This is a genomic window from Cellvibrio sp. UBA7671 (genome assembly GCA_002483145.1).
Classification (GTDB): Bacteria; Pseudomonadota; Gammaproteobacteria; order Pseudomonadales; family Cellvibrionaceae; genus Cellvibrio; species Cellvibrio fibrivorans.
Map to the genome: position 1 here is coordinate 434476 of DLHJ01000012.1, position 57671 is coordinate 492146.

The 57671-nt window shown below is 46.1% G+C and carries 51 protein-coding genes and 1 pseudogene (2 of these 52 only partly in view); 35 read left to right on the forward strand and 17 right to left on the reverse strand.

The genetic code is table 11. From position 1 onward, the window contains the following. A protein-coding gene (gene prsK / locus B4E62_RS10210) for an XrtA/PEP-CTERM system histidine kinase PrsK (protein ID WP_331351984.1) crosses the window boundary here: on the reverse strand, nt 1-224 show its 5' portion. Its footprint begins 1822 nt before the window's first position; the window shows 224 of its 2046 coding nt (coding positions 1-224); it begins with the start codon at nt 222-224; its stop codon lies off the left edge, out of view. Nucleotides 225-461: 237 nt separating this feature from the next. Here prsK and B4E62_RS10215 point away from each other — a divergent pair, with 237 nt between their 5' ends. Beyond that, the gene (locus B4E62_RS10215; protein WP_310069442.1) at nt 462-863 is read left to right on the forward strand and encodes a cytochrome c5 family protein; all 402 of its coding nucleotides are present in this window, start codon (nt 462-464) and stop codon (nt 861-863) included. A gap of 77 nt (nt 864-940) precedes the next feature. Here B4E62_RS10215 and rep read toward each other — a convergent pair whose 3' ends face one another. Further along, nucleotides 941-2959, reverse strand: coding sequence for a DNA helicase Rep (rep, locus tag B4E62_RS10220; RefSeq protein ID WP_331352042.1), 2019 nt, complete (start codon nt 2957-2959; stop codon nt 941-943). Nucleotides 2960-3191: 232 nt separating this feature from the next. Here rep and B4E62_RS10225 point away from each other — a divergent pair, with 232 nt between their 5' ends. After that, entirely contained in the window at nt 3192-4907 is a 1716-nt protein-coding gene (locus tag B4E62_RS10225) for a putative bifunctional diguanylate cyclase/phosphodiesterase (protein ID WP_331351985.1), read from the forward strand. Nucleotides 4908-4910: 3 nt separating this feature from the next. On the opposite strand, the gene B4E62_RS10230 is transcribed toward B4E62_RS10225, so the two are convergent. Beyond that, nucleotides 4911-5390, reverse strand: a complete 480-nt coding sequence (locus B4E62_RS10230) for an ATP-binding protein (RefSeq protein ID WP_331351986.1) — start codon at nt 5388-5390, stop codon at nt 4911-4913. 442 nt (nt 5391-5832) lie between these two features. Between B4E62_RS10230 and B4E62_RS10235 the strand changes: the two genes are divergently transcribed. The 5 genes from B4E62_RS10235 to B4E62_RS10255 all read left to right on the forward strand — a co-directional run bounded on the left by B4E62_RS10235 (nt 5833) and on the right by B4E62_RS10255 (nt 12067). Further along, nucleotides 5833-6030, forward strand: coding sequence for a DNA-binding protein (locus B4E62_RS10235; protein ID WP_331351987.1), 198 nt, complete (start codon nt 5833-5835; stop codon nt 6028-6030). 203 nt (nt 6031-6233) lie between these two features. Continuing rightward, the gene (locus B4E62_RS10240; RefSeq protein ID WP_331351988.1) at nt 6234-7721 is read left to right on the forward strand and encodes a site-specific integrase; all 1488 of its coding nucleotides are present in this window, start codon (nt 6234-6236) and stop codon (nt 7719-7721) included. Beyond that, complete coding sequence (locus B4E62_RS10245; protein WP_331351989.1) at nt 7718-9643, forward strand: hypothetical protein; 1926 nt, start codon at nt 7718-7720, stop codon at nt 9641-9643. The genes B4E62_RS10240 and B4E62_RS10245 overlap by 4 nt, the downstream gene beginning before the upstream one ends. 23 nt (nt 9644-9666) lie before the next feature. Then, a complete protein-coding gene (locus tag B4E62_RS10250; protein WP_331351990.1) occupies nt 9667-11688 on the forward strand; it encodes a hypothetical protein in 2022 nt (673 codons plus the stop codon). Further along, nucleotides 11681-12067, forward strand: a complete 387-nt coding sequence (locus B4E62_RS10255) for a hypothetical protein (protein WP_331351991.1) — start codon at nt 11681-11683, stop codon at nt 12065-12067. The genes B4E62_RS10250 and B4E62_RS10255 overlap by 8 nt, the downstream gene beginning before the upstream one ends. 9 nt (nt 12068-12076) lie before the next feature. Here B4E62_RS10255 and B4E62_RS10260 read toward each other — a convergent pair whose 3' ends face one another. Continuing rightward, the gene (locus tag B4E62_RS10260; RefSeq protein WP_331351992.1) at nt 12077-12802 is read right to left on the reverse strand and encodes a hypothetical protein; all 726 of its coding nucleotides are present in this window, start codon (nt 12800-12802) and stop codon (nt 12077-12079) included. A gap of 125 nt (nt 12803-12927) precedes the next feature. Between B4E62_RS10260 and B4E62_RS10265 the strand changes: the two genes are divergently transcribed. Then, on the forward strand, nt 12928-13176 hold the full coding sequence (locus tag B4E62_RS10265) for a helix-turn-helix transcriptional regulator (RefSeq protein WP_331351993.1): 249 nt from the start codon (nt 12928-12930) through the stop codon (nt 13174-13176). 243 nt (nt 13177-13419) lie between these two features. Here B4E62_RS10265 and B4E62_RS10270 read toward each other — a convergent pair whose 3' ends face one another. The 5 genes from B4E62_RS10270 to B4E62_RS10290 are packed head-to-tail and all read right to left on the reverse strand — an operon-like array spanning nt 13420 to nt 17556. Next, a complete protein-coding gene (locus B4E62_RS10270; RefSeq protein ID WP_331351994.1) occupies nt 13420-14769 on the reverse strand; it encodes a DnaB-like helicase C-terminal domain-containing protein in 1350 nt (449 codons plus the stop codon). Between the two features lie 54 nt (nt 14770-14823). Beyond that, a complete protein-coding gene (locus B4E62_RS10275; RefSeq protein WP_331351995.1) occupies nt 14824-15387 on the reverse strand; it encodes a hypothetical protein in 564 nt (187 codons plus the stop codon). Next, nucleotides 15384-16535 carry a toll/interleukin-1 receptor domain-containing protein gene (locus B4E62_RS10280; RefSeq protein WP_331351996.1) on the reverse strand — a complete coding sequence of 384 codons (1152 nt, stop codon included), beginning with the start codon at nt 16533-16535 and terminating at the stop codon, nt 15384-15386. The genes B4E62_RS10275 and B4E62_RS10280 overlap by 4 nt, the downstream gene beginning before the upstream one ends. A gap of 12 nt (nt 16536-16547) precedes the next feature. Beyond that, complete coding sequence (locus B4E62_RS10285) at nt 16548-17060, reverse strand: toll/interleukin-1 receptor domain-containing protein (RefSeq protein WP_331351997.1); 513 nt, start codon at nt 17058-17060, stop codon at nt 16548-16550. Between the two features lie 55 nt (nt 17061-17115). After that, nucleotides 17116-17556, reverse strand: coding sequence for a TIR domain-containing protein (locus B4E62_RS10290; protein ID WP_331351998.1), 441 nt, complete (start codon nt 17554-17556; stop codon nt 17116-17118). Between the two features lie 548 nt (nt 17557-18104). Between B4E62_RS10290 and B4E62_RS10295 the strand changes: the two genes are divergently transcribed. Together B4E62_RS10295 and B4E62_RS10300 are read left to right on the forward strand one after the other, a co-directional pair. Beyond that, the gene (locus B4E62_RS10295) at nt 18105-19208 is read left to right on the forward strand and encodes a hypothetical protein (RefSeq protein ID WP_331351999.1); all 1104 of its coding nucleotides are present in this window, start codon (nt 18105-18107) and stop codon (nt 19206-19208) included. A 137-nt stretch (nt 19209-19345) separates the two neighbouring features. Continuing rightward, the gene (locus B4E62_RS10300; RefSeq protein ID WP_331352000.1) at nt 19346-20686 is read left to right on the forward strand and encodes a hypothetical protein; all 1341 of its coding nucleotides are present in this window, start codon (nt 19346-19348) and stop codon (nt 20684-20686) included. Nucleotides 20687-20756: 70 nt separating this feature from the next. Here B4E62_RS10300 and B4E62_RS10305 read toward each other — a convergent pair whose 3' ends face one another. Continuing rightward, on the reverse strand, nt 20757-21185 hold the full coding sequence (locus tag B4E62_RS10305; RefSeq protein WP_331352001.1) for a GNAT family N-acetyltransferase: 429 nt from the start codon (nt 21183-21185) through the stop codon (nt 20757-20759). Nucleotides 21186-21879: 694 nt separating this feature from the next. Between B4E62_RS10305 and B4E62_RS10310 the strand changes: the two genes are divergently transcribed. From B4E62_RS10310 to B4E62_RS10320, 4 genes are all read left to right on the forward strand, one after another. Beyond that, on the forward strand, nt 21880-22155 hold the full coding sequence (locus B4E62_RS10310; protein ID WP_331352002.1) for a hypothetical protein: 276 nt from the start codon (nt 21880-21882) through the stop codon (nt 22153-22155). Between the two features lie 1447 nt (nt 22156-23602). Next, nucleotides 23603-23854, forward strand: a complete 252-nt coding sequence (locus B4E62_RS21405; protein ID WP_414633260.1) for a thermonuclease family protein — start codon at nt 23603-23605, stop codon at nt 23852-23854. A 1359-nt stretch (nt 23855-25213) separates the two neighbouring features. Further along, entirely contained in the window at nt 25214-26386 is a 1173-nt protein-coding gene (locus B4E62_RS10315) for a hypothetical protein (RefSeq protein ID WP_331352003.1), read from the forward strand. A gap of 1 nt (nt 26387) precedes the next feature. Next, nucleotides 26388-28610 carry a hypothetical protein gene (locus B4E62_RS10320; RefSeq protein WP_331352004.1) on the forward strand — a complete coding sequence of 741 codons (2223 nt, stop codon included), beginning with the start codon at nt 26388-26390 and terminating at the stop codon, nt 28608-28610. Nucleotides 28611-28747: 137 nt separating this feature from the next. On the opposite strand, the gene B4E62_RS10325 is transcribed toward B4E62_RS10320, so the two are convergent. From B4E62_RS10325 to B4E62_RS10340, 4 genes are read right to left on the reverse strand one after another with little or no spacing between them, the layout of a single operon-like run. Beyond that, entirely contained in the window at nt 28748-29881 is a 1134-nt protein-coding gene (locus B4E62_RS10325; RefSeq protein ID WP_331352005.1) for a cysteine desulfurase family protein, read from the reverse strand. A gap of 21 nt (nt 29882-29902) precedes the next feature. Next, on the reverse strand, nt 29903-31147 hold the full coding sequence (locus B4E62_RS10330; protein WP_331352006.1) for a hypothetical protein: 1245 nt from the start codon (nt 31145-31147) through the stop codon (nt 29903-29905). Beyond that, nucleotides 31144-31947, reverse strand: coding sequence for an outer membrane lipoprotein-sorting protein (locus tag B4E62_RS10335; protein ID WP_331352007.1), 804 nt, complete (start codon nt 31945-31947; stop codon nt 31144-31146). Before B4E62_RS10335 ends, B4E62_RS10330 begins: the two co-directional genes overlap by 4 nt. Beyond that, nucleotides 31944-34304, reverse strand: a complete 2361-nt coding sequence (locus tag B4E62_RS10340) for an efflux RND transporter permease subunit (protein ID WP_331352008.1) — start codon at nt 34302-34304, stop codon at nt 31944-31946. Before B4E62_RS10340 ends, B4E62_RS10335 begins: the two co-directional genes overlap by 4 nt. 289 nt (nt 34305-34593) lie before the next feature. Here B4E62_RS10340 and B4E62_RS10345 point away from each other — a divergent pair, with 289 nt between their 5' ends. The 8 genes from B4E62_RS10345 to B4E62_RS10380 all read left to right on the forward strand — a co-directional run bounded on the left by B4E62_RS10345 (nt 34594) and on the right by B4E62_RS10380 (nt 42378). Beyond that, entirely contained in the window at nt 34594-35268 is a 675-nt protein-coding gene (locus B4E62_RS10345; RefSeq protein ID WP_261946248.1) for an ArsR/SmtB family transcription factor, read from the forward strand. Nucleotides 35269-35348: 80 nt separating this feature from the next. Further along, the gene (locus B4E62_RS10350) at nt 35349-35702 is read left to right on the forward strand and encodes a DsrE/DsrF/TusD sulfur relay family protein (protein WP_331352009.1); all 354 of its coding nucleotides are present in this window, start codon (nt 35349-35351) and stop codon (nt 35700-35702) included. A gap of 216 nt (nt 35703-35918) precedes the next feature. Further along, nucleotides 35919-36737 carry a phosphonate ABC transporter ATP-binding protein gene (locus B4E62_RS10355; protein ID WP_331352010.1) on the forward strand — a complete coding sequence of 273 codons (819 nt, stop codon included), beginning with the start codon at nt 35919-35921 and terminating at the stop codon, nt 36735-36737. After that, nucleotides 36724-38838: a PhnE/PtxC family ABC transporter permease gene (locus B4E62_RS10360; protein ID WP_331352011.1), complete on the forward strand. Its 2115-nt coding sequence runs from the start codon at nt 36724-36726 to the stop codon at nt 38836-38838. Before B4E62_RS10355 ends, B4E62_RS10360 begins: the two co-directional genes overlap by 14 nt. Before the next feature lie 48 nt (nt 38839-38886). Further along, entirely contained in the window at nt 38887-39774 is an 888-nt protein-coding gene (locus B4E62_RS10365; protein WP_331352012.1) for a putative selenate ABC transporter substrate-binding protein, read from the forward strand. 80 nt (nt 39775-39854) lie between these two features. Continuing rightward, complete coding sequence (locus B4E62_RS10370; protein ID WP_331352013.1) at nt 39855-40775, forward strand: transglutaminase-like domain-containing protein; 921 nt, start codon at nt 39855-39857, stop codon at nt 40773-40775. 33 nt (nt 40776-40808) lie between these two features. Next, entirely contained in the window at nt 40809-41963 is a 1155-nt protein-coding gene (locus B4E62_RS10375; RefSeq protein ID WP_331352014.1) for an FAD/NAD(P)-binding oxidoreductase, read from the forward strand. 49 nt (nt 41964-42012) lie between these two features. Beyond that, the gene (locus B4E62_RS10380) at nt 42013-42378 is read left to right on the forward strand and encodes a rhodanese-like domain-containing protein (RefSeq protein WP_331352015.1); all 366 of its coding nucleotides are present in this window, start codon (nt 42013-42015) and stop codon (nt 42376-42378) included. Nucleotides 42379-43157: 779 nt separating this feature from the next. Here the strand turns inward: B4E62_RS10380 and B4E62_RS10385 are convergent. Continuing rightward, nucleotides 43158-44186: pseudogene (locus B4E62_RS10385) on the reverse strand (YifB family Mg chelatase-like AAA ATPase); the annotation flags it as partial. A gap of 120 nt (nt 44187-44306) precedes the next feature. Then, a complete protein-coding gene (locus tag B4E62_RS10390; protein WP_310068317.1) occupies nt 44307-44531 on the reverse strand; it encodes an accessory factor UbiK family protein in 225 nt (74 codons plus the stop codon). A 437-nt stretch (nt 44532-44968) separates the two neighbouring features. Here B4E62_RS10390 and B4E62_RS10395 point away from each other — a divergent pair, with 437 nt between their 5' ends. From B4E62_RS10395 to B4E62_RS10410, 4 genes are all read left to right on the forward strand, one after another. Then, a complete protein-coding gene (locus B4E62_RS10395) occupies nt 44969-45307 on the forward strand; it encodes a P-II family nitrogen regulator (RefSeq protein ID WP_310068315.1) in 339 nt (112 codons plus the stop codon). 83 nt (nt 45308-45390) lie between these two features. After that, entirely contained in the window at nt 45391-46815 is a 1425-nt protein-coding gene (locus tag B4E62_RS10400) for an ammonium transporter (RefSeq protein ID WP_414633261.1), read from the forward strand. A gap of 71 nt (nt 46816-46886) precedes the next feature. Next, a complete protein-coding gene (locus B4E62_RS10405; RefSeq protein WP_310068309.1) occupies nt 46887-48152 on the forward strand; it encodes an ammonium transporter in 1266 nt (421 codons plus the stop codon). A 198-nt stretch (nt 48153-48350) separates the two neighbouring features. Beyond that, nucleotides 48351-48689: a P-II family nitrogen regulator gene (locus B4E62_RS10410; protein ID WP_007639554.1), complete on the forward strand. Its 339-nt coding sequence runs from the start codon at nt 48351-48353 to the stop codon at nt 48687-48689. A 69-nt stretch (nt 48690-48758) separates the two neighbouring features. Here B4E62_RS10410 and B4E62_RS10415 read toward each other — a convergent pair whose 3' ends face one another. Then, nucleotides 48759-49082 (reverse strand): hypothetical protein, encoded by a 324-nt coding sequence (locus tag B4E62_RS10415; RefSeq protein ID WP_310068298.1) that lies wholly within the window; start codon nt 49080-49082, stop codon nt 48759-48761. Nucleotides 49083-49384: 302 nt separating this feature from the next. Here B4E62_RS10415 and B4E62_RS10420 point away from each other — a divergent pair, with 302 nt between their 5' ends. From B4E62_RS10420 to B4E62_RS10460, 9 genes are all read left to right on the forward strand, one after another. Next, entirely contained in the window at nt 49385-49696 is a 312-nt protein-coding gene (locus tag B4E62_RS10420; RefSeq protein WP_310068295.1) for a hypothetical protein, read from the forward strand. Between the two features lie 283 nt (nt 49697-49979). Beyond that, the gene (gene potA, locus B4E62_RS10425; RefSeq protein WP_331352017.1) at nt 49980-51080 is read left to right on the forward strand and encodes a spermidine/putrescine ABC transporter ATP-binding protein PotA; all 1101 of its coding nucleotides are present in this window, start codon (nt 49980-49982) and stop codon (nt 51078-51080) included. Beyond that, complete coding sequence (gene potB / locus B4E62_RS10430; protein ID WP_331352018.1) at nt 51070-51942, forward strand: spermidine/putrescine ABC transporter permease PotB; 873 nt, start codon at nt 51070-51072, stop codon at nt 51940-51942. Before potA ends, potB begins: the two co-directional genes overlap by 11 nt. Then, the gene (gene potC, locus B4E62_RS10435) at nt 51926-52693 is read left to right on the forward strand and encodes a spermidine/putrescine ABC transporter permease PotC (RefSeq protein WP_331352019.1); all 768 of its coding nucleotides are present in this window, start codon (nt 51926-51928) and stop codon (nt 52691-52693) included. Before potB ends, potC begins: the two co-directional genes overlap by 17 nt. A 1-nt stretch (nt 52694) precedes the next feature. Further along, nucleotides 52695-53798 carry an extracellular solute-binding protein gene (locus B4E62_RS10440; protein ID WP_331352020.1) on the forward strand — a complete coding sequence of 368 codons (1104 nt, stop codon included), beginning with the start codon at nt 52695-52697 and terminating at the stop codon, nt 53796-53798. A 157-nt stretch (nt 53799-53955) separates the two neighbouring features. After that, nucleotides 53956-54897: a hydroxymethylbilane synthase gene (gene hemC / locus B4E62_RS10445; RefSeq protein ID WP_331352021.1), complete on the forward strand. Its 942-nt coding sequence runs from the start codon at nt 53956-53958 to the stop codon at nt 54895-54897. Nucleotides 54898-54903: 6 nt separating this feature from the next. Further along, nucleotides 54904-55752, forward strand: a complete 849-nt coding sequence (locus B4E62_RS10450; protein WP_331352022.1) for a uroporphyrinogen-III synthase — start codon at nt 54904-54906, stop codon at nt 55750-55752. A 4-nt stretch (nt 55753-55756) separates the two neighbouring features. Continuing rightward, nucleotides 55757-56845, forward strand: coding sequence for a uroporphyrinogen-III C-methyltransferase (locus B4E62_RS10455; protein WP_310068274.1), 1089 nt, complete (start codon nt 55757-55759; stop codon nt 56843-56845). After that, on the forward strand, nt 56842-57671 hold the 5' portion of the coding sequence (locus B4E62_RS10460; RefSeq protein WP_331352023.1) for a heme biosynthesis HemY N-terminal domain-containing protein. 379 nt of this gene lie beyond the right edge of the window; 830 of the gene's 1209 nt are visible here — the first part of the coding sequence; the start codon lies at nt 56842-56844; the stop codon falls past the right edge of the window. The genes B4E62_RS10455 and B4E62_RS10460 overlap by 4 nt, the downstream gene beginning before the upstream one ends.

A 57671-nucleotide genomic window follows, 5' to 3' on the forward strand; every position in this document is an offset into this window, starting at 1 on the left:
TTAAAATGCAAATATTCAAAAATAATCAGTAGATAAAGTGGGATAGATTGTTCGGAAAAGGACAGGGCGATAGCGCCGAGATGCAGCGTATGCACAGCGGCAGCCCCGGCGAACAACCAGGTTTTTTGTTTGCGCACCAGTTGGAACAAATAGGTAGCTGTCAGCAGGGCAGAAACGACTGCAGCGCTAAAGTAGGCAACAAAGGTGACGCTGTTATATTCCATACCGGCCAGAATCCTATGCGGAGGTATAAGTCGTGGCAATAAGCATAACAGTTGGTTGTGGCAGATCAAATCGCCATAAGATTCTTGTAACGACTATTAAATACTGCCATCGCCTGTGTGGGTATTTGCCGCTATAATGCGCGCCCAAAGATCGCCATATCTCCCTGAATTTACAACGGGCAAGCTGGAACAGAGTTTCAGCGGCCTTATACCAACGAGGAAAAAGCCGTGAGCCACATGAAAAAATTGTTCGGAATCCTGTTAATGACTGCCATGGTGAGCGGTACTGCCATTGCCAATGACGATGAAGTCCAGGCGCGCATCGCTCCCGTGGGCAGCACCTGCATGCAGGGTGAAGAATGTGCTGCCGCTCCGGCACCTGCCGCTGCAGCGGGTCCAAAATCTGGTAAGGATGTGTACACCGGTTTTTGTACCACCTGCCACGGTGCCGGCGTGATGGGCGCGCCTAAGTTCGGTACTGCCGCCGATTGGGCTCCGCGCGTTGCCAAAGGCAAAGACACGCTTTATACCCATGCAATTGGCGGCTTCAATGCCATGCCACCCAAGGGTATGTGTGCGGCTTGCAGCGATGATGAAATCAAAGGTGCAGTGGATTACATGTTGGATGGCAGCAAGTAATTAGCTTCTTCGATGTGACAAAGGCGACCTTGGGTCGCCTTTGTTGTTTTTGGATGCCAGTGCAGTTGAAGCCAATCTCAATCGAACAAGTTGAGCAAACTGGATAAGGTCTCCTCACCCTTGGCCAGATTTTTCTCCGCACTCTGCTCGCCAAAGCCTTCCCATTCCACATCTTCTTTCGGCAGCTCATCCAAAAAGCGGCTGGGGGTGGTCTCACTCATCTCGCCAAATTGCTTGCGCTTGCCCGCGAGTGTCATCGATAGCGTCCGTTGCGCACGGGTGATGCCCACGTAAGTCAGGCGCCTTTCTTCTTCAATATTATTGTCTTCAATACTGTTGCGATGGGGTAGCAGGTCCTCTTCCATGCCCACCATAAATACGTGGGGGAATTCCAGACCTTTGGAGGCGTGCAGTGTCATCAACTGCACCTGATCACTCAAATCTTCCTCTTCCTGCCGCTCCATTAAATCGCGCAATACCAATTTGGCGATAGCGTCTTCAATACGCGACTCTTCGTCTTCATCGTCATTGGCGGTTTTGTCGAGGCTCTTTTGCAGCGACTCGATCAGGTAAAACACGTTTTCCAGCCGTTTTTCCGCCGCTTTACTGCTGGCGGAGTTCTGATGTAGCCAACCTTCGTAATCTATGTCGCTTAACATCTCGCGGATCGCATCAACCGGTTTTTCGCCGCGAGAATCTTGGGTAACTTGTTTGACCCAGTGCGCAAAACGTTGCAAACGTTCAAGGTTTTTTTCGGGAATGCGACTCTGTAAGCCCAGCTCATCCAGTGCGGCAAATAAACTGATTTCGCGTTCGCTCGCATAGCCGCCCAAAGCTTCCAGCGTGCTGGTGCCAATCTGGCGGCGTGGGGTGTTGATGATGCGCAAAAAAGCGTTGTCGTCGTCTGGGTTGACGATCAAGCGCAAGTAGGCCATTACATCCTTGATTTCGGTTTTAGCAAAAAATGAGGAGCCGCCGCTCATCTTGTAGGGAATCTGGTGATGTTGCAGTTTCATCTCCAGCAGGCGCGCTTGGTGGTTGCCGCGATAGAGCACCGCAAAGTCACGGAATTTGTATTGCTTCTGCAAGCGTTGGGTGATGATCTCGGTAGCTACGCGCTCGGCCTCAGCCTCTTCGTTTTTGCAGCGGATTACCCGGATCGGATCGCCCAAGCCCATCTCGCTCCACAGCGCCTTGTCGAATTCATGCGGGTTGTTGGCGATCAGATGGTTGGCCACGCGCAGGATGCGGCTGGTGGAGCGGTAATTTTGCTCCAGTTTGATTACCCGCAAACTTGGATAATCCTGTTTGAGCAGACTCATATTTTCCGGCCGCGCGCCGCGCCAGGCGTAGATGGATTGGTCGTCATCGCCCACCACGGTGAGTGCACCGCGGTTGCCGACGATAAGCTGCACCAAAAGGTACTGGCTGGAGTTGGTGTCTTGGTATTCATCCACCAACAGGTAGCGGATTTTGCGCTGCCAACGGGCAAGCACCTCGGCATTGGTTTGGAATAACTCGACTGGGATCAGGATCAGGTCGTCGAAGTCCACCGCGTTATAGGCGCGCAGAGCCTGGTTGTAGCGCTGGTAAATAATCGCGATGGTCTGCTCGCCGGGGCTTTGCGCCATACTCAAGGCGCGTGCCGGATTGACCAGGTCATTTTTCCAGTTGGAGATTTGGTTCTGCACCAGATCGATATGGTCGTTATCCAGATCGCCCTCTTTGAGCATCAGTTCCTTGAGTAGCGAACGTGCATCTTCAGAGTCAAAAATGGAGAAGCCGGGTTTGAAACCGAGGCTTTTGTGCTCGCGGCGGATAATGTTCAAGCCGAGGTTGTGGAAGGTAGAAACCGTCAGGCCTTTAGAGGCACTGCCTTTGACCAATTTGCTGGCGCGCTCTTTCATCTCGCGCGCGGCTTTATTGGTAAACGTGAGTGCGGCTATGTGGCGCGCAGGCATATCGCACTGTTCAATCAGATAGGCGATCTTGCGTGTGATTACGCTGGTCTTGCCGCTGCCCGCACCGGCCAACACCAGACATGGTCCATCGATATAGAGCACGGCTTCTTTTTGGCGGGGGTTGAGTTGGGTCACAGTGGCGGCCTTGAGCAGATGGGCGAGCATTCTAACAAGCCCTCCTGCGCTTGCAACGGCGATCTTGGGCGCTATAACTACAAGGTAAGCATGGAAAGTTTGTAGCGGTTATTTGTTATATAGCAAAGCGTTTTGTTTGCCTGAGGCGACTGTTACCATTGTGGTGCTTTGAGTGCGAAATTTAGTGCCAAACAACTCGGATAAAAACGCGAGTTAAAAGGGATCGAGAGCGATGGAGAACAAGATAAAAATTTTATTTATCGACCGTGAACAGGGCGAATACCTGCTCATCGCTGAGGTTTTGTCGCATATTCGCCAAGTGGAGTACGAACTTGTCTGGTGCGACCAACTGGATATCGCACTTAATAAAATTTTATCGCAAGAATTTGATGTGGCGTTGCTCGATTATTACTGGGGCGATACTAGCGCCCGCGATCTGCTCAATGCAGCGCGCGTGCAAGCTTGCCAGACACCCATTGTGGTGATGACGGATGAAATGGAGACCGAAGTTGACCGCGAAGCTATCCGGGCAGGCGCGGCGGATTATTTAATTAAAGGCCAAATCGATCACCTGTTATTAGAGCGCACCCTGCGCTATGCCATCGAGCGTAAACAAACCGAGCAACACCTCACACGCCTTGCGCATTACGATCCACTCACCGATGTACCCAATCGCATTTTATTCCGCGACCGCCTCGAACATGCGATTAATTTGGCCGAGCGCGACAACGCCAGTTTTACCCTGATGTTTATCGATCTCAACGGCTTTAAACAAGTGAACGACAATTTTGGACACGATGCGGGCGATGCGATTATCCGCATCTGTGCCGAGCGTTTGAATGCGTGTTTGCGCCGCAGCGATTCAGTCGCGCGCATGGGTGGCGACGAATTCACGTTGTTGTTGCAAAAAATTGCGGTCAATACCGATGTTGCACACATCGCTGAAAAAGTCATTGCCGCCATCGAGCAGCCCGCCGAAATTAATGGTCATGAAGTGGTGGTGGGTTGCAGTATTGGCATTGCGATTTATCCGCAAGCGGGGCGCGATGCCGACACCCTGCTTAAACATGCCGATATGGCGATGTACAAAGCCAAACAGGAAGACGGCAGCAGCTATCGCTTTTTTACCGAGATGATGAACCAGGATGTACGCCGTCAATTGCGGCTTGAGTCCGATTTGCGCGCGGCGCTGAAAAAACAGCAGTTTGTGCTGCATTACACCCCGCGTGTCGATGTGAGTACCGGCAAGGTGATCGCGCTTGAAGCAGTGCTGCGCTGGGATAAACCCGGTATGGGAATTTTAAATGCGAGTGATTTTATCGCTACCGCTGAAGAGACAGGTATCATCAACGCATTGGGTTATTGGGCCATTCGCCAGGCGTGCAACGATTTAAAATTGTTGCAGGAATTTTGGGATGGGCCCTTGATGATGGCGATCAATTTATCCATGCGCCAATTTAAAGATGACAATCTGGTGCACGAAGTTGCACGCATTTTTGCTGACAACGATATTCAGCCTGGCGATATCGAATTTGAAATTTCCGAAACGGTTTTCGCCGACAATATTGAATTGGTTTCGTTATGCATGCGGCCGCTGTCATTTTTTGGAATTAATTTTTTACTCGACAGTTTTGGTGCGGGCAATTCATCGCTGCTGCATTTACAGCGCTTGCCGATCAGCACGGTAAAAATCGATTTGGGTTTCCTGCAGGAATTAAATCGCAGCCACACCGACAAACGTTTGGTCTCGGCCATGATTACGCTTGCGCACAATCTTGGGAAGTTAGTTGTCGCTGAAGGTGTAGAAACCAAAGAGCAAAAAGAATGGCTCAAGGAAATGGGCTGCGATTTAATGCAGGGCTATTATTTTTCTGCACCCAAATCCTATGCTGAAATTATCAACTGGCTGCAGATGTCGGCATCACATCAACATCTGCTGCTCAATTAATTTTTATTGATTACTGCTTTGGCGATCAAGGGTGCGGTAACTCAGTGCTTCACTGATATCGACGGTGTTCACATTATCGCGCGCAGCCATATCGGCCAGCGTGCGCGCCAGTTTCAGAACTCGGTGATAGGCGCGGGTCGATAACCCCAGTTTATTAATCGCCTGCTCCAACAATGCCTTATCGCCCTCAGTTAAAACGCAGTGGTGCTCCAGTTCCGGTGCACTCAATTGGTGATTGGCTTTACCCTGCCGCGCGATTTGCCGCGCGCGCGCCTGTTCCACCCGCGCCCGGATCACACTGCTGTTATCGCCTTGGGTTTTGTTTTGTAATTCACCTTGTCGAAGGCTGCGGACTGGCACGTGCATGTCGATGCGGTCGAGCAGGGGGCCTGAAATCTTATCTCGATAGCGTCTTACCTGGTCGGGTGTGCAGCGGCAGCGGTTGGCGTCGCTGCCGTGATAGCCGCAGGGACATGGGTTCATGGCTAGGTCCTGATATCTGGATTGACAGGGAATCATATAATAACCGCTCATTGACACCTTGCTGTCATTCCCACACCTATACTACGGGTGATCTTGGTAGCAACACATCAATCAACGTCACATCCGAAATCAATCGCGTTTCGCCGCTATCTTTAAAATAATTTGAAATTTTCTAAAATATTTTTAAGCCATCCGATTTATCCTTACTATCGGAAAAAATAAAAAAAATTTTAGTTCGGTCAAAAAAAAATCAATTAAAAACATTCAGTTGAACGAGTTTTCGGTAATCCATATACATACAAAAAATAAATTTTTGATAGAGAAAGCAAAATTTAGTAGCGATATTTTGGGGGTTGCAAGTATCTGAGAAATAAAATAATTTCCACTTGGCAAGTTAGGATCAAAGATTTTTTGCGGAACTCGCTTTGGAGGCGGATATGTCGTGATTAAAACGGTTGATGAAGTGATAGAAGAATTTCGATTAAAAGGAACTTCGGTTGCTGATTGGGCGAGAAAAAACAATGTGAATGTTGCCCTTGTATATCAAGTATTAAAGGGGAAACAGATACCGGTGCGTGGCGAGAGTCATAAGATCGCTGTATTGCTTGGTCTCAAGAATGGAAGTATTAATTCTCAATAAAGTAACCAAAGTCGTTAACTTAGATATGTAGAGGGCATAAATGTAAAAAGCCGAGCAATTGCTTGCGCGGCTTTCGGTGGAAGCTGAAAATGATCTGCTCCCGGTAGCGGTACCCCGAGTATTTCATTCCTCCTACACCACGTCAAGCCCCATTTATTGCGAATTTAGTTGTCGTTGACTTCGCACGTCTATGAAAAATTAAAATGGGTATCAATGTGGCCTATCAAAACAGTCGTCATCGGAACCGCCTGGTAGTAATTCCGGTCGTGGAAGATGCTTTCGCAAATTTGTTTAAGGATCTTACCCCTTCTCGGTCCACGCCTGTTCAGCTCGAATTGGCCGACCCAAAGATTCATTTGAATCTTGAACGGGAGTTGGGCGCGGAATTTCACCGTAATGTTTACAACATGCCATTTCTTCTCGATGCTGCTGGTGCGCCCTGGAAAGAAGCGAACGGCTTTTTTCTGGATCTAATTGATGGCCAGAATGCTCGGAAGCGCCCCACTGATTTGGCTAGAAGAAAAGCGGCCCACTTGCTGGACTACAAGCTTTTTTGTGAGAAAGAGGGCCTTGATTGGTTAGATTTTAGCGGTAGTAGACGAGCTCATCGACCGACCTTTAAATATTTTCGCCATCTCGGGGACGAATCAAAAATCTCTCAAGCTGTGCTTAATCAAAAGACCGCCACGATATATCAATTTTATAATTATGTAGCCAGCAATTGGCATGACATTGATATGGAACGCGTGGATACATGTCGAGATATTAAGATTCTGGTGAATGGGTCTCGGGGAAATATCTTGTTGGAGACGACCAAGCGCTCCCAGACCGTCCAGCGCCCGCCGACGCCTGAGGTCAGATTAGGGTATGTTCGAGAGCACGGTGAAGAGTTACGTCCCTTAACCAATAAAGAATTGAATGAATTCCTCTCCGTTCTAAAGGGAAGTTCTTGGTCGCAAATGGAGCGATTAATAACAACGATAGCAATTACAACAGGGGCGCGAAAGCAGACCATATTGACGCTCCGTCATCGTCATCTTCAGCAAATGATTGAACGCGGGCCAGAGAAAAACGGAAGTTACAGATTGCATGTGGGCCCAGGAAGTGGTGTTGACACTAAGTTTGGAAAACGGCAGATCTTATATTTTCCTGCCCATTTGATTCACCAGCTTGCGGTGTTCGCGGCCAGCGAATATAGCAGAGTTCGACTGAATAGATTCCGCGCAACATTCCATGAAAGTTTTCCTGATCTGGATATTCCCAGGGAAGACAATACCTATCTCTTTCTCTCTGAAAGGGGAAATTGTTTCTATATGTCTAAAGAAGATCCTCGATATCCATTTGTACGTTCACCGCCAATTGGCCAAATAACGGACAACATCAAGCGGAAGCTGTTGAAGCAAACGTCGCCAAATTTTCCGAGAGATTTTACGTTCCATTGGTTACGTGCAACGTTCGGATACCTTCTGTATCAATGGCTTCTGCCCTTTCTTCAAGACGGGAGTCTAAAAATAGGGGAGGAAATTGAATTAATTCAGCGAAGAATGCATCACGAACATCGGAAGACAACAGAAAATTATTTAAAGCTGTATTCGGGTTTCAACGAAAAAATATTTACCCAAGAAATCTTCGAATCAAAAATTTTTGATTGGGGTGACGAATTATTCTGCATGAGCGAGGCATGGAGATGAGTGAAAATAACTTTGAGGATAAATTAGTTATTCGAAATACTAAATCTGTGCTTCCAAGTGGGTTGGCAGAAGTCGATGATTTTCCTGAAAATGTGGTGGTGAAAGTGAATGACATAGATAGAAGCGCGCCTTTGGATTTTGGTTCATTTGCTTTCACCGAAAGGGACGCGAAGCTTCCAACGACGCGGAATCCATTGAAGGCGATCAGGGTTAATCCGAATTCATTCGTGGCACACAGGAGGCAGGTACTACTTTTTATATTCGACCATATATATTGCACCAGATTGAGCGAGGCCAGTCTAAGGAAGCTCTACTTTGAATGCCGGACTCTGTTTAATGTGCTTGATGGCCATGGTTATCAAGATGCATTCCGAAACAGTGCGTGTGCTAGATTGGCTTTTGAAAAGTATAGTGTACGGTTGGCAATTCAGCTTGCATGCGAAGCGATAACTTCATATACCGCTCTTACACGGCAAAATATTTTCAAATGGCTTTTGCTAGGCTGCTTTCCGCAAGACGGACATTACATTACACATGGGATTGCATCGTTCTCAAGTAAACGTGGGCACCATAAAGTTCCTGAAGAGGCAGAGGTGACGCGGTTCGCACAGGTCACTTATTTAATTGGCTTTACAGTCACTGATTTCATTGTTGAAAATAAAACGTTTCCACTCCATTTGGAGGTGGCAAGCTTCAAGAAGTACATTTTTCCCTTCAATTCGGCATGTCCAGGGCAATATCCAAAAGCTTTCGATGCAGTGAATCGAGAAACAGGCGAATTCGAAAGTTTGGATACGTTGATGCAGAGGTTTCCGAATTCTCCTAAGCGAATCACGAACTATTATCTCAAGCGCGCTCGTGCTCAATTACAAAAATCCAATGAAGACATGCGGTGTACAGCGAGATTACGCTTGGCATCTATTGCTGTGGCTGCATACACACTTTTGCTGCAGCTGATTACTGGGATGTCCCCAGCGGAGCTGCGGGGAATTAAATACAGTGATGTGGTTGAGGCAGGTACTGGTCAAGTTACTGCCGAACTGTCATCAATAAAAAATCGGGCGCGAGGAAAAAAAACGTATTATTCATTAGGAGGAAAGATCGGTCGCAGGATACTTCTAGATTATCTACGTATTCGAAATTGGCTGCTTGATGGTAAAGACTGTGATTATCTTTTTGCTCGCTTAGGGAGAACTGGATCATATACAGGCTCTTTTTTAAAGCTGGATCGAGGATACTCGAAGAGCGCTATCGAAAGAATTCGTAAATTTGTTGACGACGAAAAATTAAAATATATAGGGCCATCTCAAGCGAGAAAATATAAGAGTCTTGTGTTTCATGAATTAAAGATTCCCAACAAGTTGACAGCTTCAATACTGAATCACACAGAGAAAACAAACGCCGTTAACTACGCTGAAACATCGCCAGAGCGTTCGCAAATTGAATTTCATAACTATTGGGAATCCGTTCGGCGCCACGCCGCAACTATTATACATCGCAATACAAATAACGATGATTCTCTAGTAACTCCCAGTGGCGTTGGAGGTTGCAACAGCTTTAGGAATCCAAGTACTTCTTTTGAGCGTGCGCCGTTAGTACCTGATTGCACTACTCAGTTTGGATGTCTTTATTGCGATCACTACATTTTTCACGCTGACTTTGAGGATTTACACAAATTGCTTAGTCTCAAATATGTTATTCAAGAGATAAGAAAATGCGCGAGTTCGATAGAGCATTCCACTAAGCTTTTGCAAGATCTAATGATTAGAATCGACCAAGTTGTCTTGGGTGTATCTGAAATTTCCGAGAATCATAAACTAATTGTCTCTCAATCAAACCATCGGGTTTTTGAGCTGGGTGATCTAACCGCATTCTGGGAGGCGAGGTTGCGAAGGTTGGAACTAAGTGGAGTCGTACTATAATGAGGAGCCATTATGAGAGCAAAATGATAGCGCATAGATCGTTACCGCTGATATCGCAACCCGATTCATTCATCAAATTGCCGCTACAACCTTCTGATGACGTCATATTATGTCGAGATCCGGATGGCAAACCCACTGCTAGATTTGGAGACGACACTTGGTACTTTACCAGTTATCATCTGTCCCTATGCCGACCTGCGGTCATTCGCTTCCAACTTTTAGTCATTTGTTTAAATGGAAATAATGAGTTAGTTGCAGAAGTTAAAAGATTATTGTTTTTTCTGATTTATAACTCAAGCGAAGAAAGTTTAAGTTTCAGTACATTGCTGAATTACTACAAGCTGCTGCGGCAAATGGCAGTATTTTGTAATTCATTTGAGGCGAATTCCCATGTTGGGAAGTTGAGTATCATCACGCTTGTCACGAATAAATCATTCTTAAGGAAATTCTCCGAATTACATGTGCATAGACGTAACTTCAAGCCAAGGTTAAAGGCTTTTATGACGCACGTTAAGAATTTTCCTAAAGGCGTTGTTAACGAACCTTTAGTAAATCTTAAGGAGATAAACTTTGAATTGCATCCGGGAAATCAGGTTTGCGTTATTCCTTCCCGAATTTATGTATTGCTAATGAATAGCATGAGTGCTGAGCTTGCTCGCGTCCATGAAAATATGACGAATCTTGACAGGTTTATAGCCTGCTTTCGTGACGAGGCTTTTGGGGTAGGAATCAAGCATCAACGAGGCAAGCATGGCCTTAAATATGGTGAGTTTCGTGCAACTTTTGAAGAGGCTGTCTCTCTATATAAACTAGATGACCTTTTTACCGGGTATTTTGAGGCGAGTAATAGGAGAGAGTTGATCGGGGCCTTTGTGAAAATGCAGTTTCTCGTGAAAAATATTATTCACTTTTATACTGGGATGAGACATGAAGAAGCACTGAGATTAAAGTTTGGCTGCGTTCGCATTCAGGAAACCTTTCCTGCATTAGTAGATGATCTCGGTGTATCTCGAAGCGCTTCGAAATCTATAGACATAATTTCAACGACTACAAAGTTAACTAAGACGTTGCAATTGGAATCTTGGATCGCAACTGAAGAGGTTGTTAAGGCAGTTGAAGTTGCGGAAAAAATATGCACCGGGCTATCTGCCTTAATCGATGAACCAGTCATTGAAAACTCTTCATATTTGTTTTTAAGTCCAAATATATTTCATGACAAGAGTAAGGGAGCGAAATCGATTCCTTATTTTAGTGCATTTCCTTTTCCCGTCACTACAACCGAGGAATTCAAGATCACGGTTGAGGATATTGAAGAATTATCCGTGAGTGATCCTGGTAGAGATTTTTTGAGTGATCCTAAGTTTTCTGTAGGGGAGTTTTGGAAGCTTACTTCACATCAGTATCGTCGTTCACTTGCATACTATGCGTCTAGTAGTGGCTTCGTTTCGCAGCCAAGTTTGAAGAGGCAGTTCAAGCATTTGTGCCTTCTTATGTCACAATATTACAGCAATAATTTTGAAAATTTTAAAGCTGTTTTCGGCTACTTCGACGAAAAGCGTAATGAGTCTGTGCTATCTGGAAATCATATTGCTTTTGAGTTTCAGATTGGTATGTCAAAAGACGCTGCTGGACAAATCATGGCGTATTTGCTCGGAGATGAAACAGTGATACATGGTGGGGCCGTGAACCTCCTTGAGGATCAGAAAGATCGACACGCGCAACGCGGAACTAATATCATGGAAATGCGTTCGGTTACTGAAAGGGCAGTGAGGAATGGCGAGTTGGCTTATCGAGAGACGTTGCTCGGTGGATGCATGAAGTTAGGTCCTTGCGACAATTTTATGCTCGGGGATGTGACAAGTTGTATAAGCTGTGAGTCAGCGCTTATTCAAAGCGATAAAATTAATAATGTCACTCAAATTTTGGAAAAGGAAATATCCCAATATTCTCTGGAATCAGGTGAGTATCAAATTTGCTCTGAGGAGTTAGAGAAATTAAGAAAGCGTGCGAAGAAACTTATAAAAGTTGAGAATCTTCATGAGTGATGATGGCTTGATTAAGTGTCAGGCGGCTTTCCTTCGACTTAAAACGAATAAAGACCTGGATAGACGTAAAATTACCGCAAGCTTTGTAAGTTCTGAAGCCGGATTTGACAGGGGATATCTCAAAAAGTCCCGTTCTCACCATTTGTTGCTTATAGGGCAAATTGAGGCGTTTAAAAAATCTAATGTAAAAGCAGTAGATAGCGTTAAAGTTAAATATCGCCGAGCTATATCTCGAATTGAATCGCTTGAAAAGGAGCTCGAAGAATGTAAAGAAACGATGTACAAGGTGCTGACGCAGAATCTTCAACTAGTCGAAACTGTGCATCGACTGGAACGTCTCATAAAACCCACAAGCGCCAGCCAAATCGATTTATATTAGTGGTGAGCGTTACCGGGGTAAACGAATTCTACTTATCCTAGGTAGCGCCGGTAGTATTTTCTCTGCGATACGAGAAATCATAGACGCTTTGATTTGGGCTGGACGCTTGTACTCTTCTAAATCGTCTTTGTTGCTTGAATTCGAATATTTTTCGAAAGCATTCTCAATAATTTCTGCGAAGTTAACGCTGGCATTTGGATGGACGCGGTTCTGTTTCATTTTGATTGAACGCCAAAGTAAAGCGTATACGTTTTCCAATTTAAGTTCCATTAACATCAATTTGAGCTTCGCATTATTAGCCTCGTAGTTCGTGATGTTAAGTTTTGACTTTGCTGCATAAAACTGGATATAGGCGATACAATCATGTGCCAAGATCTCAATGCGTAGTGAGAGAATATAAAGTTCATTTCCGCGATCTGCCTTTACGAATTCTAATAGCTTTTTCGACATTTCAAAGTTGAAAATGCGGTGTATCTCATCACCGATAGGGTTTTTGATATACATAGTCTTTTCTTTCTCCGATAGCGGACTACCTGATTCTACCCATTCATGCTCAATAGCTTGGCCCTCAATCAGTCTCCTCAAACATGCACGACTGTAGTCTGCAGTCGGGGTAAGTCTCCGGGCTATTATTTGGTCTTCGGTCAGATACCGTTCCTCCGACTTAAAACATAAGGCAAGCGCTTGCTTAAACACCGTTTGCACCATTTCTTCTCGGCTTGCTTCGTCTGGCATATGAACCTCTTTATCTGAGGCCGGGCGAGGACGCTTGTCGCCCGGCCTGACTGAAAATGAGAACTTTAGACCGTGGAGTTATAGTCCGTCAAACGTGATAGTCCTGTTTTTTGAGCTGGGCTATCATGAAAGATGCAAGAATCGTCGCCTTCGGGCGTACCGTAAGAGAACTCAGAACCGCAAAGGGGATCACTCAGGAAGCATTCGCCCACACGTCCGGACTGGATCGCAGTTATTTTGGGCATATTGAGCGAGGCAGCAAGAACGTAACGCTCCGCATGATTTATCAGATAGCGGATGGTCTTGGGATGACCGTTGTGGAGTTGTTGCAAGCCGTTCAGGATAATCAAGAAAAGCATGACCGAAAAATTTAGCTCTGAAGAAGAGTTGCATGAATACTTACAGTTTTAAGATTTGGAGGGTTTAGGCAGCGAACTCTCCGAGACCAGAGAGGCTTTAGTTGAAGCATTTTCTGCAAAAAGAATGGATCTTAATCGGTGGTGGGTGCGCACCGATGTTGGTTGGATTTGCCTGTTTTGCAAGCGAGGGAAACCTGAGATGGTAAGGTTAAACTAACATGGATACCTGTCAGCTTGGATAAATAGAGTAGGTTTTCACTATTCCGTTACATTTTCGAAGCGAGATAAGTTTGAATAAAATGTTAAAAAAAATGTACCGATATCTGCATTTACAAAGCTGTTTTTCGCCACTATAGCTTCTATCGTTTCTTGGGGCAGATCTGATTGCTCGTAAAACTCCTCGCTGTAGAGAAAGATGACTTTGTCCGCGATTTCATCTAGAAAGCCTATGCAATGTAGGTCATGCAGGGATGGCCTTTTCATTATTCTTTGGTCAATTTTTCGATCCACATTCGTTGTGAGTACAACGCATATATTTAAGGTCTTTGCCATCATGCTAAGTTTTTTAATTACGACTTCGGGATGATTCTCCTTATTCTTTTGTTTTTCGTTAAAGAGAAGTGCATCCAGACCATCTATTACTATCAGCGCAACATTTTTTTCATCTATTAATTTTTTGGTTTTTATTTTTATATCATCGAGATCTAGAGAAATATTATCATCAATATGGAGCTGGAGGTCTTTGATACGTCCTACAGCGCCCGCCAAACTCGGCCAGTGGGTTTCATCTAGTAGCCCCTTCGCCATAACTCGATCTGGGATTTTAGATTCGGAAACGAGCAGCTTTCGTGTTACACGTTCAGCGGAGCAATTAAAACTGAAATATCCGACGCCCTTTTTTTCATTTGCCGCCACGTAATTTGCTATTTGCAGAGCAAAGCTTGACCGTAATGATTCAGAGCGACCTGATATTGCGATCAATTCTGCTGGCATTAAACCGTGCAAATACGAGTCAAATAGTGTGAATCCAGAACGAATTCCTAGAATGGACGGAGTGTCATCCAGAAACGACTTAAACATTCTGTCCACGGTTGATATTTCTGATCTAAGTAAATCGTTTATCTTATGAAATTCGCTATTTTCGGTTTTACGAAATTTTAAATTATTTATTTCTTCTATGGCTGTGCTTATTCCCGACGTCACATCTACCCATGCTTCGTCTTCGTTATTCCAAAGTGTAATTGCCGTTCCACCCTTCGGAAGTGTTTGCAGTTTCGCAAATGGAGTTTCCTTCCAATCTATTGGCCGAAGTATTATCGGAATAACGATTGCTTGCTTTGAATCGTGTAATTGAAGCGCTATTTCCATTTCCTTTTCATAGCAATAGTCTGAGGCTAGAAAATCAGCACTTATCATTAGAAGTATTATGTCGGCTGATTTAAGCTCATGATCGATTTTCTTTTCCCATTCGGAGCCAGCTGTAATCTTCCTGTCGTGCCAGGAAATTAAAGCTCCTTTGCGCACAAGTAGTTTCAACCGGGTTTCGAGAGACTCGCGAAAATTCTCATCTTTATGGGAGTAACTGTAGAATATTTTTAATGGATCCATTTACACGACTCAGTCCGATTCATAAAAAAATGTTTTGTTTGCGGGTGCAGCTATTTACGGTAGTTCGGTATGGAAAAGTGAGGCAAAATCGATGGTATAAGATGCCAAATGCCCTAGTGCGTATAGATTATGAGCCAACTCTCTTGCGGCACCGCCTGTGCCACCGACTGGCAACACTTTGGCTCTAGGATGAAATGATTTGAATAAATCATATTCTGCATGGATACCTTCCATCCCTCCAATAAAAACGGCTGCGGATATTTGTGGTCTGGACAACATTTCTGTCCGCATTTTTAATAAGCTTGCATTGAGGTCATTATTCACTGCATCTACGTAGTTGACGTTCTTAAACCTTTGGTTCTCCTCAGGGAAAAAATCCTTAAAGAATTTACTCTGGTATAACACTACGGATTGTGAATAATCTACACCGAGGCTTTCGCAAATAGCCCAGATCATTGGGGTAATAGCGGGGTGGCCTCCCCAAACAATGCGAGAGGAGCGAATAACGGAAATCACAAGTTCTCGAACTGCATACTGAATTAAGAATGGATCCGCAGTTTCATGATAATTTCCACGTCCGACGATGGGCACGCTCGCAGATAAAAATATTTCATTCATGCTTGGGGCTCCCAGTCAGCAAATATCCATCCGGCTTCGTCAATTGTAACCCAGCGAGCTTCGGATACTTGCTTACCAAGCCAGTTGAGGTGATCTAACCAATCTCGGCTTATGCCCACCGGGTCGTAGACAACTGCAACGGACTTTCCAGCTGCATTAATGGCTGCATCGTGCAATGTTCTTGAAGTGGGTACACCGACCACTGGATAGCCGATGATATCTTTGTCCATAGGTAAACGGATGTAGATTGCTTTATGCCGACCTACGCCAATAACCTCACCCTGGATCCTTTCGATATGGTTGCGCACTCGACTGACCAAGCTTTTATGTCTTACAGCATGACTTTGGCTTCGCACGCCTTCCAACTGAAGACAAATTCGCTGCACGGCCTCCGGTGCGAGGCTACCGGAAACAATATCTATTTCCTCCCCAATTAGCTCAACGCGGCTTACCGTCTCGGTACGTCGCGATGGGGTGGCATCGGGCCAACCAACTCGTAAGACCGATATTCCTTTAGCTAATGCCCGACCGAACTCGGCGTTTGTCCACCTACTCTCGAAATAGTTGGGGGTATCCAGCATGAGCAGAACGTCCGAATCACATAATTTGTGCCACAGCATCGATTGGAAATCATCGGCAGGGGCAATTCCATGGGTATCCAGAAACACTTCAAATAATCGAGCAGACAGCTCGTCAAACAATTGAAGCGCTGCTGCACGAGCTTCATCGCGACGGTAACTTACGAATACGCGCCTCTGCCGAGGCAATAGTCCAGCGCATTCCAATAGTGCTGTGGCTGTCCTAACCGGCCCAGTGATGTCGTAACCTAAGCAGTTAAATGGACGAAGTAAGGGTGGAACTTCTTCGGTGACTCTATTTAAGGCAGAGGCGACGGGAAGAATCGGAATTCCACGGTGTAGAAAATCCTGTAAATGTCCTTCCCGAACGTGGGGTGCGCAAAAAAATATAGCGGCCGAACATCGCCTTTCATCGGGTCGAAAATCAGTCTCATTGAGAGTCCAGGAAATTTCGTGACCAAGGCGCAAGCCAAATGCCTGAATAGCCTTGGCAATTTCCTGTTCAATTTCTGCTCTTGCCTGTTCAGGTGGGTCACCCAGTAGGGCCAAATGGTACAGCGGGCTGTCCATATGTTTTTCTCCTTAAAGATTTTCTACTAGCATACCACCCGTAGAGACTCCCGGTTTCCAAACTGCCAATTTGCTTGCTTTGCTGATATCTAATCTCCTGTACAAGCCCAAATATTCATTACCGTAAACAGTGGAGCCGCTGGAGGTTGGTATCACAATTATCTTATCGATTGGTTTTTTACCATCGGCGTAGCCTATTTCCCATGGACACCATCGAGAAGCTGTAGAGTTAGCTGTGGCTAAAAACATGAAAAAAGCGCTCTCAACAATTTTTTCCTTAATTTTCCTTGCGGTTTCTTCATTCGGGGTTTCTGGCATCGTGGTGTCTGCCCAATCGACATACACTTTCCAGCCTTGGTTGTGGAGAAGACTGATAAGACCTCTTACTAAAACTTCATCTTTATGGCTGTGGCAAAGGAACACAGTTTGAATGCCTTGAAGCTTAGCTTCCGTAATAGTTCTAGCGGATTTGTAAACGGTTGTTTGCTTTGCTGCTTGTCGGAGTTGATCATTAGTTAATGGCATTGCAATATCCAATATCCTTGGTAAAGGTTAATCGATTGAGATAAGGACGAGGCTGCTAGCGGCCCGCTTTTCTTGCGGCCGCCTCAATCCAGCTACCGAGGTTGGCGTAACCATCTCCCTTGAACCACAGATAAAAGGGATAGCCAGCAGGAAGCTCCCCGCAGCAGTCAGAAGTGGTACCTTTAAAATCTTTAATTTTGCTAATGTCAACGCCGAGTAGCCCGTTTCCACGCTTAATGCTTTGTTCGATTTCGTACTTCACCCATCGGCTAGCGCGGGTCTTAGCACCTACAAGTACGACGGTTACACTTGTTCCCTGCAACTGATGGTCAATCCAATTTTTGATGGCTTGATCACCTTGGCGTTTTACCTTCTCGAAGTCTGCGGCATCAATGAACCCAGCTTTTTCGGTCCCGCGTATGACATCGCTATTACGCACAACCATTGCCCTTGAAACATCTTCATACTTGAAACTAAAAAACACTTTTCTCGCCATAATGAGCGCTCCTGATCAATGACTGAGATAGGGAGGTAATCCAGGTGGTAGCCTACTTTGGATTGTTGAAGCAAATGCCAAATTAACGGGTCGTCGAAGCGTTGTCTACGTATTACAAAATTCTGAAGTATTTTATTCCTCCCATAAGACAACAACTGCTAAATTGTTAGGCCAGTGGGATGAAGGTGGCTTGAAGGCCGCATAGGGATTTTTGATAACATGAGGTAAAAAAAACCGCTTACTTGCGGTAAGCGGTTTTTGTGGTAGACCAGTGGTAAGTTGTTCTACCGTCGTGCGGATACTTTGTCAGCCTAAACAGTATAAACGCTTCAATTGGAAATACCAACAATCAACTGCTGGTAGTTTCATTTAAATAATGCGCTGAAATGGAAATAAATCAAATCAGGAAGGTAAAAGTAAGGTCGTAACAATAGGTTTTTATTGCGGGTTTCCAGAGTTTGACAGATCTGTTCACGGAAAATTATGTTTTAAAATGCGAAATTCAACTGAGATAATTTAGAAAGCAATATATCAAATATTGGTGCGCCATGATAAACGACAAGCTTGTAGAAATAATATTAAAAAATAGAAAGGAACAAAAGCGAGCCAAACGTATTAGATTCTCGAAGCTTGCATGGATTTTAGATACAGAACCTTATGAAACTCATCAACCGTTTTTGAGAACAGTCGATGAGCGGAGTGCTCGGGAAAAGCTGCGGCACCAATATAGCTGGCATAATTTATTGAGATTGCAAAATGAGAAAGCATTTAAAGCCGGACTTGTAGGGATAGTAACTGCTCCAATTTTGGCGGGGTTATCGAATACTGAAAGCTTCCCAATAAATTTACAGTTTCCCAACCAGATGGGCTTAATTTTCCTCTCCGGGCTTTTATACGTTATAGCTACCGCAATATGCAACTTTAGAGCCCCCTATTTTGTACAGCTATATCTCATGGACGAAGCTAAGAGAAAATATAGGGCAACACCATTTTCCGAAATAGGCGCTGAAATATTCAAAGAATTTTCTAAATTAGCGTACGCTTTTCGCATCACGCCGGATGACTTTCATGGTCTAAAACCCTCTGAATTGGAATTAGCTAGCGCCATACATCATCAAGGTGGTGAAGGTTATAAAATGGGATTTTCGCCACGCGCGCTCGCATTTATAGATAAATTTCTGCATACATTATCCGAAACGCATGACTTTAAATTATTTGAAAGTCGAGACAATAAGTTGCAAATCAAACATGGGCCCGGCGAGATCTACACTGGCGGTATTTACATTCGTCATTTGTATATAGAATCCGCGCACAACCATTACTTAAACATGGAAAACTCTCTGAATTTAAGCAGTAAGGATATCGTGATTGACAATATAAATGCCCCATTACAATTTGAAGCTGTTAGCAGTGGGGATGCTGTGGAGCCGTACATATACGGTCTCACAACGTTAATAAGAGAAGAATATCTAAACACGTTTATTGAGGAATTGTCTTATTGGCAATCAAGAGAACGCCCATTTTCAAGGATAGCGGTATTCTGGATGTATCGTTTAGCACTGATAACATTCACTTGCTTCCTGATCTATCAGGCGTTTGTGGTTTGGCAGGCAGTAGATTTTTCACACATTTACCCGATGCCGAACGGGTAGCTTGATATAGCTAACACTTTTACCTGGCGCCCTCAGTAACCTCAAAGTATTTAGATGCATTTAAATGTTAGCTCGCATATTGCTGCACCATTTCTAGAATATATGAAATAGGCACTTCCAACACAAATGGGAAAAGCATGAAAACTTTCGGACCTAAACTTCAAAATTCCACCTTCAGGGGAGATCATGATAGAAGCGAAATGAATGCTTGTGTTGGGCAAAATGGGCAACCCGATTATCCTGAATATGCTAATGGTTTTTCCGTAGCAGCTACCATTTTATTAGATAAAGTAGTTGGTGCACATGAGGGGGAATTTCTAAAGTACAACCTAGATGAGCTTATTTATCCAATAGCTTTTACAATGAGACACGCTGTTGAATTAAGGCTAAAACACACCACAAATTATTTACATCTATTGGCTGTTAAAACCGATAGGAAGATTGAAAATTTCAACCATTCACAACAGCACGATATCGGTGCTATTTTTGATTATGTGGCCAAAGCAGCGATCAGTATTGATGAGCGTTACAGACCACACATTCAAACTATCGCACCATTCATTGGTGATATTGCTGAAGTTGATCCAACAGGCCAAACATTTCGCTACCCCTACGACAACACCGGAAGCAATAAGCATCTTGAGGACGTGTCACTAATAAACATTTATGTGCTGCAGGACAGATTCCTTCAGCTTGAAAAATTGCTATGGGATTTGCATGAGCTGAACAGAGAATTAATTCAAGAATACAATGAAAAAAGCTTTACACGGAAATTGTCACGATTGCAGTTATTTGAGCTTGCGAAATTGCTGCCGCCTTACGACAGGTGGAAGGATGATAGCTTCGATGAAGTGCGCCAGCATTGCCGAGACCTCTTTGGTATTTCAAACAAAGAACTTTCTGGCGCAATCAATATTATTAAAGTTCACTATGAGCTGGCACCGTTTGTTCACATAAGTGTACCACTACAGGCAGCGCAAGAAGCCGACTTTATAATTTTCTTTGATAACTGGACCAAACTGCACTTTCCTTCATCAATGGGCAATATCGTATCTTCAAAAAGCTTGTATGAAAAGGTGATTGAGAACGTTAAAGCGTCAGCTGACGCAGTAGAAGAGATTGAAAAATATATTTCCCCGGACGCTATTGCCGACATTCAGGCTGTATTCGAACTAGCGCGATATCCGATTTACTCGGAATATTATGTTAGAGTGTATCGAGAGAATAAAATATTATTGCGCCGGAATTTTGAATCAAGTCGGCAATCATATAGAGATGATATAGATTATATTGTCTCAAAAACCAATGCATTTGAAAATATATTAAAGGGTCTTTATAGGCTCAATCAGTTGCAGCTCGCTACTCTTCTCGAACAGCGCTACAGTGCTCATGTGCAAGACAATAGATTGGAAATCGCGCGTGAGGGTAGTCTCTTCCAGCCTCATCCGATATTGAATTACGGAGCAGTTTTCGGTTGAGTTGTTCCACAACTATATCTCACTAACTGTTTAACTCGAGACTGAGGAAGCATCGATAACATGTATCTTTTTAATATCTTATCCTCTCACCGTTTATATCGATTTTTATTCCTCTGTTAATGGCCAAGTTTTTATAGATTTTATAAAATGCAGGTGCTGCCACATTGGTTAATGTCAATACTAAATCAAAATAACTCAAACCGATATTTACCGAATGGTCGATTGTTTCCTCTATAAGTTTTTTTGCAATGCCAGATCGTCTAAATTTAGGTGTAACAAACAAATAATATAGCCAACATACTTTTTTAGCCTCATCGTAAAAAAAATATCTTACGCCAGCAATTTCATCATTTCCCATTTTGTAAACCATCACTCTATGGGTAAGACCACTATGAGCTTTGGCGGTATTAGACACTAAACTTGCGCAGCTTTCCCAAAGGCTATCATTGTCTTTAATCTTAAGTAAAAAGTCTTCTGTAGTGTATATCTCTATTTTCATACGTTTAATTTCATATAGTTTAAGGAGTTTTAACGTGGTCGATATACGGAAGAAATTTAAATTGTGGGCTATCAATTACTTCCGCCGCCACCTGATATGGTAATTCTGCTTAAAAGAAATGGGTTACCGGTTTGGAATACGCGTGTCGAATCCAGAATCAAAACCAACAAGGTCATGTTCATATTCATTGTTACGCCGCTAAATCCCATTTGGACGGTCGGCGAAAATGGATCAGTGTAACTAAGATAAATAGTAAGCAGAGATGGGAATTTAGACAATCTGAAGCACTAATAAAAAACCGCTTACTTATGGTAAGCGGTTTTAATGGCAGGCCAGTGGTTAGTTGTCCTGCCTGTATGCGTGCGGATACTTTAACCAGTTAAAAGAGTATATAAGCTTTACCCTACAATGCCAACGATATGGCTTTTAAAAACTAAAAGTAGTAACACGCTGAAATGGAAATAAATATCCAGACTGAATAGAAATATTGCTCCATAAGTCTCTTCAATTTTATACCGAGTTTTTACCGCAGGTCAAAAAATGTCATTATTGATCTTACGGTTCCAAGAATATTGCTTAGCCGCATATCACCCTAATTAAGTTTTAATCTTCGTTGAACCTGAGTTGCTCCACGGCTTGTGTTTTTAATACTTTGGATAGTCGTCTCACCTAAATAAACAAAAGGCGCTCCGGGATGTTGGCATATGCCCCGGAGGATTCCGAAAACATTTCGTTACTGCGAAACATCTTGCTCGATTTCGCGTTCAAGGCAATCCAGACGGAAAAGCTCAATCCGTTTGTATCCGCTGAGTGCAAACGCCTGGTATTCATTGCAATCGTTGATGCTGCGGTTGAAGCTCGCACTGGTACCCGGCACCGCCGAAAGTACACGAATATGGCGCAGCTGATGAAGTGCTCAGTGAACGATTACCTGAAAAAGTGGCCACCGCTATTCTTCGGGATCAAATAATTTTAAGGATCTGGATGCGATAGCGCCTCCCCCTGCGTCCGATGTAGTTTGGCTGATTATCGATAGAGCGAATGGTGAGGTAATGCGTCGGACGATTTGCGGGTAGCGTTAAAACACCGGTCGTGGCCACATAATTAGGAAATGTGAGCGTTATTAAAAAAAAACTAACAATACATATTGTGCGTCATTTTCCTTCTAAGTCGCGCACGTCTAAGGTTAGCTTAGGCAGCGCGTTTTGTCTGGCACGTTACACCCAGCTTTTACATAGTTCGCACACAACTTATCCACAGGTTTTCAATCTTGCATAAAACCTGAAACCCCTTTAATTTACCTGCAATGGCGCTGAATAGTGCGGCAGGGGCCAAATAAAAAGCCCATGAGAGCGACCTCATGAGCTTTCGGGAACCCATCAATCGAGATTAGCCGAGAGAGGAGTTTGGTAAGCGTTAGCGTTACCGATCCGTAATGCTACTTTACTGACAACTTGACGAGACTGTCAACTTGTTCCCGGCCAATCTCCTAACCGGGAGAACGCATATGAAGCTGGAATTCAGCTTTCGCGTGATCATCGACGAGGCATCTTTAAAAATGATTCTTGTCATGATCAGTAGCATCACACGCTTAATGTAATAAAGCTGGGGGAGCAATCCCCCATTTTTATAATTGAGCTACTTTCTTGATCGCAGTACATGCGCAATCGCTAGGCATATCAGGGAAATAGTGATTCCTATTGCCAGGATAATGCCTGCAGTGTCAGCCCCGAGCCCAGTCATTTGACCGGTTAGCGTCAGCTCTATGTTTTTCATTGGATGCATCTCCCCCCGTCTGTTTAGGCTTGCCCACTCTGTTGTCACGACAATTCAATCACTCGTCCGTGCTCAGTGCCTCTTGTGGGATTTCCTGCCCACTTGCGTTTTCCATGCATCCATTAACTCATCACGACTTGCCTAAGTAATTTTGCGTACGCGAAAAAGCACGTTAAGAATGATTCAGTGTGCAGGTGATGTCGCGTGGGGCAGGCTGGGAAAATCTCAGGACTTGTGAGGTGGTGGCGATAGTCGAAGTTGCAGTGCGCTATCGAACGCAGAATTTATCTGCCGCTATCCTTTTCTGAAACTTTCGTGGTGCAGGCATGTGTAGTTACGGCGTAGACACCGGAGATGTTGAGTAACTTGAGCCTGACGAAGCGGCCACCCAACGAATTATTTACTTAACCCGGGCTGGCTGCCATTGCTGCATTTACATACAATAATAGTGATTTAAATTCATGCTATATGCTATCTAGTTATGCCGTTAAAGCTTCATTCGCATCTCGAATGCTTCATTCTTGCCGATGACAGTGGTTGTCCAATTCTTGTTGGCGCTCAATCATTCAATGGGATAAAGAAGATCTACCGCCACGATAGATAGCTGGCCTAGCATTGCTGGAAAAAATATAGGCATACGTATATCTGGAATAGATACACCTGAAATGCGCGGCAAGTGCAAAAGAGAAATTGAACTTGCAAGGATGGCTAAGAAAAAAACCGTTTCGATGATCCGTTCAGCAAAATCAATTGAATTAAAGCAAATGCGCCGTGACAAGTATTTTCGAATAGATGCGGAGGTTTTTGCTGACGGCAGGAGTATTGGGCAGGCTTTAATATCTGTGGGGCTCGCCGTGCCATATCACGGGGACAAGAAGGTGACATGGTGTTAAACCGATCCGCGAAATGCACTAACCCGGTGTGATGAGGTCGTACATTAAAATGCCTACTGGGTGCTTTTAATAGAAGAGCCTTGTAAGACATATCTCACACGAAACTTATCTTTAATCGACTAGTGACCCTGGCTACAAATTAAATAAAATGATACGGCTTGCTAATACGAGCCCGACCGTGGGTCGAATGTTGATCCAGTGGATGATATTGCTCTGGGAGGAGATATGGGACTTTTAGCGTTTACTTTGATTTCAATGCTAGTGATCTGGCGACTGTCATCAACAACTTCAGATAAGTAAGGTATTAACAAAAAATCGCCTTTACATACGTCTAATAATAACCGAGTATCCTGGGCGCACAAGATCAGGTTACTCACCGAATCAAAAGGATTTCGATTTGAAAATCACATGCGTCGCATCGACATTCACCCACGAAATACGATACTTCGAGTTCTTACGGCCCGATGACGGCCGGTTAATCACGGCATTTTTTCAGGTGGTGGAAAAGCCCAATATAGGTATCGGCTGCTTTGATGACTGCGAAGATGCTATCGAGCTGATAAATAACCCGCCTGTACTTGAAGACACTAAAAATGTCATACCACTGCTCCAATTAAAGATACCAACATGGCAATGTCATCAAGACTACCAAATCCTTCGTGAGTAATTCCGGCTCAATATGACAATTGGAAAAACTCATTACAAACTCCCGTGTATCAATCAATGCAACTCTGCGACCAACTCATCTGCAAGTAACAGGTGAGATGCTTATAGGTTATTGCAGGCTGTAAGATGGCGTAATTGACGCCATTGTCTGTCGCATGCTAAGACTGCTATGTGCTAGTAGATTGGGACAGGCAGCTTAGACTGAGTTTGCGAACCGCAACAGATTGAAGGTCGGCGGCGTGCCGAGGCTGTGTGATAACTCAAAAACTGTCGAGCGACCAAGTTTTATTGGCAAAATTTAGTCTGTTTTCGCGTTCCTATTCAAATACTTTCTGATTAGCAGCAGTTGAAATCACTAGAATTTACCTAGTAACGCGTTTTTATTTAATTTTAAAAATTAAATTTTAGTTTTTACACAGCCTCTGCCCAAAGCGAACATATCAATTTAATAAATTTTAGGAGAAGCTCACCTTTGCCGATGCCTACTACCTATGTAGACGTAATTTTCTCTGGTATACGTCATTTATCGGGATAAATGGATTTTCTTGATGGTGCATTTAAGGTATATATCCGAAAAAAAATATCACTACGATTCGAATTAAAAGCGTCGACTTTTTTCAGAATGTACTTTTGCAAATTATACAATTGCCACTCCATTAATTAAAAAATATTTGTTTAATCAAGGAATAACAGATGGAAAAAGTAACAAATGCAAAATTACTTAAAACATCGAATTTTAAAGAAATTGAAGATTTATGTGAAAAAATAATTAACTCCCATAATGTAAAGCTACAAATACCAAACACCCTTCAGGAATCTGGAATATTCGGACTTGAGGGAGCAGCATTACAGCTCTTCGGGACATGGCTACGAAAAGAACAAAATCGACATGTTTTGCACACTTCGATTCAAGATGCAGGAAATGAAGACAGCTTCACGGATTTGTGTAACAGTTTATTTGGGCTTATATGTTTGAGGATGGCTGAGAAAATAATATCAGTCGATAAAAAAGAGGTCGATAGGTATCTCGCTCTTAAGCCTGCGCACAAAATATTTAACAGCATTCGGGAAGAAAAATTTAACTCTGCGTATAAAGGATTCTATTTGGGAATTCCCGCCATAAAGTCTCCTACAAGAGACGGCAAAGATAGAGAGTTCGATAGCCCACTATATAATCAAGGTGAGGTAGTTGGGGCAGGCAGATTTCTAGAAATTGTACATAAAATTATAGACTTTATAGTTCCACAAAAAAGCAGTAGTTCGGTGCTCAACGAAGAAATTATATCGAATATATCTGAAATTGTTAGAGAGTTATTTACAAATACTCATAGGCATGCAAGAACTGATTTTAGAGGCAACTCGCTCAAGTCAAACTTCAGAGCAATTTCATTTAGGTCTCACGACGTAACGCCGGAAAGATTGTCAAAGCTTATTCAGTCAGGTGGTGGCGATCTTGCAATGTTTTTGGCGGATTGGAATCCTAAAGATGATCATCATCTTAGAGTCTTGGATATCACTGTTGTCGATTCAGGGCCTGGCTATGCAAGACGGTGGACTGGTCTAGATAAAGATGAAATAACAATTGAGCAAGAAAAAGAGGCAATAGTTAAGTGCTTCATGAAAAATAACTCAACAGCTAGCGAGGATTCTTCTGGTTCTGGCCTCTCCAATGTGCTTAGAGATTTAAATATGCTAAAAGGATGGTTTAGGCTTAGAACTGGGAGCATTTTATTGGAAAGATCTTTCTTTAATAATAAAGGCTCTACCACAATCGAAGTTAAAGATTTGATAGAAAAGACTTCCTTCTTAGAAGGAGTTGTATTCAACATAGTAATTCCTCTGCGTAAAACACAGGGGGATAATTAAAGTGTATATATTCTTAGCAGAAATAATTACAAACGAATGTTTGGTAAAAACGTTAGTTATATTTTCTGGTCAGCATGAAGGCTCGGAGCTAGAGTACTCAGGGAATTTCGAGACTAAATTTAAAAAATTTAGCCCTCCTGATGAAGTTGTTTTTCTATACCCTAATTATTTGCAAGAGTCACTTTCAGGTCACTTTGAAGTTTCAAGTGCATTTTATGAAAACATTTCCCGTTTCGGAAAAGCTGTACCAATAACCCTACTCCCATTTGATAAATTTGGGCAGTTTAAGCCGCACTATCTAATCCAAGGGACCAAACTTGAAGGGATATTTGAAGATTTGCATTCTCAAATTGCGAAGAATGGCCTTCTCAGATTGGCTGAGGGTCGAAGAAATAAAATAATTGTAAAGGCCCCGTCAGGAACAACATTTAGCAAGCCATCAGAAAGATTAAAATCTGAATTTATAAAAGCCAGCGAACTGGCTGTGGGATACTCGGAATGTCAATTTGTTGCGTATTGCCTGTTAACAAAAGCGCCGAAAGAACTCCAAGTAAAAAGTATTTACATTGATTCTGCCAGCATAAGTATGTATGTCGAAGCGTTATTATATTATTGGAATAAATTTGATAACGCGAAATGCAAAAATACAAAATATTATAGCTTTGGTTCGTACGAAGGAATGTCCCGAGCAAGGCCTGATGTCACTAGCAACATTTGGGTTGTTATATCTGCTAGCTCAACCAATGGCCTAGGAATAAAAATCGCGAAGGAATGGAATCTTGAACACGAACAAGTGTTGACCATGCTTTCATTTAACGATTCAAAAGCTGATAACTTGGGCGACATGATACTTGTAAATATTGTTGACCTTTCGGATTCTGAAACACATGAGAATAATTATGGATCGCTAATTCATGTTGGGCTAATTGGAGAAAATTTTACAGCTGAAATTGAAAAGCCAAACCCAATTATGATTACTGCTGATCACAACACGAACGAAATACGAACTTGGATAACAGGAAATCGTGATAACTCACTAATTGATTTAGGTCATTTCGTTGGAAAAGACAGAAAATCTTGCTCCATTTACATAAACGCTAAAAAGCATATTGAAACTGACGCGACACATACATCCTGGATAAAGAAAACCGTAGAATGGAATACTCTTTTTAACATTAAATGGATAATCTACGATGCAAGAAGTGAGGCGTCAAAATTACTCGCAGAACAAATTCTAAGAATTTTGCTAGATAAAAATATTCTGGGTGTTGAGCTAATTGATTCAAATGGCGATTTAGCAGGTGTTACTGGTACAGATAGCGCATTTATTGTTAGTGCTGTAGTTAGAACCGGAAAATCTTTTCTCAATATTAATAGAAAATTGAGGTTATCTCAGCATAGCGGGCACAGAACTTTTATATCAATATTTTCCATTTTTACAGCAAAGGAAAACTTTCTTAAATTTAAAAATAGCGTGTGTTACAGCCCTAATGATTTGAAATATAATTTCATTGCTCATCATTGTGCCTATATCGGGCACAGCGAGGGAAAAAATAGCTGGGAATTAGAGTTACCTGTTCTAGAAAGTTTGGAGCATAAGTTTTGGAGAAAAAGAGAGGATTTATTACGAAAGCTATCAGATGGAATTAAATCAAAAGTTGGAATTTCGACAAAAGGAAGCGATAAAAAGCTTGTTTTTACTAAGGATTTTGCGTTTTGGAAAGGTTGTCCTTATGAGCCAAATAAGGTTGATCACGATGCTGTTTATTTAACTATTTCGTCAATTCTCCAAGGGCTTCGTGAAAAGCCTTATACTGATAGAGACAGGTATTCGCTTCAGGCGCATGTCTATCAACATTCAGTAATTTCACCAGAAAATTTTCGTCGATATAACGATCCACTTTTACATTCATGCTTATGGCGCTGCGCTTATATTCGCGAGTTAGATTACCGTAGCTCTCCTGAATTGAGTGAATTGATGTGTGAAATAGTAAAGGATCTAATCGAAAAGCATTTGGGTGGAGAGGATACTGCTATTCTCGATATATTTATGGGGATATGTACAGGAAAAATACAAATTTATAAAGAACATTTAAAGGACCTATTAAATCATTCTAGGGAAAGGTTTGATAATTATGATATTGGATTATCTTTGCTTGATTTTTTAGATAGGAAGTATTTTCCAAAAGATGGGGTACAGAAATCGGAAGACCTTCCTTTTTAATCAAGGAGCGCAGGTTGGGCAGTCATGCCAAACCTGCATAAGAATCAACTTCCGCAAATGGCCGAGCGCGGTAACTGGCAGTAGGCAGGTTAACGTTTAATCTAGTTAAATACCAAAACTTCTCATCGCCTTATATGTTAACTCACCAATGCCTTCCAGCTATTAGTTAAAATTTGGTTGGCTTGTTTAATTTCGTCTTCAGTTGTTGATATCCCTACTGACAATCTAACAGAACCTCGGGCTCGGTCGGCAGAAGCACCTATCGCCGCTAATACACCGCTGACTGCATCGCCCTGTGAATGGCAGGCTGATCCTACTGATGCAGCGACCTGTCCTGCTGCGCTTTCAAGAAGTGCTCTGCCACTGACACCAGGGAACGAAATATTTAATGTATTGGGAAGTCGGTGCTCGGAATGACCATTCAAGATGACTCCGGGAATGCCTGCTTGTAAGCGGCTGTGTAAATCGTCGCGTAATTGTTTTAAATAAGCTTCAGCCTCCGGTAGCCGCGCGGCAGCTAAACGAGCAGCTTCGCCTAGTGCTGCGACTGCAATAACATTTTCTGTTCCAGGTCGCAGGCTGCGCTCATGGCCTGCGCCATACATGATTGGGTTAATGGGTGTGCCTTCACGCACATACAACGCTCCCACACCTTTTGGGGCATAAAATTTATGGCCTGCAATGGTTAAGGCATGAACTCCCAATTCGTTCACATCGACTTTCACTTTACCAATGGATTGAGCGGCATCTACATGCAGCAGTACGCCATGCGCCCGTGCGATCCGCGCGATATCGGAAATGGGCTGGATGGTTCCAATTTCGTTATTGGAATGCATGATGCTAATCAGCGCGGTATCCGGGCGGATGTGGCTCGCGAGCACTTCAAGATTGATTAACCCATTGGCATCAACTGGTAATACAGTCAGATCCCAACCTTCTCGTTGCAATTGCAAACAGGGTTGCATAACAGCTGGATGTTCAATTGCGCTGGTGATGATATGTTTTTTATTTACGCTGGCGCGTGCCATCCCAAGGATCGCGAGATTATTGGACTCGGTTGCACAACCTGTAAAAAAAAGTTCTGACGGATTGGCAGCGATTAGTTGCGCGACCTGCGCGCGTGCAAGCTGAACCAATTCACCGGCGCGGCGACCGTAGGTATGACTGGAGGACGGGTTTCCAAATTCAGCCAAGCACTGAGTGATCACGTTAATCACTTCGGGCGCAATGGGTGTTGTCGCGTTGTAGTCGAGATAAATTGGTGTGGTCATAAATTAAAATCCGATTGATAATCAGTAGGCAAGGCGCAGTGTTAAATACAGGTTGTCGTTACGATCAAACGCACCGAACATGCCTTGCGAATTTCCTGAAAAAACATTTGTTCCGATTTCACCCCAGAGATTATCGTTAAACGCATACCTGAGTGTGGATTGTAAAAATCTGTCGGATTCGCTCAAGCCCCAATAGCTAAATACATTAGCCGTTAACGTTTGGTGCATGAGGAATTGTGTAAATCGTAGCGTAGCAACTCGGTTCCATTCCGATGATACTGCCATAGCCGATGGCACGGCGGCTCGGTATGCCGAATAGTTTTCCATATGCTCAATATAAAATTGCACACCCAGTGTCGAGTCCTTCCAAAGCTGACGATTGTATCCGCTCAACAGGCGGGTCTGGCTATTTTGGATGAAGGGATTTGAACCAGATACATCATCACGTGAATCGTAGTATCCCGCTTCAAGATTAAATACACCGTTTTTAATTTGCCCTGTAAGACTTGCACCATAGGTGTTCAGGCGTGGGTAGAAAACGTTGGTTCCTGGCGCTGCAATGGCCGGTTGATACGCTGCTCTGCGCCAATAGCCTTTCCATGCATAAGTGCTGACATCCCATCCTGAAAAGGAACGCGATAGCTTTCCAGCGTATTCCAAATCATCATCATTCGATTCACTGATAATCGGAAGCGCTAATAACGGGGATTGCATTTCAAAGCGTCGCATCTCCGGCAAATGATCTTCATCGAAGCGCGCTATAACGGTTTCAATCGTTGTATCGCCTGGATAAAAATCAAACTTGATCGCATCGGTCGTACGTTTTAGGAAGTCCATTGGCATTCCGCCAAAAAAGGCATTCCAATCTTTGGCGAACACATCGTTGATAAACAGCATATCACCTGTGCCCCAAGTGATCATTTGCCGCCCGGTTCTTAACTGAATGGCGTCTTTTGTCCAATCCCAATAGAGTTCACGCGCCCGTGCACTGGTTTCGTCAAAAACGAAATCCTGAACCATTTCCAGATTTGCAGTAAACGAATGCGCATTGTCATTGGTTGCATAATCTGCTTTCAGTTGTGCACGCAATTCTGAAAATGGAATCTCACAATCACGACTATCGCATGATTCGGTGTGAACTCTGGCGGCGGTGTGTGACTGTAGAATCCCATTCACCTCGGCGCTGGATTCCGAGTTAATAATTAGCAAGAGACACATTGCCAAAATCGGTAACGATTTAACGTAAACAAAATCCATGCGCGTCATTTAACCCATTGCTGCGGTGGGTTGCGCAGATAGCGTTCCGTAAAGATATCGGCCTCAAGCCCTGAGTTATAATTGATGTCTTGATAAGTGACATCTGTGCGATATCCGGTTTGCAGGTTTTTCATTGTTCTGGCGGTGATCGTCCATATGTCAGCGATGCTCTCCACTTTAACGGCACTGAACACACGGGATGGACGGTTGCGCAAATCAAAATATTCTTCACTCAAGGGCAACCAGCGCTCTTTGTCGATCAATGAAACACGGCGACTATAATCAATTGGTTTTACTGGCTTGCTTTCAATGCGGTAGACCGGCCTGCCTTCAAATGTTTCTTCACCGATCAGCGCATGCGTTTCGTCGGCAACCTCTCTGCCGGAAACATCTTCGTAGGTAAAATCCGATCCCACAAACGAAGAGCGTTTATCATCAGACGCAATACGTTTCACTAATTTAATCGCGGGCACAAAGATCCAGCGATCATCTTCTTTTCCGGTAAATTTCTGCACTAGAAATGCAGTCCCTTTCACATCAGTGGGGCGATGGAAATAGGTGTAGTAACGTTGCTCACCGTCAACTCCATTTAAACGGAGCATAGTCATCTCACGTTCGCGTATGTCGCCTTTTGGATTCACTAACTGCATGGTAACTTTGGTACGCATATCGGTACCGGCATAGTAGGTTGCATCCAGTGAACGCTGCACAATCTCAGTTGCATCCATCGCTAAACTCATTGAGGGCACAGCGGCCAGACCCACCAAAAAAAGTCCGGGATTGATTAGTTTTTTAATCAAGGAAATCATGCACCTTCTCCAATAGAAGTGACTGCGGATGCTGAAGAGCGGGTATCAGGCAGTGCTTTTTTGACGAATAACCAACGTTGAAATAGTAGGATTAACGCCGGAAGATAAATTAATGTGGTTAATGCGCTCACTAACATCATGCTCAGAATGAATGCGCCTACCGTAATGTAGGGGGTCAGCGGTGCAAACATCATTACCGAAAATGCAGCAGCGAATAAAATGGCATTGCGCATGATGCCTTTGCCAGGGCGCGCAGCTGTCCAGAGTAAATTATCGGCAAGGGTTTCGCCGGTTGTTGCTGTCTCATCCATTCGCTGGCGCAAACGGCTAATGAAATGAATGGAAAAATCGACCGCCATGCCGAGTGATAGACATGAGAGTACGGAGATGGGCATATCAAAATCTTTGCCAGTAAATCCGATCACGGCATAAATCATCATGATGGTAAATAATAGTGGGATGTACCCAATCAGTGCCCACCGGATGGAGCGGAAATTAAAGGCGAGTAATATAAAAACAACGAGCAGTGCCAGAATAAATCCTTTGAGCATGTCCCAGAGAACTTCGTCATTCCACACTACGTTGAAATACGCTGTGCCTGCTGGCTTGAATTCCAGATCGATGGGGTTTTGCTGTTGGTAGTCCTCAACAGCGCGAATAACGGTTCGCATCGCCTCCGCATCCCAAGTCTTCAATTGCAACCAAATGTTGGCTTGCTGGAATGGGTAGTCAACCACATTATCGAGGTCGGACTGTTTAGCAGACATACCGAATAAAAACAGATATTGGGCAATCGTATCGGCATCGGATGGAATCACATAAAAATCGGCGTTGTCTTCGTGCAATACGCGATTAATGCGTTTGACATAATCGACAATCGAAAAGGTTTTGCCGACCTCTGGTAAAGACTCTAAATGGCGCTGCAAGCCATCGAGATATTGCATAGCTTCTGGTGTTTTTATCCCTTCCGCTTGTGGTGCAATGGCAACAATATATCCCGATGCTGTACCACCGAGAGATTGGTTGATTTTTTCATCTGCAATTCGCACTTCACTGCTTTTGGTAAACCATTCGACCAAATTATTATTGATGTTTATTTGGGTAATACCGATAACGGAAATTCCCATCAACACAGCGCCAATTGCGATTATCTTTTTCGGGTGATTGACGCCGATACCGGCAAGTCTTATTAGCCAATGTGTGGAAGCTTGCTCTTTGCTGTTTTCACGAGCGACGGCGGCGAGAATTTTTTTCTCATCCATCATCATCAATAACGCGGGGATTAAGGTAAAGCTCAACAGGCGCAGCAACAAGGTACCGAAAACAATCACACCGCCGAAGACTTGTACGGGAATGATTTCCATAAATAACAGCACGGCAAATCCGGCTGCTGTTGCGAAGGCTGTATAGCGCACAGGGCGACTTACCGCATCCAGGGTTTCATGAATGGCCTGTTGTTTGTTGCCGCCGCTGCGATAGCGATGATAAAACTCATTGAAAATATGAATACTGTCAGTGGCAATCGCCATCAGGAAGACGGGTGCCATGGAACTCATAATATGCACTGGAAAACCCAATCCAATTAATAATCCCATGCTGCATAAAATACTGACCATGGCTACGGCCATCATGGACATGGCCAGAGGCAAACTGCTGAACATCCAGAGGATGGCGATAAACATGATCATCCCGGCAATGGGTGCAAACAGCCCCATCATGGTGAACATATCCGCACCAAAGGTATCCCTGACAACCGGATCACCGGCAACATAAAAATCATCGCCACTCTCTTGCGCAGCGATAATGGCGCGGATGTTATCGGCTACCTGTTTGCCGTTAGCACCTTCTTCCAAGGGCACATAGAGAGCGGCCATGGTTTCGTCTTCGGAGATAATCCGGTCGGTGAAGAGCGGATTTCCAATTAGTTTGGCCCGAAGGGTCTCAAGTGCGGCAGTAGTCGTTGGTGCTTCTGACATCAGCGGAGCGACATCAAGTCCCTCACTGTCGGCGCTGATATGGTCAATCGTGTTGAAGCTGACCAGGTCGCGAGCTGCGACACCTTCTATCGCCAATATCTGTTCAGTAACCTGATGTATTTTGCCCAACGTCTTGAGATTGAGGACACCTTCATCGTTGTGCACAGCCACAACAATGGTGTCTTCATATAGCCGGAAGGTTTGTTCGATCTCATCATTCCATACCCGTACCGCCGAGTCAGGTGGGAGCATATTTTTCGGATTGGTATCCAGAGTGATGCGCGGGAACTGGGTGCAAAATAACGCGGTAATGATGAGTGTTATGGCTGCAACCCAGCGGGGATGATGGGTCGCGAATTCCACTAATGTGTGTTTGCGCATAGGGTTAAGGAATCCTTTTAGCTACTGGTGCTTATATCAATACCTGACACCTGAAGCGTCATTATCTTATATTCAATTATTTAATTGAATGCTTGACTAGAATATCTGCTTCAAATAGATTGTCAAGGCAATGAGGATTCAGGTGTGATAAGCAGCGGTCGCCAATAAGGGTTTTTTTGCAGGCAATACCGTTTTATTCAGTGAATTAGAGTCTGGGGAGCACATAGCTGTTTGATGAATGGCGTTTGGAATCTATAATTCAAGCAATCAATTGAAAAATGGAAAATCCATGACCTCCTCAAATAGACAGTTCAAAGATTCACTCTACGAGCAATTGGCACGCATCGGAAAAGCCTTGGCGAGTCCCATTCGATTAGAGCTGCTTGATGTGTTGAGTCAAGGGCCGCGCACCGTTGAATCGATTGCCAATGAAGTAAACCAGAGTGTGGCGAACACGTCGCAGCACTTGCAGATTCTCCGATCTGCGCGGGTGATTGAGTCCGAACGCAATGGCGTCAACATCATTTACCGGCTCGCTGATCAGGAAGTGCTTGGATTGTGCGGGGTGCTTCGTCGCGTGGGTGAAGCGCGATTGTTGGAAGTTCGCCAAGTGACCGAAGCATTCTTACGCGAACGCGGCGCGCTTGAGCGAACCGACAATGAAACATTGCTTGAGCGGGTCAGGCGTGGAGAAGTCACAGTATTGGATGTGCGTCCAACGGATGAATTTTTGGCAGGCCATATTCCGGGCGCAATCTCTGTTCCCCTGTCTGAGCTGGAACAGAAAATGGCTGATCTACCACCGGATCGCGAAATAGTCGCCTACTGTCGTGGGCCATTGTGCGTCATGTCGATTGAGGCCGTGAATCGGTTAAACGAAAAAGGCTACCAGGCAACACGTTGGGAAGAAGGCGTGGCGGATTGGGTAGCACGAGGATTTGCAATACAAACGGGTGCTGTTTGACGGGAGACTAGTAGGAAGTTACGAAAGTCCCTCTTGATCCAGTGCCTACCAACACCACAGGAAATCAAGAGGAAACAGACGTGAGCAATATTTTATTCATATTGAATGATGGACCATACGGAACCGAACGTAGCTACAACGGCGTGCGCCTTGCAGGTGCTATCGCCAAGCGCGCGTCTGACGATGTGCGCATATTTTTGATGGGAGACGCCGCTGTTTGCGCCAAGCGCGGCCAGAAAGTTCCGCAAGGTTATTACAACCTTGAACTGATGTTTGGGCCGGTTATTCGTCGTGAAGGCCAGATTGGTGTCTGCGGCACCTGTATGGATGCACGCGGTATGACGGAAGAAGAGTTAGCAGAAGGTACCCATCGCGGTACGCTGGAAGAACTCACTGATTGGACACTATGGGCTGACAAAGTCCTGGTTTTCTAAGTAGTACTGAGAATGTGATACGCCTACTGGCGTTTTTTAATAATAAATAGTCAAGCAATCAATTAAATAATTGATTGCTTGGCAAAACCACTGACTCAGATGCATTACTTCAACACTACCCAGCGTCTAGGATGCCGCTGTAGTGAGTGTTGTAGACGTTTATGAGCAGCCAGTAAACCCCGTGAAACCTGACACTCGGGGGAAAGGAGTCAAGTTATGAATCCACATATTTTGCCGAGCTCACAACCTGTGAGTGGCCAAGCTCCCGTCCTCGAACTCAAAGCGGTATCGCGGTATTGGGGTAAACGGGCAGCCATCAACAATCTCAATCTGACCATTAAACCTGGCGAAACGGTTGCCCTTATTGGGCCAAGCGGTGGCGGAAAATCCACGCTTATCCGCCTGTTGGCAGGTGTACTTAAACCCACCCAAGGGCGGGTACTGGTTGCCGGAAAAGACCTGGCCAAAATGTCAGCCAACGAGCTGCGTTATCACCGCGCCCATTCACGCATTATTGAACAAACCCATTTACTGGTGCCGCAATTGTCGGTTCACCAGAATGTGGTCGCGGGAAAATTGCCTTTGTGGCCATGGCACAAGGTTATGGCCTCAGCGCTTTGGCCGGTAGAAAAGAAACCGGTGCATGCTCTATTGGAATCCCTTTCTATTGGTGATCACCAATGGCGCCCGGCAAGTGACCTTAGTGGTGGTCAAATGCAGCGCGTCGCCATTGCGCGGGCACTTATTTCTGCGCCCACCACATTGCTGGCCGATGAGCCAACAGCGTCACTTGATCCTGCCACCGCCCGCGCGGTAACCGAAATTATCCTCAACCAAGCCAAAGAGCGTGGCGTCACTTTGGTTTTTTGCACCCATTGGCTCGATGCAATTATGCACCGTTGCGACCGCATCATCGGATTGCGTGAAGGCACATTAGTGCTGGACGCCAAACCCTCAGAAGTTACCCAGGATGCACTCAACTTGCTTTATCAAGGGAGTGAAGAACTGCATGAGGGAAACAATGAGCGAATTTAACCGTAAGCAGGAGCTTAAACGTTACCTGGTTTGGTTCGTCGTTGGACTCACTTTTGTTCTGGCGATGGAAGGAACCCGTGTTAATCCCGGTGCACTTTTTGATCGCGATGGAATACGCAACGCCGGTGAATTGCTAAGCGGCTTGCTTAGCCCAAATCTCTCGCCAGATTTTCTTCAGCGTATTTTCCTGCTGTCTTTCGAGAGCTTGTTTGTCGGGATTCTGGGGACAGTGTTTGCCGTTGTTATCGGAATTGGTTTGGCGATGTTTGCCATCCGCATACCTGAATTACCCGATCCTCCGGGGCGTCAGGGGCGTCGTCAATCCTTCGTGGTTGCCACCGCCAGAACACTCTCCCGTTTTACACTGGGATTTTTCCGTTCGATTCCAGAGATTGTGTGGGCGTACCTATTTGTACAGATCCTCGGTCTCGGGCCGGGCGCTGCGGTACTGGCTATTGGCTTAACCGTGGGCGGTTCTATCGGCAAGCTCTACGCTGAACTCGCTGAGGCTGTAGACCGGCAAATTATCGGTGGCCTGCGCGCTGCTGGCGTGGGGCGCTGGGGCATTTTAATGCATGGCATTTTGCCGCAGGTAAAGCGCCAATGGGTCGCTTATGCGCTCTTCCGGATGGAGTGCAACATCCGCACGGGCACAATTCTGGGCGTGGTCGGCGCAGGTGGTTTGGGCAGTGAAATTGCCCTGAGTATTCGCTATCTCGAATTCGATAAATTGGCGACCACGCTCATCGCCGTGCTGATGTTTGTAATCGCACTCGAATGGGTGAGCGCCTATTTACGGCGTCACCCTGTTAAATGGTCATTGCTGTTTGCCGCTGTTGGCGGGATAGCCAGTTTTGCGTATCTCGATATTCCCTGGATGGATTTGCTAACAGGAAATTGGAGCAATTTGCCGGGCACTACCGAGTTCGATCTCAGTGCCGAATTTCTCGGTAAAACCGCCACGCTGGTATGGCAAACCTTATTGATGGCATGGATTGCTACGCTGCTCGCCGCCGTCTTCGCATTCTTCCTTGCTCCGCTCTCCACTAGATCGTTAGTAACGGGCAGCTACCTGAGTCAAACCTACGGTAAACGTGGGCTTTCGCTGTGGATGTCGCGTTTGCTGCAAAGCGGTTCGCAATTTTTCTTGCAAGTTACGCGCGCAATGCCGGAGCTGACACTGGCGCTGGTTTTTGTTGTCTGGGTTGGGCCGGGTGCCTTGGCCGGGATTCTTGCGATTGCAGTACACAATATTGGCGTATTGGGTCGCCTCTACACCGATGTTTATGAGGAGGTAGAACCCGGCCCTGCCAAGGCGATGCAAGCGAGTGGTGCCAGTGGTTTATCAACTTGGTTGTATGCAGTGCTACCTCAAGTTAGTCCGCGTGTACTGGCATTTACGCTTTACCGGTTTGAGGTAAATGTGAGGGCAACAGCGACGGTCGGGTTCGTGGGCGCGGGTGGTATTGGTGACTCGCTTTATACCTCTATCAGCTTATTTCACATCAGTGATCTTGTGGTCCTGCTAGTGGTGATGGTGGCGGTTGTCACGCTAGTGGATCAGGTAGGCGACCGCATGCGCAAACGTATCCTCAATGGCCCTTCATGCGAGCCGCCTTTAGCGCAGCGGTTGGCGAACTTGTTTTCACGCACGAGCGGCGCGCCGCTGACATCACCCATGACAAGCGATATTCCAAAACTGGAAGTGGCCCAGCTTTGTTGTCGTTGTGGTGCTGCTCCTGCATTCAGTGTTATTCGCCCGGTCTCACTCTCATCCCAGGGATTAACATTTATTTCCGATAGGTTTTTACCTACCGGGTTGATGGTGCAGCTTGTCGTAGTGTATCCCGATGGAAAATTATCGTCTGTGATAAGTGCCAGAGCATGCCCTTCTGTTTCACCCGCCCACAGCATTGACAGTAAAACTATAAAAAATTATCTCAGCTTTATTGAACCGGCACCGGATTTTCTATCGGCGATGATTGTTATTGCGCAGCGAGACGCCGCGTATTTTATTGACGATAGTGAGTGCTCTACTCACGAAAAAAATGCACGCGGTAATGCCTCTATCTCTAGCCAACTGGATAGCACTATCGCATGAAAGGATTAACCCAACCCTCAACACTAACCCTTAACAAAAGGAATCTTTATGAAAACTTTTTCTTCAATGTGTAAACCCTGGCAGCGTTTGATCGCGGCTTTGGTTGTCGGCGGTACCCTGCTGACATCTGCTGTTTCCTATGCATCTGACGACGTTATCCGCGTGACAGGTATACCTGATGAAAACCCGACCGAACTTGCGCGCAAGAATCAGCCGATGGTCGATTACCTTGAAAAGAAGCTCGGTAAAAAAGTGACTTATGTTGCCGTCACCGATTATGGCGCAGCGGTTTCCGCTCTATCAGCAGGCAAAATTGATTTTGCCTGGCTAGGTGGATTTACATTTGTTCAAGCACGTCATCTGGCAGGAGCCGAACCACTGGCCATGCGCGACATTGATCGTAAATTCAAAAGTGTGTTCATCGCTAACACCACTTCCGGCATTGAAAAGCCTGAAGATTTTAAAGGTAAGACCTTTGCGTTTGGTTCAAAAAGCTCAACCTCGGGCCATTTGATGCCACGTCATTATTTGCTCAGTCTGCTATCGATAAATCCTGAAAAAGATTTTGCAAGTTTGCCCGTTTACAGCGGCGCTCATGATGCAACCGTAAAGTTGGTTGAATCCGGCAAGATCCAAGGCGGTGCGCTCAATATTGAAGTGTGGGACAGAATGTTGGCGGAGAAAAAATTCGACGCTAAAAAAGTCAAACTGGTATGGACTTCACCCGAGTACGTAGATTACGTCTGGGCGGCACGCAAAGGTTTGTCGCCAGAATTGGTTGCCAAATTTAAAGATGCATTTTTGAATCTTGACCCAAGTGTTCCAGAGCAAAAAGCGGTGCTTGATTTACAAGGTGCAAAAGTATTTGTTGCCGCGAATCAAAGTGATTTTGACTCGATTGAAAAAGTCGCACGCGATACAGGTCTGTTGAAATAAATAGCAGCAACGTTTAGCAGAACACAACCTGAGGCGAATACTTCACTGTTCGCTTCAGGTTGATTTAACGGAGAAAGTCCATGAATAGAAGTCGCCGGTTTCAAACCACCTATGATGTCAAAGTGCCCGATTTTCCAAAGTCGGCGAAAGAAATTAATGTATGGATTCCTTTTCCCCGTTCAACCATTGATCAGGAAATACATGCAATCGATATCCAATCTAATATCGATTATAAAATCGAGTATGAATCTACTTATGGTAATGCCGTGTTGTGCGCAACACTGGATACCAGCAAAACCAGTTTGATCGATCTGGTTATTACCACTACGGCAACTCGCCATGAACACACTACGGATTTCCAGCGCTTTGCTGAGGTTCCCAATTCCAGTTGGCAATTGCACCATCAACCACAATTGCTACCCAATCGCCTGATTCAATTCACCGCTGATATTTTGGGTATTGCCAGAAGCATCAAAGAACAACATGTAACCGCAACGGATATCGCCAAAGCAGCTTATGATCATGTGCTCGAACACATGCAATATGATAAATCCGGTGATGGTTGGGGCAGCGGCGATGCTGACTTTGCCTGTTCCATCGGCAAAGGGAACTGCACCGATTTTCACTCATTATTTCTCGCCATTATTCGCGCATGCGGAGTACCTGGTCAGTTTGAAATTGGCATGGCGTTTCCAACAGGCATGTCCGGAGGTGATATCACGGCATTTAAATGCGGCTACCACTGTTGGACTAGCTTTTACGCACATGGCATTGGTTGGGTGCCGGTGGATTGTTCTGAAGCGGCACAAAAAACAGATCTGCGTGACTACTACTTTGGAGCCATCGATGAAAATCGCTTTTTATTAAGTTATGGCCGCGATTTGTTGTTGCCAGGAAGAAAAATTGATGATCCCGTCAATTTCTTCACTGACCCAATTATCGAAACAGAATCAGGCCGGGCGGTGTACTACGAAAAGAAATTAAGTTTTACCGACGTTTAACCCCATCACCAACTCAGTGTAAAAGGTAAGTATATGACTTCAGGAAAAACCATTCTGATACTCGGTGGTGGAATTGGCGGTATTGTCGCCGCTACTGAATTACGAAAAAAAATATCCAGCCAACATCGAGTCGTGGTCATCGAACGACTCGCCGACCATGTATTTCCACCATCATTATTGTGGGTGGCATCTGGGGCTCGAGACGCAAAACAAATATCAAAACCCGTTAGTAGTCTCGCACGGAAAGGTATCGAGGTTATTCAGGGCACAATTGAAAAAATTGATGCTGAAAAGAAAGCGGTGATGGTAGACGGTCAGCAACACCACGGTGACTATCTCATCATTGCCACAGGCGCTGAACTTGCACCCGAAACCGTTCCTGGATTAATGGCAGCAGGGCATAATCTTTATTCACTGGAAGGCGCACAAGCGATCAGAAATGCCAGTTTGCAACTCAACAAAGGCAAGGTTGTGGTTCTCGTGTGCTCGATGCCTTTTAAATGTCCCGCTGCACCCTACGAAGCAGCCATGTTGCTCGAATCCGATTTCCGCAAAAGGGGCTTGGCCAAAAACGTGAGCGTTGAGATCTATTCACCCGAACCTGGCCCTATGCCGGTTACGGGGCCGGAGGTGTCACAACAAGTTCGCACTATGGTTGAAAGCAAGGGCGTGACTTATTTTCCCCAACATGCGGTAAAAGAAATTGATCCTGTTGCGCGTGAAATAGAATTTGCTAATGGTGAAGAAAAGTCGTTCGATTTATTGGTTTACATTCCTCCGCATCGCGCACCCACCGTTGTTCGTGAGGCAGGTCTGCTAGGCGAGAATGGTTGGATTCCTGTTGATCGCTTTACATTGGCAACAAAATATCAAGATGTATACGCTATTGGTGATGTGGCAGGTATTCCGCTCAAAAATGGAAAACCTTTACCTAAAGCTGGCGTGTTGGCTCACGGCCAAGCCGAAGTGGTTGCTAATAATATTGCGGTCGCTATAAACGGCTCCGGCAATACCGAATCTTTCAATGGACATGGTGAATGCTTTCTGGAAATCGGTGATGGCATGGCAGGTATGGGTAAAGGTAATTTCTATGCCGAACCCAATCCCGATATCAAGATGAAACCGCCTGGTCGATTGTTACATTTTGGGAAGATATTATTTGAGAAATACTGGTTGTATAAGATTTGAATAAAAGGGTCCTAAACAGCATCAGCAATTCCAAATTGGGTTACAGTTTATGACTACCACACACCAAACACTTTGTATTCAGCCCCTAGAGCTTGAACGTTTAATTGTGCAAGATAAGAGATTGATGATCATTGACCTGCGCTCGATGGGGGAATATATGCACAACCATATTTCTAATGCGACTAACATGCCCTCGACTACGCGTCTCGTAACGCATCTTGAAGATGTGGATAGTAGTCTGAATGTCGTAATAGTTTGCAGATTCGGAGATCAATCGGCACTCTTGGTAAACAAATTTTTAGCTCTGGGCTTTGAAAATGTATTTTTTCTTTTTGGTGGGATGTCGGCTTGGGAAGAATTGCACGTGACCACTCGCATCATTCCTAATGCTTCGAATACATACCATTTGCATTAATGGTTGCTGGCTCTTATATATAGCTACAGCCAAATCTAAATTGATCCGTCTTATCTATGACAGATAAACTGGCATTACACATATAACCGGCTATCCGTACAGCACTTAATCTGCTGCCATTTTTGAAGTGCGTGACCATTTATAAAAGCCGAGCGGAGAATTGCTGTAAATGCTGGGTTCATGGGAAGTAATAGCGTACTGGTACTAAACTTCTTTTGCTGCTGAGTGATATTCACTACATCTTTGTTCCAAATGCTATTGATGTTGCTCGAATAGAAGAAGTTTATTGAGCTGTTCGCGCTTAAGCAAAAATTCTATTGCAAAGCCAATAGTCATTGAATTCCCCGAACTTATTTCCTAGCTTTTTGTTACAAGTGGCATGATCAGCCAAGTTCATGTCCACTTATTCGACGCGCTGTACGAGATTAGACAAATCAACAAGAACGAAGGTTGCCGCCGTGTCCAAACCAGATGGCAAGCAGCTGCTTACACCTGTCTCACAGCCAGGTCCAGCTTAAGCGGACTATTGCGCGAGTCACGGGATGTTATTGCACTGGCGCCGCCGTCAATTATTTTAAATAATCATTTCGCCGCCCTCTGATTGAGTCCCTTTCACTAAAAAAGTTTTGGTTGTCAATGCTGTCAGCAAATTCGTCAATATCAGTCAAGCATCCGCATGATCGCGCGATGTCAATCAGTAGTCTCGTTGTTGAGACTAAGCTTTTGTTTTATAAGGAAGAGCTAAGTGTCAACATGTGAACACTAAGATGTTATGAATACGCGACCAGTTGGAAACGGGCGGGGAAGCAGGCCTGGTTGCGCGCGCGCGATATGCGTACCTCACCACTTTCGAGTGGCTCGCGCAGGACTTCGAGCACTTTGCGTGGAAATTCGGGCAATTCGTCGAGGAACAAAACGCCAGCGTGGGAGAGCGAAATCTCCCCTGGTTTGGGATTGCTACCACCGCCGACCAATGCAATCGCCGAGGCGGTATGGTGCGGAGCGCGGAAGGGGCGCCTACGTCCATGGTAATCCTGTGACTGGGCGGCGACTGAATAGATTGCTGCAACATCCAGCATTTCTCTTTCGCTCAAGCCGGGCAAAATTCCCGGCAAGCGGCTGGCGAGCATGGTTTTACCGGTTCCTGGCGGGCCGTAAAACAGCAGGTTGTGACCGCCGCTGGCAGCTATCTCCAGCGCGCGTTTAGCCTGTGATTGGCCTTTTACATCGAGGATGTCGAGCGGATCATCGCTGAATTCGCCGCCATCTTGCTCCGCCATTGCTCGCTGTAGGGATTCACGCTGGTGCAAATGTGCGCAGACCTGCAAGAGATTTTCTGCACCAAATACGCGCGTAATACTGCTAAAGGCTGCCTCTTTGGCATTGGCGCTGCTAATAATCAAGTCACGCGCGGCATCGCCGCAGGCGAGAGCGGCGGGAAGTGCCGCACTAATAGGGCGCAATTCGCCTGAAAGTGCCAGTTCGCCTAGAAATTCGTAGCTATCCAATCGCTCTAACGGAATTTGCCCCGAGGCGGCGAGTATGCCGAGTGCGATGGGTAAGTCATAGCGGCCACCCTCTTTGGGTAAATCGGCTGGCGCCAAATTAACGGTGATACGTTGGGCCGGAAACTCCAGATGGCTATTGATCAGTGCGCTGCGCACCCGGTCTTTGCTTTCTTTTACGGCAGTTTCGGGTAGCCCAACGATGGAGAGGCTGGGCAAGCCGTTGGAAATGTGGACTTCGACAGTGACTTGGGGGGCGTTTATGCCGAGTTTGGCGCGCGAGTTTACGATGGCGAGTGACATTGACAATCCTTGTAGTTGTTTTTGAACAGTTTTTTCGCTGCGCCGCGAACCTTGCAGCGAAATGTCAAGCGACTATAAATCAATCCTGTGGCAGAAAACAATTGGCCGCCTGGTCTTAATTTACTGCTCCAGACGCGCTAATTCCTGCTCCAGCGCTTCCAGTTTCTGTCGGGTGCGCTGCAGTACCGCAGTTTGCGCATCAAATTCTTCACGCGTCACCAGATCCAGGCGTGCCAGTGCTGCTTGCAGGGCAATGTGCAGTTCGCGTTTGGGCAGGAATTGCTCAGCATGGGGAGCTTGGGTGTGTAATTCATCCAGCAGTCGTTGGGCCAGGTCTTTAATCATGTCATCCTCATCCTCGGCGGGGCCGCCGCTAATACGCGGAGGAAGTGTACCTTTTCCCTTAGTGTCCCGCACCTGCCACTCAAATCCTGATGTTCCTGAAATTCCTCAATATGTTGTTTAAGGTGCCTATGTTCACTATTGGTGCTTGTTGTTTGCTGCGTTGGTCAAAATTGGTGCGTGGCTTGTATGCGAACTTGGATATTTTCTCAAATTGACTCAGGGATAAACTCTATCTATATGATTTTTATCGAATTTATGAAATTGGCCTGCTCTGTGCAAAATCGTCCCCGAGTACGTAATGCTAGTCAGGGTCGATACGAAATCCCTCTCTGCGCTGGCGAAGAAGTTGGTTTTTGCTGTAGCGACTTCTACTTAGGCAGTATTTCCGGTGTTTCCCGCGCCTCTCGGTGCGGGGATTTTTTTCAGGAGTGCAAACGATGAAATTGGTAACAGCGATCATCAAGCCGTTCAAGCTGGATGTGGTGCGTGAAGCCCTCTCCGATATAGGCGTGCACGGCATGACAGTGACCGAAGTAAAAGGCTTTGGCCGTCAGAAAGGCCACTCTGAACTCTACCGTGGGGCAGAGTACGTGGTGGATTTTTTGCCGAAAACCAAGGTTGAGATTGCCGTTTCAGATGCCGAAACCGACACAGTGGTGGAAGCGATCACAAAGGCTGCAAATAGCAGCAAGATTGGCGACGGCAAAATCTTTGTTTCCGATTTGGAGCAAGTAGTGCGTATCCGCACTGGCGAAACCGGTAACGATGCTCTTTAGATCAATAACAAGCGGGCAAGTGTTACAGCTTGCTAGCATCAGATAATCACCTCAGGAGAAATTCCGTGAATAAACTACTCAGTATGGGCGCCAAGCTCACACCGCTGGCGCTATTGGCCGCGTCACTACTTGCTCCAGGCAGTGCGTTTGCCCAGGAGGCCGCCGAAGCTGCCGCTCCGGTTGCCGCCAGTTTCGATAAGGGCGATATCGCCTGGATGCTAACCGCCACACTGTTGGTGATCTTCATGGTTCTGCCCGGCCTTGCGCTGTTTTACGGCGGTATGGTTCGCGCTAAAAATATTTTGTCACTGTCGATGCAAGTGTTTGTCACATTTTGTCTGATCGCGGTGCTCTGGGCTATTTATGGCTACTCGCTGGCGTTCACTTCCGGTAGCGCCTTCTTCGGCGGTTTTGATCGCCTGTTCCTGAAAGACATGCTCGATGCAGCCGGTAACCTGCTGCCTGCAGCGACCTTCAGCAAGGGCGTTTATGTGCCCGAATATCTGTATGCCGCCTTCCAGATGACCTTCGCTGCTTTGACTCCCTGCTTGATTGTGGGTGCCTTTGCCGAGCGTATGAAGTTCTCTGCGGTACTGATCTTTGCAGTGCTCTGGTTCACCTTCGCTTACTTGCCTATCGCACACATGGTGTGGTTCTGGGCGGGTCCGGATGCCTACACCACTGCTGAAGCTGCTGCTGCTGCGACTGCTGGTGCAGGTTATATCTTCCAAATGGGTGCGCTGGATTTCGCCGGCGGCACTGTAGTGCACATCAACGCCGGTATCGCTGGTCTGGTGGGCTGCTTGTTGATCGGCAAGCGTAAAGGTTTTGGCAACTCTTCATTGGCGCCACACAATGTTCCTTTCACTATGGTGGGTGCGGCGATTCTGTGGGTGGGCTGGTTCGGGTTCAACGTAGGTTCTAACCTTGAAGCTAACGCCTTCGCTGCACAAGTATTTATCAATACCTTCCTGGCGACTGCCGCTGCAGTACTGGCGTGGACCTTTGGTGAGTGGCTGGTACGCGGTAAGCCTACTATGCTGGGTGCTGCTTCTGGTGCTATTGCTGGTTTGGTTGCTATCACTCCTGCCTGTGGTTGGGTTGGTCCAATGGGTGCGTTGGCAATAGGTGTTGCCGGTGGTTTGATCTGTATGCTGGCGGTTATCAAATTGAAAGCCATGCTGGGTTATGACGATTCACTCGACGTATTCGGTGTGCACTGCGTAGGCGGTATTGTGGGTGCAATCCTGACCGGTGTATTCAACAGTCCTGATCTGGGTGGTACTGGTGTATATGACTACGTCGCAGGAACTTGGGGCTTCACCAGCATTGGTGCGCAAACCTGGATTCAAATTAAAGCTGTACTTGTCACCATCGTGTGGTCTGCTGTTGTCTCCTTCATTGCTTTCAAATTGATTGATGTTCTGATCGGCCTGCGTGTTACCGAAGAAGTGGAAACCGAAGGTCTCGATACTGCTGAACATGGTGAGCGTGGCTACCACATGTAATTGACTGGCAGCCCCTGCTCTGGCCGGGGCTGTTTGCAAATGAGCTGAATAGCAGCGACGGGGAAAATCGAATGGAAGAGAATATTTATCACCTGCAGTACGCCATGGATACCTTCTATTTTTTGATCTGTGGTGCCTTGGTCATGTGGATGGCGGCGGGCTTTGCCATGCTTGAATCCGGGTTGGTGCGTGCTAAAAACACCACCGAAATTTTGACTAAAAACGTAGTGCTCTACGCGACCTCTACCATTATGTATCTCGCGTGTGGTTACGCGATTATGTATGGTGGCAATTTTTTCCTGAGCGGGATTGGTGAGGTTGATGTCGGTGAAACCTTAAAGAGTTTTGCCGAGCGTGAAGAGGGTTTCACCGGTGGGTCCATCTACTCAGGTGCATCGGATTTCTTCTTTCAGGTGGTGTTTGCGGCAACCTGTATGTCAATCGTCTCGGGTGCTGTTGCCGAACGTATGAAACTCTGGGCGTTCTTGCTGTTCTCGTTGGTTATGGTGGGCTTTATCTATCCAATGGAAGGTTCTTGGACTTGGGGTGCAGAAGGTGTTTTTGGTTTGAATCTCGATGACCAATTCGGCTTTAAAGATTTTGCTGGTTCGGGCATTGTCCATTTTGCCGGTGCATCTGCGGCATTGGCCGGTGTGCTGTTGCTCGGTGCACGTAAGGGTAAATATGGCCCCAACGGTGAGATCAATGCCATTACCGGTGCAAATCTCCCACTGGCAACCTTGGGAACTCTGATCCTGTGGTTCGGCTGGTTTGGTTTCAACGGCGGTTCAGTGCTCAAGCTGGGTGATATTGCCAACGCCAACTCGGTTGCTATGGTGTTCCTCAACACTAATGCAGCAGCAGCGGGCGGCTTGATTGGTGCACTTATCGTTGCACGTATCCTGTTTGGCAAAGCTGATTTGACCATGATTCTTAACGGCGCTTTAGCAGGACTGGTTGCGATTACTGCCAGCCCCGACACCCCGAGTGCGTTTGGGTCGGTGGCGATTGGTGTAGTTGCCGGTGTAATCGTCGTCTTCTCTATCCTCGGCTTGGATAAATTGCGCATTGATGATCCGGTCGGTGCGATTTCAGTACATGGTGCGGCAGGTTTATTTGGCCTGTTGGTCGTTCCCTTCACAGCTGAAGGTACCAGCTTCCTCGGGCAGTTGACGGGCGCAGCGGTGATTTTTGGTTGGGTATTTGGTGTCAGCCTGCTTGTCTGGTTTGTCATCAAACTGGTGATGGGTATCCGTGTATCAGAAGAAGAGGAATTCGAAGGTGTGGATCTGGTTGAGTGCGGTATGGAAGCTTATCCTGAGTTCACCAACAAGTAATTGCTCCACATAACCGAGCTGCAACCTGAGTGATTAAGCAGGTTGCAGCTGCAAAAAACCTTATCACTTACTAAAGTTGTTGTTGATGTGCGAAGCTTGGGTGTATCTTTACCGCAAGTTTCCGGATCCAGGTTCATCGGAAGATGAGATGGGTTTTCCGGCACCAGCATTCACAAGACTCCAGCAAAGGAATTAATAATGAAACTGATTACCGCTGTTGTAAAACCGTTCAAACTCGACGACGTGCGCACTGCATTGTCAGACGTAGGTGTTCAAGGTATGACCGTCACTGAAGTAAAAGGCTTCGGTCGTCAAAAAGGTCACACCGAGCTTTATCGCGGTGCTGAATATGTTGTAGATTTTCTGCCGAAAGTAAAAATTGAATTGGCTGTTGACGATTCAATGGTTGAGCAGGCAGTTGAAGCTATTACTAAAGCGGCGCAAACCGGGAAAATTGGTGATGGTAAAATTTTTATTGCCCCGCTCGATGAAATTATCCGCATCCGCACCGGCGAAACCGGTTCTGATGCTGTTTAATTGAGCTTCGCAACACAGCGTTTTATATTGCTGTGACCCATAAAAACGCCACATTGCAGTGGCGTTTTTTTATGGCAAAAGTTTGTGTAAGCTGCGGCGCAATTGGTTAATAAAGCGGCGCTGTTGGATAAAAAAATACACCGGAAATGCAATCAGCATTAATACAATTGCACTGGTCTGCTGCGACATCCCTAATGCTGGTCGCAGCACCAGCACAAATAAAAAACACAGGCCAGCCATAAGCAATGCACTCAGCAGGTTGCTGCGCCAAAGTTTCATTTTGTGTTCAGCTGCAAATGCGTTTTGATAGGCTTGGGTGAGCAGCGCTTGTTGTTCTGCTGGTGTTTTTGTGGCCAGCTCTGGAAAGTGTTTTGCGAGTCGTTTGAAATTCATAAGGATCGATAAATAATCTGGTAATGCATATTGGATGTGCAAAGATCCGGCAGTGGATGAAACTTTGCTGTAACTTTTTTTCACGCTTGTGGCAAGCGCTAGACTTGCCTATGGTTAATAACTAAAATCCGCCGCAAAGGCTGTCGGTAAGATAAAAAAAGCCTAAAAATTCATCACCAATGATCATGACGTTTAAAAGAGTCTGCGCTATAAATTAGCCGGAGCCTTCGGCGAAATAAGCTAGGCTTTGGTTGGGATGAAAATACTAAGAACTCACATTGTACAAGTTTTCAGGTGACATTATGACTGATGAAGACCCCATTAACGACGAAGAATTAGAAGACACTGGCGTAGAGGGGGAAGAAGACGCCGATGAGGTGGATGAGGCGCTCGATAGTGATGAAGTGAGCTATGCCAGTCCTGCCGCCAAGGTGGTTGAGTCTGAAGCACTGGAAGATTTCAGTATTGCCTCGCGCCAAAAAGCGCGCGACGAGCTGGAAGCGCAAATTGCCGCTTTCCTCGCACGTGGAGGAAAGATCAATGAGGTGCCGGCCAATGTCACCGCTGATCCACCAAAAAAGCCGACTCCTGACTACGGTGGTCGCCCTATCTAATCGCTTATTTCCGCTATCGGCCCCGCACTGGGGCCGATTTGTTTTGTGCGGTTTGCTTGCCTGAATATTTTTTGCTTTAAATCCATAGACTTAGCGAGTTTATACAGGCTGTTTTTTGCGCCGCTGAATGCTGGATTTTTAGCTGCCCATTTGAGTAGAATGGCCTCTCTTTTGCGTAGGTTCGCATCCTAATATTTTTCTGTTTTGCTAACCTGAACCGTCCCGAGCGCGCCTGCACGTGACTACTGATCCCTTGCTAAATAACCAGAGGAGCTCTGTCGAGGTGAATGAACCGCGCGCCCTGCTAAATCTCAATCATCTGTCCAAGACGTATGGCAGTAACCGAGTTCTCGATAATTTTGATCTCACTATCTTTGACGGTGAGTTTTTCACCTTGTTAGGCCCCTCTGGCTGCGGTAAAACCACTGTGCTCAGAATGATCGCCGGATTGGAAGATACCGATACCGGTAGCATCCAATTGGATGGCCAGGACATTGGCCAAGTGCCTGCCGAAAAACGGCCGATCAATACGGTTTTCCAAAGTTACGCCCTGTTTCCACATATGACTGTGTTCGATAACGTCGCCTTCGGTTTGCGCATGAGCGGCGTGGCGAAAGAAGAAATTGCACCGCGTGTTGCTGAAGCGTTGGAAATGGTGCGCCTGGGGGATTTTGCCCAGCGCAAACCGGCGCAGCTCTCCGGTGGTCAGCAGCAGCGTGTGGCGATTGCGCGTGCGGTAGTTAATCGCCCCAAGTTGTTGCTGCTCGATGAATCCCTCTCCGCGCTCGACTACAAATTGCGTCAGCAAATGCAGATCGAACTTAAACGCCTGCAACGCAAACTCGGCATCACCTTTGTGTACGTGACTCACGATCAGGAAGAAGCACTGTCCATGTCAGATCGCGTAGTGGTGATGAACAAGGGCAAGGTTCAGCAACTGGGTACGCCGCGTGAAATTTACGAACAGCCCGCCAATTTATTTGTCGCTAAGTTTATTGGTGAGATCAATCAACTGGATGGCGAAATAGTCGCCGTTGATGGCAATCACGAATACGAAGTTAAAGTAGAAGGTCTGCAATGGCGTTTGCATGCAGAACACAATTTCAAAGCGGGTGATAAGGTCAATGTATTGCTGCGCCCGGAAGATGTGCGTGTGGAATATATTGATGATCCGCATCCTGACCAGTATCTGGTGGGCGAAGTGGTTGAGCGCAACTACAAAGGTAAAACCCTCGACTCATTAATTCGTTTGCCCTCCGGCATTGAGGTGATTGCGAGCGAATTTTTTGATGAAGATGACCCCTCGTTCGATTACAGCCTGAACCAGAAAGTGGCAATCAAGTGGGTGCCGGGTTGGGAAGTGGTGTTGCCCCATGAAGTCTAGTGTCGGCCAATTCCGCTTCTGGGCAATTGGACTCGCCAGTGTCTGGTTGACACTGTTTGTCTTTTTCCCCAACTTGCTGGTGATCCTCACCAGTTTCCTGACGCGTGATCCTCAGGCCACTGTTAGCTTGCCCATCAATGCTGACAGCTACGTGCGCACTCTCGATCTGCTGTACTTGCAGGTATTGTGGGATTCACTGCGTATGTCACTGCTGGCGATGGTGTTTTGTCTGGTGGTTGGCTATCCGTTTGCAATGGCGATTGTGAGTCTGCCCAAGCGCTGGCAACCGGTGATTGTGTTTCTGGTGATTTTGCCGTTTTGGACCAACTCGCTGGTGCGCACCTATGCGATCCAATTTATTTTGGGCAACCAGGGTATTATCAACAAAGCGCTGCTTGGCTTGGGCTTGATCGATAAACCCTTGCAGCTGCTCTACACCCAATTCGCGGTGATCCTGGGTCTTTGTTATATCTTGCTGCCGTTTATGGTGTTGCCCTTGTACTCGGCACTGGAAAAACTCGATGTGCGTTTGCACCACGCCGCCAAAGATCTTGGCGCTGGCCCCTTGAGCCGCTTCTGGCATATCACTGTGCCGCTTACCTCCCCCGGTATAGTCGCGGGTTGTTTGATGGTGTTACTACCGGCGATGGGTATGTTCTATATTTCCGACCTGCTCGGTGGTGCCAAAAACCTGCTGCTCGGCAACGTGATCAAAACCCAATTCCTGCACACGCGCGACTGGCCGTTTGGCTCGGCGTTTAGTGTGATCCTGATTGTGCTGCTGGGCTTTATGCTCTGGCTCTATTTCCGCGCTTCCCGTTTTGTCAGCAAGCAAGGAGGACTCAATGGCTCCGATTTTTAGATGGGGATTTATGGGCCTGGTGCTCACGCTGATCTACATCCCCATTTTGGTGCTGGTGGTGAACTCCTTTAATGCATCCAAATACGGCATCAAGTGGGGTGGGTTTACCTTCAAGTGGTATGAAAAATTCTGGAACAACGACGGCCTGATGACGGCCGCACTCAATTCGCTCACGGTTTCCATTGTCGCTGCCAGTGTCGCGACTGTGATTGGCACGCTTGCTGCTGTGGCTTTACATCGCTATCAGTTCAAGGGTAAAGCATTACTGTCATCCATGGTGTTTGTCAGTATGCTGACCCCGGAAATTGTGATGGCCATTTCGTTGTTGATTGTGTTTATGGCGCTGGGCATCAAACTGGGATTTATCTCATTGGTTATCGGCCATATCACTTTCTGTTTACCTTTTGTGATAGTTGCGGTCTACTCGCGCTTAAAAGGGTTTGATATGAAAATGTTGGAGGCTGCACGGGATTTAGGTGCGTCCGAGAGTAGTATTTTCTGGAAAATTATCCTGCCGCTGGCCTTGCCCGCTATTGCGTCAGGATGGTTGTTGAGTTTTACCCTGTCATTGGATGACGTTATTGTAAGTGCGTTTGTCACTGGCCCTGGATATGAAATCCTGCCGCTCAAGGTTTACTCCATGGTGCGTGTTGGTGTTTCGCCAGAGGTAAATGCAATTTCGACGATTTTGTTGGTCGTCTCTTTGGTACTGGTTGTTATTTCCCAACTTCTCTTACGTGAGGATAAATAAGATGAAAAAATGGTTGGCCTTGGCCGCAGCCTTATTAATCAGTGGATGTTCCGACAAATCCGAAACCCAAGCACCTGCTGAAACTACCGCAGCAACACCTGCAGCGACTGAAGCGCCCGCACCGGCTACCGGCCCACAAAAAGTAGTGATTTACAACTGGACCGAGTACATCCCCGCTGCGGTATTGGAGCAGTTCACCAAAGAAACCGGCATTGAAGTGGAGTACGCCACCTACGAAAGTAACGAGGCGATGTACGCCAAAATCAAATTGATGGAAGGTAAGGGTTACGACATTGCCGTACCATCGACTTTCTACGTTGAAAAAATGCGCAAAGAAGGTTTGATCCAGCCGATCAAAAAAGACTTGTTGGCGAATTACGGCAACCTCGACGCCAACATGATGAACAAGCCTTACGATCCTAATAATGATTTCAGCGTTCCTTACCTGTGGGGCGCGACTTCAATTGCGATCAACAATAAAGATGTGGATGCCAGCAAAATCACCAAGTGGGCCGATTTGTGGAAGCCTGAATATGCTGGCAAGTTGATGATCATGGATGACGTCCGTGACAACTTCTATGTGGGTCTGCGTGTTGCTGGTTTCCAAAACAACAGCACCAGCGAAGATGAAATCAAAGCGGCTTATGAGAAATTAAAAGCCCTCTGGCCAAGCATCAAGGTGATCAACTCTGACTCGCCCAAAACTCCGTTGATCCAGGGCAACGTCAGCATTGGCGCTATCTGGAACGGCGAAGCTTACATGGCGCAACAAGAGATGGAAGACCTGCAGTACATTTACCCGGAAGAGGGCGCAGTACTTTGGGTTGACAGCTTTGTGATTCCGAAAGGCGCTGCCAACGTGGAAAACGCTCACAAGTTCATCGACTTCATGCTGCGTGCTGAAAGCGCCAAAGCCGCGATCGAAGAATTGGGTTATGCCGCACCTAACACTGCTGGTATTGCTTTGCTGGATGAAGCTCTGCGTAACAACAAAACCGTATTCCCTGCTGCCGAAGATATTGCCAAGGGCAGTTTCCACCAGGATCTGGGTGATACCGTTCTGGTTTACGAAAAATACTGGGAATTGCTGAAAGCGGGTCAATAAGCCCCCTGCATAAATCGAACGTGCAATTCGCGTAAAACGCCAGCCCACAAAGCTGGCGTTTTTTGTTACTGATCCCACCTCCGCAAAATCCGCCAATCCCTATCGCAAGTCAGAGTGTTATCATGGCCGCTATTATTCGAATAGTGTGATTTCTACCATGACCTACTCCGCCACGCGCCCGCTGCGTATCGCTACCCGTAAAAGTTTGCTTGCCCTCTGGCAGGCAGAATATGTCAAAGCCGAATTGGAAAAGCATCATCCCGGCCTGCTGGTCGAACTGGTTCCGCTCACCAGCCGCGGTGACAAAATTCTCGACGTTCCCCTCGCCAAAGTCGGCGGCAAAGGTTTATTTGTCAAAGAACTCGAAACGGCACTGCTCGAAGGTGATGCAGATATCGCCGTGCACTCCATGAAAGATGTGCCCATGGATTTCCCTGTGGGTTTGGGGCTTTCAGTTATCTGCCCGCGCGAAGACGCGCGCGATGCCTTCGTCTCCAACCGTTTTAATTCACTCGATGAGTTGCCGCAGGGCGCGGTGGTTGGTACATCAAGCCTGCGTCGCCAATGCCAGCTGCTCGCCAGTCGCCCGGATTTACACATCAAGTTTTTGCGTGGCAACGTACACACACGCCTGCAGAAATTAGATGATGGTGAGTACGATGCAATTATTCTTGCGGCGGCGGGGCTGATTCGCCTCGAATTGAAGGAGCGTATTCGTGACTACATCACTCCCGAGCAGAGTTTACCGGCGGGTGGGCAGGGCGCTGTGGGGATTGAATGTCGCGTTGATGACATTGCAACAATCGAATTGCTCAAGCCTTTGCATCATCAAACGACCGCTGAACAAGTACTCGCTGAGCGCGCGATGAATCGCCATTTGCAAGGTGGCTGCCAGGTGCCGATCGCCTGCTATGCTATTCATCGCGATGGTAATTTATGGTTGCGCGGATTGGTTGGTTCGCCTGACGGCAACCAAATGTTATTCGATGAAATTTCCGGCCCGGTGGCGGATGCCGAAAAAATCGGCGTTGAATTGGCTGAGCGTTTACTGGCGGCGGGCGCCGATAAAATTCTCGCCGAGGTTTACGCAGACGCGTAATAAGCCATGGCCGATTCACCGCAGAACTATTGTGTTGTTATCACCCGGCCTGAAGCGCAGGCGGCAATCTGGCATGAACAGCTACAGACATTAGGCTTTAACTGCGCACGTTTGAATCTATTGGAAATTTCGCCGGTTGTAGACGACGATAAAATTCGCGCGATTAAAAATAAAATTCTGGATTTTGATCTCTACCAGAAAGTGATTTTTGTCAGCCAAAATGCCGTTGAGTACGGCATGGATTGGCTAGAAGATTACTGGCCGCAATTGCCTATGGGGATTGATTATTTCGCCGTAGGTGCAACCACCGCAAAAAAATTGGCCAGTTATGGCGTTGCGGTGCAAGATCTTGCGGTAAGTGCCAGTGGTGGTATGACCAGTGAAGATTTATTAAGTGCAGAGCATCTTCAAGATGTCGATGGCGAAAAAATCCTGATTTTTCGCGGCTGCGGCGGGCGCGGCCATCTTGCGGAAGAATTGCGCAAGCGCGGTGCCTGGGTCGATTATTGTGAGTTGTATGAGCGTGGGTTGCCCATGGCCGCGCGTGAGCAATTAGGACAATTGCTTGCAGCGACAGGATCATCCGCCGCGCAGATAGTTTTGAGTCTTCACAGCGGCGAAAGCTTACACAATCTTGTAGGTCTGTTGGCACAGTTGCCTTCTACACAACAAGAACGCGCGTGCGCATGGATGCACAACAATCTCTTGCTGGTGCCGAGCCAGCGAATTGTTGAGGCGGCGCAGGTGGCAGGATTTAAACGGATTATCTGCGCCGAAAATGCAACCGATAATGCCATGACGGCAGCCTTGTTAAATTATTGTCGCACGCAAGAGTGCATTTTATTACAGGATTAACACAGTGACTGATTCCGATACGATTGTTCAACAGCCAACTCACGGCGCGCCTGCACCACTAAAAAACCATACGGGCAGTTTTGCATTGTTATGGTTATTTGTAGTGCTGATTGTGGCAGCGATTTGTTTTGGTGGACTTTTTGTATTGCAGCAGTCCAAAAGCCAGCAGCAAATTATCGACAGCCTGCGCACGCAAGTTGAACAGCAAGCGCAAGCGATAGAAACCCGTCAGCAACTGTTGGAAGATAATCTCGATAAAGAGTTTGTCGAGCAGCAAGCATCAATCCAAACCAACTTGAATGATTTGGCTGAACAAGTGGACAGCAACAACGCGCGTCTGCTATCGCTGTCGAGCGTCAACCGCGATGAGTGGAAGTTACAAGAAGCACAATATTTATTGCGCCTTGCCGATCAGCGTATCCTGTTGGAAAAAGATAGCCAAAACGCACTCGCACTGGCGCTATCAGCGGACGATGTGTTGCGCGATATAGATCAGGCCGATTTGGTTGGAGTACGTAAATTATTGGCTGAAGAAATTGCCGTTTTAAAACTTGCGGGCGTGATCGACCGTGAAGGTATTTATTTGCGCTTATCGGCGCTGTCCAATCAAATCGATGCAATCCCTTTCATTGAGCCTTTAGGTGTACAAGAAGAAGTATTGGAAGAAGATGTTATTCCGGCAGACGAAACCTTTAAACAAAAACTCACGCGCAACTTTTATGCGCTGATGCATAAGTTGGGTTCCTACGTGCGTGTGCGCGATCACGGCAAAACCATCAATGCCGTATTGCCGCCCTCCGAACAAAAATACCTGCAACAAAATTTACGCTTGATGCTGGAACAGGCACAGGTTGCGCTGCTGCGCAATGAAGAGGGTATCTATCAGGAGAGTCTGGTAAAAGCGCAGAATTGGATTAACCAGTATTACAGCTTGAACGAAAAAGCGGCGGCAGTGTTGGAAGAGTTACAATCATTGCAGCAGGAAGAAATTTCCCCTGACTTAAGCAACTTTAGTAATTCCTCATCGGCCTTGGCTGACTATATTACCAAGCGCGAAAAAATGGCCGCTGCACGGCGCGGGGTGCGCCAATGAGACGTCGCCTGTTAAAAGCTATTTTCTTTTTATTGCTCGCCTGTGGTTTGGTGTTTTTGCTTTGGCGTGGCGACGGCTATTTATTAATTGCTTACGGCACTAAAACCATTGAAATGACCCTGTGGGTTGCTGCTCTGGCGGCGGCGCTGATATATGCAGCTCTGTGGTTTGTGCGTAAATTAATGCTCGGCAGTGCGGAGATGGTGCGTCGCTTCCGCGAAATATTTTTATTTGGCAGTGTTGAACGTGCGCAAAAACGTGCAGCCACCGGTATGGTGGATTACCTGACCGGCGATTGGCTGGAGGCGCGCAAAAAATTGGTGCGCACGCTCGACAAAGTGGAATATCCCCTCGCCAATTATATCGCCGCTGCGCGCAGCAGTTTTGAAATGGGCGACGAAGCCGAGGCCGATAATATTCTCGATAAAGCCCTTACGCTGGCGCACAGTGAATTGCCGGTAGCCCTGACCCGTGCGCGTTTGCATGTGCAGTCTGGTCGCTATGAAAAAGCCATCGAAATCCTGAAGCCGATTGATATCAAAATGCCGCGTCAGGCTGCCGTGCTGGATTTAATGCACCATATTTATATTGCCCAGAAAAATTGGCGCGCACTGGAAGATATGTTCCCGGTCATGCGCAAAGCCAAAGTTTTGTCCAATGTAGAATTTGAAGCGCTGGAAGTATTGCTTGCTTGTGAAAAAATGAAAGCACAGAGCGAGCAGAGCAAATCCCTGCTGATCGCCGAGCGCTTACCCGCATTGCAGAGCCTGTGGAAATCATTCCCGCGCAGTGTACAAAAGTTGCCAGCGGTTATTACCGCTTACGC

Excerpts from the sequence above, each read along its gene's own strand:
- B4E62_RS10215 (WP_310069442.1), top strand. The coding sequence starts at position 462 with ATGAAAAAATTGTTCGGAATCCTGTTAATGACTGCCATGGTGAGCGGT.
- B4E62_RS10225 (WP_331351985.1), top strand. The coding sequence starts at position 3,192 with ATGGAGAACAAGATAAAAATTTTATTTATCGACCGTGAACAGGGCGAA.
- B4E62_RS10230 (WP_331351986.1), bottom strand. The coding sequence starts at position 5,390 with ATGAACCCATGTCCCTGCGGCTATCACGGCAGCGACGCCAACCGCTGC.
- B4E62_RS10240 (WP_331351988.1), top strand. The coding sequence starts at position 6,234 with ATGGGTATCAATGTGGCCTATCAAAACAGTCGTCATCGGAACCGCCTG.
- B4E62_RS10245 (WP_331351989.1), top strand. The coding sequence starts at position 7,718 with ATGAGTGAAAATAACTTTGAGGATAAATTAGTTATTCGAAATACTAAA.
- B4E62_RS10250 (WP_331351990.1), top strand. The coding sequence starts at position 9,667 with ATGATAGCGCATAGATCGTTACCGCTGATATCGCAACCCGATTCATTC.
- B4E62_RS10255 (WP_331351991.1), top strand. The coding sequence starts at position 11,681 with ATGAGTGATGATGGCTTGATTAAGTGTCAGGCGGCTTTCCTTCGACTT.
- B4E62_RS10260 (WP_331351992.1), bottom strand. The coding sequence starts at position 12,802 with ATGCCAGACGAAGCAAGCCGAGAAGAAATGGTGCAAACGGTGTTTAAG.
- B4E62_RS10265 (WP_331351993.1), top strand. The coding sequence starts at position 12,928 with ATGAAAGATGCAAGAATCGTCGCCTTCGGGCGTACCGTAAGAGAACTC.
- B4E62_RS10270 (WP_331351994.1), bottom strand. The coding sequence starts at position 14,769 with ATGGATCCATTAAAAATATTCTACAGTTACTCCCATAAAGATGAGAAT.
- B4E62_RS10275 (WP_331351995.1), bottom strand. The coding sequence starts at position 15,387 with ATGAATGAAATATTTTTATCTGCGAGCGTGCCCATCGTCGGACGTGGA.
- B4E62_RS10280 (WP_331351996.1), bottom strand. The coding sequence starts at position 16,535 with ATGGACAGCCCGCTGTACCATTTGGCCCTACTGGGTGACCCACCTGAA.
- B4E62_RS10285 (WP_331351997.1), bottom strand. The coding sequence starts at position 17,060 with ATGCCATTAACTAATGATCAACTCCGACAAGCAGCAAAGCAAACAACC.
- B4E62_RS10290 (WP_331351998.1), bottom strand. The coding sequence starts at position 17,556 with ATGGCGAGAAAAGTGTTTTTTAGTTTCAAGTATGAAGATGTTTCAAGG.
- B4E62_RS10295 (WP_331351999.1), top strand. The coding sequence starts at position 18,105 with ATGATAAACGACAAGCTTGTAGAAATAATATTAAAAAATAGAAAGGAA.
- B4E62_RS10300 (WP_331352000.1), top strand. The coding sequence starts at position 19,346 with ATGAAAACTTTCGGACCTAAACTTCAAAATTCCACCTTCAGGGGAGAT.
- B4E62_RS10305 (WP_331352001.1), bottom strand. The coding sequence starts at position 21,185 with ATGAAAATAGAGATATACACTACAGAAGACTTTTTACTTAAGATTAAA.
- B4E62_RS10310 (WP_331352002.1), top strand. The coding sequence starts at position 21,880 with ATGTTGGCATATGCCCCGGAGGATTCCGAAAACATTTCGTTACTGCGA.
- B4E62_RS10315 (WP_331352003.1), top strand. The coding sequence starts at position 25,214 with ATGGAAAAAGTAACAAATGCAAAATTACTTAAAACATCGAATTTTAAA.
- B4E62_RS10325 (WP_331352005.1), bottom strand. The coding sequence starts at position 29,881 with ATGACCACACCAATTTATCTCGACTACAACGCGACAACACCCATTGCG.
- B4E62_RS10330 (WP_331352006.1), bottom strand. The coding sequence starts at position 31,147 with ATGACGCGCATGGATTTTGTTTACGTTAAATCGTTACCGATTTTGGCA.
- B4E62_RS10335 (WP_331352007.1), bottom strand. The coding sequence starts at position 31,947 with ATGATTTCCTTGATTAAAAAACTAATCAATCCCGGACTTTTTTTGGTG.
- B4E62_RS10340 (WP_331352008.1), bottom strand. The coding sequence starts at position 34,304 with ATGCGCAAACACACATTAGTGGAATTCGCGACCCATCATCCCCGCTGG.
- B4E62_RS10345 (WP_261946248.1), top strand. The coding sequence starts at position 34,594 with ATGACCTCCTCAAATAGACAGTTCAAAGATTCACTCTACGAGCAATTG.
- B4E62_RS10355 (WP_331352010.1), top strand. The coding sequence starts at position 35,919 with ATGAATCCACATATTTTGCCGAGCTCACAACCTGTGAGTGGCCAAGCT.
- B4E62_RS10360 (WP_331352011.1), top strand. The coding sequence starts at position 36,724 with ATGAGCGAATTTAACCGTAAGCAGGAGCTTAAACGTTACCTGGTTTGG.
- B4E62_RS10365 (WP_331352012.1), top strand. The coding sequence starts at position 38,887 with ATGAAAACTTTTTCTTCAATGTGTAAACCCTGGCAGCGTTTGATCGCG.
- B4E62_RS10370 (WP_331352013.1), top strand. The coding sequence starts at position 39,855 with ATGAATAGAAGTCGCCGGTTTCAAACCACCTATGATGTCAAAGTGCCC.
- B4E62_RS10375 (WP_331352014.1), top strand. The coding sequence starts at position 40,809 with ATGACTTCAGGAAAAACCATTCTGATACTCGGTGGTGGAATTGGCGGT.
- B4E62_RS10380 (WP_331352015.1), top strand. The coding sequence starts at position 42,013 with ATGACTACCACACACCAAACACTTTGTATTCAGCCCCTAGAGCTTGAA.
- B4E62_RS10390 (WP_310068317.1), bottom strand. The coding sequence starts at position 44,531 with ATGATTAAAGACCTGGCCCAACGACTGCTGGATGAATTACACACCCAA.
- B4E62_RS10395 (WP_310068315.1), top strand. The coding sequence starts at position 44,969 with ATGAAATTGGTAACAGCGATCATCAAGCCGTTCAAGCTGGATGTGGTG.
- B4E62_RS10400 (WP_414633261.1), top strand. The coding sequence starts at position 45,391 with ATGGGCGCCAAGCTCACACCGCTGGCGCTATTGGCCGCGTCACTACTT.
- B4E62_RS10405 (WP_310068309.1), top strand. The coding sequence starts at position 46,887 with ATGGAAGAGAATATTTATCACCTGCAGTACGCCATGGATACCTTCTAT.
- B4E62_RS10410 (WP_007639554.1), top strand. The coding sequence starts at position 48,351 with ATGAAACTGATTACCGCTGTTGTAAAACCGTTCAAACTCGACGACGTG.
- B4E62_RS10415 (WP_310068298.1), bottom strand. The coding sequence starts at position 49,082 with ATGAATTTCAAACGACTCGCAAAACACTTTCCAGAGCTGGCCACAAAA.
- B4E62_RS10420 (WP_310068295.1), top strand. The coding sequence starts at position 49,385 with ATGACTGATGAAGACCCCATTAACGACGAAGAATTAGAAGACACTGGC.
- potB (WP_331352018.1), top strand. The coding sequence starts at position 51,070 with ATGAAGTCTAGTGTCGGCCAATTCCGCTTCTGGGCAATTGGACTCGCC.
- potC (WP_331352019.1), top strand. The coding sequence starts at position 51,926 with ATGGCTCCGATTTTTAGATGGGGATTTATGGGCCTGGTGCTCACGCTG.
- B4E62_RS10440 (WP_331352020.1), top strand. The coding sequence starts at position 52,695 with ATGAAAAAATGGTTGGCCTTGGCCGCAGCCTTATTAATCAGTGGATGT.
- hemC (WP_331352021.1), top strand. The coding sequence starts at position 53,956 with ATGACCTACTCCGCCACGCGCCCGCTGCGTATCGCTACCCGTAAAAGT.
- B4E62_RS10450 (WP_331352022.1), top strand. The coding sequence starts at position 54,904 with ATGGCCGATTCACCGCAGAACTATTGTGTTGTTATCACCCGGCCTGAA.